The 57,671-nt window shown below is 62.8% G+C and carries 48 protein-coding genes and 2 tRNA genes (1 of these 50 running past the window's edge); 25 read left to right on the top strand and 25 right to left on the bottom strand.

Annotation, left to right across the window (positions count from 1 at the left end):
* From JHD73_RS02670 to JHD73_RS02655, 4 genes are all read right to left on the bottom strand, one after another.
* Nucleotides 1-774: the 5' portion of a DUF4239 domain-containing protein gene (locus JHD73_RS02670; protein WP_199027498.1), read on the bottom strand. It extends 30 nt beyond the left edge of the window; the window shows 774 of its 804 coding nt (coding positions 1-774); its start codon is at nt 772-774; its stop codon lies off the left edge, out of view.
* 4 nt (nt 775-778) lie between these two features.
* A complete protein-coding gene (locus JHD73_RS02665; RefSeq protein ID WP_199027496.1) occupies nt 779-1,786 on the bottom strand; it encodes a hypothetical protein in 1,008 nt (335 codons plus the stop codon).
* A gap of 310 nt (nt 1,787-2,096) precedes the next feature.
* Complete coding sequence (locus JHD73_RS02660) at nt 2,097-3,668, bottom strand: methyl-accepting chemotaxis protein (RefSeq protein ID WP_199027508.1); 1,572 nt, start codon at nt 3,666-3,668, stop codon at nt 2,097-2,099.
* 545 nt (nt 3,669-4,213) lie between these two features.
* Entirely contained in the window at nt 4,214-6,217 is a 2,004-nt protein-coding gene (locus JHD73_RS02655) for a CocE/NonD family hydrolase (RefSeq protein WP_199027494.1), read from the bottom strand.
* A 515-nt stretch (nt 6,218-6,732) separates the two neighbouring features.
* On the opposite strand from JHD73_RS02655, the gene JHD73_RS02650 reads away from it, so the two are divergent.
* A complete protein-coding gene (locus tag JHD73_RS02650) occupies nt 6,733-7,014 on the top strand; it encodes a hypothetical protein (protein ID WP_199027492.1) in 282 nt (93 codons plus the stop codon).
* A 150-nt stretch (nt 7,015-7,164) separates the two neighbouring features.
* Here the strand turns inward: JHD73_RS02650 and JHD73_RS02645 are convergent.
* A tRNA-Ser gene (locus JHD73_RS02645) sits at nt 7,165-7,255 on the bottom strand.
* A 412-nt stretch (nt 7,256-7,667) separates the two neighbouring features.
* Between JHD73_RS02645 and JHD73_RS02640 the strand changes: the two genes are divergently transcribed.
* From JHD73_RS02640 to JHD73_RS02630, 3 genes are all read left to right on the top strand, one after another.
* On the top strand, nt 7,668-8,687 hold the full coding sequence (locus JHD73_RS02640) for a M23 family metallopeptidase (protein WP_233176751.1): 1,020 nt from the start codon (nt 7,668-7,670) through the stop codon (nt 8,685-8,687).
* A 133-nt stretch (nt 8,688-8,820) separates the two neighbouring features.
* A complete protein-coding gene (locus JHD73_RS02635; protein ID WP_199027488.1) occupies nt 8,821-9,528 on the top strand; it encodes an outer membrane protein in 708 nt (235 codons plus the stop codon).
* A 357-nt stretch (nt 9,529-9,885) separates the two neighbouring features.
* The gene (locus JHD73_RS02630; protein ID WP_233176750.1) at nt 9,886-13,191 is read left to right on the top strand and encodes an autotransporter outer membrane beta-barrel domain-containing protein; all 3,306 of its coding nucleotides are present in this window, start codon (nt 9,886-9,888) and stop codon (nt 13,189-13,191) included.
* 24 nt (nt 13,192-13,215) lie between these two features.
* Here JHD73_RS02630 and JHD73_RS02625 read toward each other — a convergent pair whose 3' ends face one another.
* Nucleotides 13,216-13,635 (bottom strand): NUDIX hydrolase, encoded by a 420-nt coding sequence (locus JHD73_RS02625; RefSeq protein ID WP_199027486.1) that lies wholly within the window; start codon nt 13,633-13,635, stop codon nt 13,216-13,218.
* Nucleotides 13,636-14,391: 756 nt separating this feature from the next.
* Between JHD73_RS02625 and JHD73_RS02620 the strand changes: the two genes are divergently transcribed.
* The gene (locus JHD73_RS02620; protein ID WP_199027484.1) at nt 14,392-15,075 is read left to right on the top strand and encodes a LuxR C-terminal-related transcriptional regulator; all 684 of its coding nucleotides are present in this window, start codon (nt 14,392-14,394) and stop codon (nt 15,073-15,075) included.
* An 18-nt stretch (nt 15,076-15,093) separates the two neighbouring features.
* On the opposite strand, the gene JHD73_RS02615 is transcribed toward JHD73_RS02620, so the two are convergent.
* A complete protein-coding gene (locus JHD73_RS02615; protein ID WP_199027482.1) occupies nt 15,094-15,312 on the bottom strand; it encodes a hypothetical protein in 219 nt (72 codons plus the stop codon).
* 153 nt (nt 15,313-15,465) lie between these two features.
* Nucleotides 15,466-16,137 (bottom strand): response regulator transcription factor, encoded by a 672-nt coding sequence (locus tag JHD73_RS02610; RefSeq protein WP_199027480.1) that lies wholly within the window; start codon nt 16,135-16,137, stop codon nt 15,466-15,468.
* A gap of 415 nt (nt 16,138-16,552) precedes the next feature.
* Here JHD73_RS02610 and JHD73_RS02605 point away from each other — a divergent pair, with 415 nt between their 5' ends.
* Nucleotides 16,553-17,020: a (2Fe-2S)-binding protein gene (locus JHD73_RS02605; protein WP_199027478.1), complete on the top strand. Its 468-nt coding sequence runs from the start codon at nt 16,553-16,555 to the stop codon at nt 17,018-17,020.
* On the top strand, nt 17,017-19,314 hold the full coding sequence (locus JHD73_RS02600; RefSeq protein ID WP_199027476.1) for a xanthine dehydrogenase family protein molybdopterin-binding subunit: 2,298 nt from the start codon (nt 17,017-17,019) through the stop codon (nt 19,312-19,314). The genes JHD73_RS02605 and JHD73_RS02600 overlap by 4 nt, the downstream gene beginning before the upstream one ends.
* A 73-nt stretch (nt 19,315-19,387) precedes the next feature.
* Here the strand turns inward: JHD73_RS02600 and JHD73_RS02595 are convergent, their stop codons facing one another.
* From JHD73_RS02595 to lpxO, 11 genes are all read right to left on the bottom strand, one after another.
* Entirely contained in the window at nt 19,388-19,978 is a 591-nt protein-coding gene (locus JHD73_RS02595) for a peroxidase-related enzyme (protein WP_199027474.1), read from the bottom strand.
* Nucleotides 19,975-21,867, bottom strand: coding sequence for a CMD domain protein (locus JHD73_RS02590; protein WP_199027472.1), 1,893 nt, complete (start codon nt 21,865-21,867; stop codon nt 19,975-19,977). The genes JHD73_RS02595 and JHD73_RS02590 overlap by 4 nt, the downstream gene beginning before the upstream one ends.
* 7 nt (nt 21,868-21,874) lie before the next feature.
* Nucleotides 21,875-23,443, bottom strand: a complete 1,569-nt coding sequence (locus JHD73_RS02585; protein WP_199027470.1) for an ABC transporter substrate-binding protein — start codon at nt 23,441-23,443, stop codon at nt 21,875-21,877.
* Nucleotides 23,444-23,487: 44 nt separating this feature from the next.
* Nucleotides 23,488-24,489, bottom strand: a complete 1,002-nt coding sequence (locus tag JHD73_RS02580) for an ABC transporter ATP-binding protein (protein WP_199027467.1) — start codon at nt 24,487-24,489, stop codon at nt 23,488-23,490.
* Nucleotides 24,486-25,496 (bottom strand): ABC transporter ATP-binding protein, encoded by a 1,011-nt coding sequence (locus tag JHD73_RS02575; protein WP_199027459.1) that lies wholly within the window; start codon nt 25,494-25,496, stop codon nt 24,486-24,488. The genes JHD73_RS02580 and JHD73_RS02575 overlap by 4 nt, the downstream gene beginning before the upstream one ends.
* A complete protein-coding gene (locus JHD73_RS02570) occupies nt 25,493-26,428 on the bottom strand; it encodes an ABC transporter permease (RefSeq protein WP_199027457.1) in 936 nt (311 codons plus the stop codon). Before JHD73_RS02570 ends, JHD73_RS02575 begins: the two co-directional genes overlap by 4 nt.
* On the bottom strand, nt 26,425-27,417 hold the full coding sequence (locus JHD73_RS02565) for an ABC transporter permease (RefSeq protein WP_021194855.1): 993 nt from the start codon (nt 27,415-27,417) through the stop codon (nt 26,425-26,427). Before JHD73_RS02565 ends, JHD73_RS02570 begins: the two co-directional genes overlap by 4 nt.
* The gene (locus JHD73_RS02560) at nt 27,414-28,919 is read right to left on the bottom strand and encodes an NAD(P)/FAD-dependent oxidoreductase (RefSeq protein ID WP_199027455.1); all 1,506 of its coding nucleotides are present in this window, start codon (nt 28,917-28,919) and stop codon (nt 27,414-27,416) included. Before JHD73_RS02560 ends, JHD73_RS02565 begins: the two co-directional genes overlap by 4 nt.
* Nucleotides 28,916-29,890: a LysR family transcriptional regulator gene (locus tag JHD73_RS02555; protein WP_199027453.1), complete on the bottom strand. Its 975-nt coding sequence runs from the start codon at nt 29,888-29,890 to the stop codon at nt 28,916-28,918. The genes JHD73_RS02560 and JHD73_RS02555 overlap by 4 nt, the downstream gene beginning before the upstream one ends.
* Before the next feature lie 204 nt (nt 29,891-30,094).
* Nucleotides 30,095-30,700: a YSC84-related protein gene (locus JHD73_RS02550; RefSeq protein WP_199027451.1), complete on the bottom strand. Its 606-nt coding sequence runs from the start codon at nt 30,698-30,700 to the stop codon at nt 30,095-30,097.
* Nucleotides 30,701-31,008: 308 nt separating this feature from the next.
* Nucleotides 31,009-31,911, bottom strand: a complete 903-nt coding sequence (gene lpxO, locus JHD73_RS02545) for a lipid A hydroxylase LpxO (protein WP_199027449.1) — start codon at nt 31,909-31,911, stop codon at nt 31,009-31,011.
* A 272-nt stretch (nt 31,912-32,183) separates the two neighbouring features.
* Here lpxO and JHD73_RS02540 point away from each other — a divergent pair, with 272 nt between their 5' ends.
* Nucleotides 32,184-32,741 (top strand): hypothetical protein, encoded by a 558-nt coding sequence (locus JHD73_RS02540; RefSeq protein WP_199027441.1) that lies wholly within the window; start codon nt 32,184-32,186, stop codon nt 32,739-32,741.
* A 5-nt stretch (nt 32,742-32,746) separates the two neighbouring features.
* Here JHD73_RS02540 and JHD73_RS02535 read toward each other — a convergent pair whose 3' ends face one another.
* On the bottom strand, nt 32,747-33,136 hold the full coding sequence (locus JHD73_RS02535; protein WP_199027439.1) for a hypothetical protein: 390 nt from the start codon (nt 33,134-33,136) through the stop codon (nt 32,747-32,749).
* Between the two features lie 115 nt (nt 33,137-33,251).
* Here JHD73_RS02535 and JHD73_RS02530 point away from each other — a divergent pair, with 115 nt between their 5' ends.
* The 7 genes from JHD73_RS02530 to JHD73_RS02500 all read left to right on the top strand — a co-directional run bounded on the left by JHD73_RS02530 (nt 33,252) and on the right by JHD73_RS02500 (nt 41,401).
* Nucleotides 33,252-34,106 (top strand): NUDIX hydrolase family protein, encoded by an 855-nt coding sequence (locus tag JHD73_RS02530; protein WP_199027437.1) that lies wholly within the window; start codon nt 33,252-33,254, stop codon nt 34,104-34,106.
* Between the two features lie 8 nt (nt 34,107-34,114).
* A complete protein-coding gene (gene purU / locus JHD73_RS02525; RefSeq protein WP_199027435.1) occupies nt 34,115-34,981 on the top strand; it encodes a formyltetrahydrofolate deformylase in 867 nt (288 codons plus the stop codon).
* Between the two features lie 15 nt (nt 34,982-34,996).
* Entirely contained in the window at nt 34,997-35,728 is a 732-nt protein-coding gene (gene dnaQ / locus JHD73_RS02520) for a DNA polymerase III subunit epsilon (RefSeq protein ID WP_199027433.1), read from the top strand.
* Nucleotides 35,729-35,823: 95 nt separating this feature from the next.
* Nucleotides 35,824-35,898: transfer RNA gene (locus JHD73_RS02515), tRNA-Val, on the top strand.
* A 672-nt stretch (nt 35,899-36,570) separates the two neighbouring features.
* Nucleotides 36,571-38,493, top strand: a complete 1,923-nt coding sequence (locus JHD73_RS02510; RefSeq protein ID WP_199027431.1) for a PrkA family serine protein kinase — start codon at nt 36,571-36,573, stop codon at nt 38,491-38,493.
* Between the two features lie 43 nt (nt 38,494-38,536).
* Complete coding sequence (locus tag JHD73_RS02505; RefSeq protein WP_199027428.1) at nt 38,537-39,799, top strand: YeaH/YhbH family protein; 1,263 nt, start codon at nt 38,537-38,539, stop codon at nt 39,797-39,799.
* Nucleotides 39,800-39,892: 93 nt separating this feature from the next.
* Nucleotides 39,893-41,401 carry a SpoVR family protein gene (locus JHD73_RS02500; RefSeq protein WP_199027426.1) on the top strand — a complete coding sequence of 503 codons (1,509 nt, stop codon included), beginning with the start codon at nt 39,893-39,895 and terminating at the stop codon, nt 41,399-41,401.
* Nucleotides 41,402-41,429: 28 nt separating this feature from the next.
* Here the strand turns inward: JHD73_RS02500 and JHD73_RS02495 are convergent, their stop codons facing one another.
* The 3 genes from JHD73_RS02495 to JHD73_RS02485 all read right to left on the bottom strand — a co-directional run bounded on the left by JHD73_RS02495 (nt 41,430) and on the right by JHD73_RS02485 (nt 43,232).
* On the bottom strand, nt 41,430-41,921 hold the full coding sequence (locus JHD73_RS02495; RefSeq protein WP_199027424.1) for a hypothetical protein: 492 nt from the start codon (nt 41,919-41,921) through the stop codon (nt 41,430-41,432).
* Between the two features lie 173 nt (nt 41,922-42,094).
* Nucleotides 42,095-42,373, bottom strand: a complete 279-nt coding sequence (locus tag JHD73_RS02490) for a DUF1488 domain-containing protein (protein WP_199027422.1) — start codon at nt 42,371-42,373, stop codon at nt 42,095-42,097.
* Between the two features lie 199 nt (nt 42,374-42,572).
* The gene (locus JHD73_RS02485) at nt 42,573-43,232 is read right to left on the bottom strand and encodes a response regulator transcription factor (RefSeq protein WP_199027420.1); all 660 of its coding nucleotides are present in this window, start codon (nt 43,230-43,232) and stop codon (nt 42,573-42,575) included.
* A 249-nt stretch (nt 43,233-43,481) separates the two neighbouring features.
* On the opposite strand from JHD73_RS02485, the gene JHD73_RS02480 reads away from it, so the two are divergent.
* The 4 genes from JHD73_RS02480 (at nt 43,482) to JHD73_RS02465 (ending at nt 46,018) form a co-directional block, all read left to right on the top strand.
* Nucleotides 43,482-44,150: a DUF2589 domain-containing protein gene (locus JHD73_RS02480; protein WP_199027417.1), complete on the top strand. Its 669-nt coding sequence runs from the start codon at nt 43,482-43,484 to the stop codon at nt 44,148-44,150.
* Nucleotides 44,151-44,263: 113 nt separating this feature from the next.
* Nucleotides 44,264-45,028 (top strand): DUF2589 domain-containing protein, encoded by a 765-nt coding sequence (locus JHD73_RS02475; RefSeq protein WP_199027414.1) that lies wholly within the window; start codon nt 44,264-44,266, stop codon nt 45,026-45,028.
* Complete coding sequence (locus JHD73_RS02470) at nt 45,018-45,470, top strand: lysozyme (RefSeq protein WP_199027412.1); 453 nt, start codon at nt 45,018-45,020, stop codon at nt 45,468-45,470. Before JHD73_RS02475 ends, JHD73_RS02470 begins: the two co-directional genes overlap by 11 nt.
* Before the next feature lie 38 nt (nt 45,471-45,508).
* Entirely contained in the window at nt 45,509-46,018 is a 510-nt protein-coding gene (locus JHD73_RS02465; protein WP_199027410.1) for a hypothetical protein, read from the top strand.
* A 14-nt stretch (nt 46,019-46,032) separates the two neighbouring features.
* Here JHD73_RS02465 and rnhA read toward each other — a convergent pair whose 3' ends face one another.
* Both rnhA and JHD73_RS02455 read right to left on the bottom strand, forming a co-directional pair.
* On the bottom strand, nt 46,033-46,488 hold the full coding sequence (gene rnhA / locus JHD73_RS02460; protein WP_199027409.1) for a ribonuclease HI: 456 nt from the start codon (nt 46,486-46,488) through the stop codon (nt 46,033-46,035).
* A gap of 54 nt (nt 46,489-46,542) precedes the next feature.
* The gene (locus tag JHD73_RS02455) at nt 46,543-47,451 is read right to left on the bottom strand and encodes a class I SAM-dependent methyltransferase (RefSeq protein ID WP_199027407.1); all 909 of its coding nucleotides are present in this window, start codon (nt 47,449-47,451) and stop codon (nt 46,543-46,545) included.
* On the opposite strand from JHD73_RS02455, the gene gloB reads away from it, so the two are divergent.
* From gloB to carB, 6 genes are all read left to right on the top strand, one after another.
* The gene (gene gloB / locus JHD73_RS02450; protein ID WP_199027405.1) at nt 47,450-48,289 is read left to right on the top strand and encodes a hydroxyacylglutathione hydrolase; all 840 of its coding nucleotides are present in this window, start codon (nt 47,450-47,452) and stop codon (nt 48,287-48,289) included. The genes JHD73_RS02455 and gloB overlap by 2 nt on opposite strands.
* Before the next feature lie 138 nt (nt 48,290-48,427).
* Complete coding sequence (locus tag JHD73_RS02445) at nt 48,428-49,957, top strand: transglycosylase SLT domain-containing protein (protein WP_199027403.1); 1,530 nt, start codon at nt 48,428-48,430, stop codon at nt 49,955-49,957.
* 153 nt (nt 49,958-50,110) lie between these two features.
* Nucleotides 50,111-52,012 carry a propionate--CoA ligase gene (prpE, locus tag JHD73_RS02440; RefSeq protein ID WP_199027395.1) on the top strand — a complete coding sequence of 634 codons (1,902 nt, stop codon included), beginning with the start codon at nt 50,111-50,113 and terminating at the stop codon, nt 52,010-52,012.
* A 328-nt stretch (nt 52,013-52,340) separates the two neighbouring features.
* Complete coding sequence (carA, locus tag JHD73_RS02435) at nt 52,341-53,477, top strand: glutamine-hydrolyzing carbamoyl-phosphate synthase small subunit (RefSeq protein WP_199027393.1); 1,137 nt, start codon at nt 52,341-52,343, stop codon at nt 53,475-53,477.
* A gap of 34 nt (nt 53,478-53,511) precedes the next feature.
* Complete coding sequence (gene leuE / locus JHD73_RS02430; RefSeq protein WP_199027384.1) at nt 53,512-54,186, top strand: leucine efflux protein LeuE; 675 nt, start codon at nt 53,512-53,514, stop codon at nt 54,184-54,186.
* A 16-nt stretch (nt 54,187-54,202) separates the two neighbouring features.
* The gene (gene carB / locus JHD73_RS02425; RefSeq protein WP_199027382.1) at nt 54,203-57,448 is read left to right on the top strand and encodes a carbamoyl-phosphate synthase large subunit; all 3,246 of its coding nucleotides are present in this window, start codon (nt 54,203-54,205) and stop codon (nt 57,446-57,448) included.
* Nucleotides 57,449-57,671 lie beyond the last annotated feature (223 nt).

Below are 57,671 nucleotides of genomic sequence, written 5' to 3'. Positions count from 1 at the left end.
GTCTTCGGAGAGCGTCTGGATGGTCCGCTCGATCGGTGCCGGGCTTACGCTGACCTCGCCGGCAAAGGGGCGGTCCACCGCCAGCACGAAGAAGAACGCCAGGCCCAGCGTGGTAGCCCATGCCGCTACCAGCGCCATGTGAAAGCGCGACGCTGGCAACGCATAGAGCAGCAACAGCGATAGCCCACTGGCGATCAGCATCACGCCCCAGAGCGTGGCGGGCATGGCGGCGTCCAGGTTCTGCAGGCGTTTCTCGCGGTACTTGACCATCTCGTTGGCTCGGGCCAGCACCTCGGTCAGCAGTGCGCGCTCGCGGTCGTCGCTGGGCGTGATGCGATTGGTGGTGGCGAACATACGGTTGAACGCGGCTTCGGTGCGCACATCTGCACGCGCTTGCTGTTGCATGCTCGGCCATTCGTCATGGACGACGTGTTCCAGATAGGTCACCAGCTCGCGCCGTGCAGCCGCGGCACTCGGGTGCGAGAACGCTGATAGGTCGTGCGCGAGTTCCGTGGCGCAGGCAGCTTCGGCCGCCACGATATCGGCGGCGGCCTGATACGCGCCCCACACCGAGATGGCCGAGAACGCGACCAGCAATGAGTTGATGGTGGTCACTGCAGTCATCATGGCGATCGTCATGCCACGCTGTTCGGCGTCGAGCATGACCGGACAGAGATGGCGAAACAGCACGTAGCCGCCGAGCGCTATGGCCAGCGTGGAGAAGACAATGACCGCCCCCATTGCCCACGCGGGGATGTTGTACAGGAACAGCATGGGGTCACTCCTTGAATGGCCGGGGGTTGAGAGGGGCAGAGGTCGTGGGGTCGCCTGCGGCCAGCATGGCGCGCGTGAAGTCGGCCAGGCGCTGGCGCATGGCCTCGGGCGACGCGCTGCCATCGAGCGATTGCTGCAGGTCAATCAGATTGGCGGCGAGTTCGCTCTGCCATTGCGTGCGCTCGCTGGCGGCGCGGGCGCGGTAGGTCTGCATGGCGGCGTCGGCATCAGCTGAGCGGTCGCCGCGCACAAGGGTCTCCAGCGCATCCACCAGCCGCTGCAGCAACCGATGCACGGCCGTGGCCGAGAAACCGCCCAGCATGGCCATCGCGGGCTTGCCGAAGTTGTGCATGCTGCCGCGGTCGAACAACTGCGCGGGCAGCATCTCTACCAGGATCAATCCCGCAATGACCCCGAGGATCAATCGCGCACCGTAGGAGGCGTCGTACTTCGGGTCGTAGGTGGAGGCTGCCACGTAGCGGTGCGCCTGGAACAGCGTGGCAAATGATGCGCCCAGCCCTGCACAGAACAGCAGAAACAGCGTGTTCCACAACAGGCGCGTGCCGTCAGACTGTAGGAAGCCGCGGTCGATGTTCTCGCTCGACACGTCGGGCGACATGCCCGTGGCAATCACCGCGATCAGGAAAACGATGGCGGCGCTGGTCAGCAGCCGGATCAGCGGCACTGGCCCGAGCCAGGCGAGAGGATGGTCGCTGCGGTGCTGCGCGTCGAGCAGGGTGACTGCCTGCGGTGTGGCGGGGGCAATGGTGGCCGCCAGCTTGCGGTGGATGGCGGCCAGCGCGTGGTGGGGGGACGCATGCGCAGGCAGTTGCCGATCGATCAGGCCACCGAGCTGAGCAATGATCTCCGGCGCCACCGGCAGCCCGTGGTGCAGGGCATAGCGCGCCATGGCTTCGCATTCTTCGCGCAGCTGGTCGGCAAGTGCTGCGCCCGGAAGCTTGTGCGGCACCGGGCGGGCGCGAAACCACTGCACGAGGGTGAGCGGGATCATGCCGGCCTCCCATCGCGCGGCATGGCGGCGCAGAAGGGGTGGCCCCGCAAGTGTGGGTTGTTCGGTTGCATGGTGGCCTTCGTGGGCGGGGCGGGCTGTGCGCAGCCCGGGCTTGCCACGCCTCTTTTGTCGGGCGGGACAAACTCACTTTGCGTCGCGTGTGCGGGTTCGCCAATGCAGCGGAAGTTACGAACGACGGCCTAACGAAAGACACGGAACGGGTGTGCAGCGCAGCCCCGAAGGCAAAGAAAAAAGCCCGCGACCTCTCGGCAGCGGGCTCAATGACGGCTTGGAGAATACGGTGTGCGGCTCAGGCGTGCGCGGTATGCGCGGCTTGCGGATCAATGCGGAAGAAGGCTACCGCCGCGTTGAGCTCCTGCCCCTGATCCTGCAGCGATTGCGAGGCGGCTGCAGCTTCTTCCACCAGTGCTGCATTGCGCTGGGTGACTTCGTCCATCTGCGAGATTGCCTGGTTGACTTGCTCGATGCCGCGCCGTTGTTCGATTGACGCAGCGGCAATCTCTTCCATGATGTGCGTGACGCGCGCCACGGCCTGCGTGACTTCGGTCATGGTGTGGCCTGCTTCGCCTGCCAATGTGGAGCCATCATGAATGCGCTCCACCGACGAGGCGATCAGTTCCTTGATCTCCTTGGCCGCCGTGGACGAGCGCTGCGCCAGGCTGCGCACCTCGCTGGCGACCACCGCAAAGCCACGGCCCTGCTCGCCCGCGCGCGCGGCTTCCACCGCAGCATTCAGCGCCAGGATGTTGGTCTGGAAGGCAATGCCCTCGATGATGCCGGTGATATCGGCAATCTTGCTGGAGCGGTCACTGATGTCCTGCATGGTCGACACCACCTGGCTGACGACGGTACTGCCTTTCTGCGCGACTTCCGATGCGTTGGCTGCCAGCACCGTGGCTTGCTGTGCGTTGTCGGCGTTCTGTTTCACGGTGGAGGTCAGCTCTTCCATGCTGGCGGCCGTTTCCTGTAGCGACGACGCCTGTGCTTCCGTGCGCTGGCTCAGGTCGGCATTGCCGGCGGCAATCTGCTTGGCTGCACCGGCCACGCTGCCGCTGCTGTCGCGCACCTTGTCGACGATCTCCGTCAGGCGGCCGTTCATGTCGCGCAGGGCTGAGAGCAGGTGGCTCGTTTCATCCTTGCCGCGCACGTCGATGCGGCTGCTCAGATCGCCGCGTGCCACGGTCTTGGCCACGTCCACGGCAACACGGATCGGCTGCGTGATCGAGCGCGTGATGATCGCACCCGCAATGACTGCCAGCAGTGCCGCACCAACCGACAGCGCGATCAACATGTTGCGTTGGTTGGCGTAGTTTGCGTCGTAGTCCTGCACAAGCTGTTCCTGGCGCTCGCGGGTATAGGCAGCGTAGGCTTCCGTGGCCTTGACCAGCGCGGCCAGCAGCGGGCGGCAGTCGTTATCCATTTTCTGGATGGCTTCCTCGCGCTTGCCAGCGAGTGCCAGCGACACGATATCGGTCGCCACTGGGCCATAGCGCGACTCCACGCTGTCGATATCGGCCACCAGCGCGCGGGCACGATCGGTGGAGTCCTTGGCGTTGGTAATCAGCTCCTTGAGTAGCTTGAGTTGCTTCTGCACATCTTCGTGCGCGCGGAATACGTCGGCCTTCTCCAGTTCCAGGTCTTGCTGGGTGACCACCAGCACGAGGTTGCGTGCGGCAATGGCGCGGCGATCCACCGCTGTACGCACTTCCGTGGCGACTGCGGCACGGGCGTTGACGCCGTGCACGAAATTGGAAAAGCCTTCTGTCGAATTGGACAGCGCGTGCAACGACATGCCTGATACCACGACGACGATGGCTGCCAGCACGCCAAAGCCTGCGGTGAGCTTGGCCTTGATGGTCATCTGGGAAAGGTTCACAGCGTCCTCCAGTCTTACAAGATGGATGCAATCATGATTGGCTTGGCTACCACCCGGTATGGCACGAGAGAGGCGGGTGAACCTGCCACCGTTTTATTGCTGTTTCCTGCGGACTTCGAAAGCGTCCCCGTTGGGGTAGGTGAGACTGGTTATTCCAGCCTGATTCAGATGATCTTCACGGGGTTATCGGCGGGGTCTGGAAATCCTGAACATCAATTTTGTGCAGGTTTCCACTTAGTTCTTTCTAGGGCTGTGGAGGCCTTGATCTATAAGGCCTAGCGCTTTGTTTGCTCTGGGGTGCTCCACAATTCTGGATTGTGTGATGGATTTTGCGGATCGGGCGCCAAGTGGAGAATAAATACCTTATCTTGATTAATTTATATCAGGTATGAATCGATTTTTTCTTCGTTGGTTCATATGAGAAACGTTTTCGATTGATGTATTAATCCGCTTACATATTTCTGCCGTTGCTTGTGTGTAAACCAAAAAACCCGCCTAGAAGGCGGGCCATTCATGCGAATGAATCTCGTTTACTGAAGGGCGGATGCCGGCACGACCGGCAGCACAACCCTGGACGGGTGCGCTGCGTCGCCATAGATCGTCAGTACACCGATCAGCGAGTTGAGCAAGGTGGGTAGCGGCGGCACGCCCTGTGGGAGGTTGCTCGCCCCCACGGCCACGCGCAGCTTGTGGCCCTTGCCGATCAGTGCGCTGGTTGGAAACACCTCCACCGGCACCAGCACGGCCTTGCCCGGCGAGAGCGGCTGCACGGAGTCCGGCGTGAACGGATGCCACGGCTGGATCATCAGCCCGTTCATCAGGCGAGAGCGGCTGGCATCCACCGCACGCAGCGAAGCCGTCTGGATGCCATCGGTGAGCGGTGTCACGTTACCCGCCGCGTCCACATCATCAATGCGTACCGACACGCCGGCATCGAGTGCGGTGGTGGAGACCCACACATCGGCTTCGATCGGGCCGTTGAGATAGGTATCCGCCGGCATGGGCGGTGTCTCGAACTTCACGTCAGCAGCCTCGGCAAGGGCGTCGTCAGTCTGGCACGGCAGTGGGAGAAAGCCGGTCAGGCCCGCCGTCCATTGCGAAAGGCTGATCGAGCACGCCCCGTTCAGCGGTTGCTGAATCACCTGGTTGGCGGCTTCATTGGCCCCCGGTGCGCTGGCCGACAGGCTCTTGTCGCCCCGCAGATAGAGCGCTTGCGCCTGCACCTGCGGATGCGGCCAGTCGGTCGCGGTAGCGTAGTGGCCATACCCGGTTACGTACTGGGTGACATTGGGCAACGCGTCGGCGCCCACGTTCATGCCTTTCACATATTGATCGAACCATTGCAACTGAATGTGGTTGAGTGGCGGCACGCCATCGACCGGCAACCCGCTGCCTAACGCTGCCTGCAAGTGCGTCCATGGGCCGATCAGCAGCTTGGCCGGCGCCTGCGTCTTGATGGCTTCGTAGGTGAGCGGTTCGCTGCGCTGGAAGAGGTCGTGCAGGCCTCCGACCACGAAGGTGGGCACCTTGATCTTGCCGTCGTTCTCCAGCGGTGAGCGCGTTGCCCAGAACGCGCCGTCATACGCAGTGGTGGTCGTGCCAAGCAAGGCTTGCAGCATGGTCGGCAACTGGAATGTCGTCACCGCAGACACCAGGTGTTGCAGCACCGCGGGCAGGCCGATCGTCGGGTTGGTCACCAGTGTCGGATCGGTCAGGCTCAGCACTGACACCAGCCCGAACCACGCCGGGATGAATGTCAGATTGGTCTGCCCGCCGGTGAAGACGATGTCGCGGTAGCCGTCGCCAATCGGCACGATGGGGAACGCCGCCTTGACTGCCGGATGGTTCTGCGCCGCCGTGATGACGGTCGTAATGCCGAGGTACGACACGCCGTACAGGCCGATCGCGCCGTTGCTCCATGGCTGTTGCGTGACCCAGTCGACCACGTGGCCGTAGTCGCTCTGCTCATCCGCCCCAAATGCATCCCACGTGCCTTGCGACTGGCCTGTGCCGCGCACATCCACCACCACCGTCGCATAGCCATGCTGGACGATGTAGGGGTCGGCTCCGCCCAGCGCGGTGCCGATCGACGCTGTGTACTGTGCGTTGCCGCCGTTGTACGAGGTCTGCACGAGTACCGTTGGGAAAGCACCAGTGGCGGGGTTGCCCGAGGCGTCTGCCGGCAGCGTGACATAGGCTGCCAGCTTGGTGCCGTCCGGCATCGTGATGTACTGCGTGGCTTGCCGTGCGATACCGGCGTAGAGCATCGGTGGGTTGTAGTCGATCCACTTGGCGCTTGCGTTGGTCGTAATGGACGTGCCGGGTTGTGCGAGCGTGGCGCGTGTGCCAAGCGTGGTCCAGTTGGCCGCCGCTGGCTTGATCGGCGGCGCAATGGTGTTTGAATCGGTGGGGGTGCTGCCGGCTGCGGCGACGCCGCTGCTATCGCCGCCGCAGCCCGACAGCGCGAGTGCCGCGCACAACAGCGCTGACGTCAACATGCGGCCCAGCCGCACACGTGGGTTGCCCATCTGCATGGGATGTCTCCTTCTGACTGCTCTTATTTGTTTGGGGGGATGGCCGGCATGCCGAGGGGCGGCATACGGCAAGTCGCTTCCGATCAGGAAGCTGGTCAAGCGGAAGGGCTGTACGAGGAAGGGTGGGTGACACGGTCGACCACGCGCCAGCGGCTTGGGCGCAATCGATGAAGCACCAAGCATGCCTATCGACATACAGCACGCGACGGGCTTGGCGCCGCCAGATCCGCGCGTTCCTGGCCCGAAACGGTCGCCGCGTTACGTAACGCGCTGCGTAACGAACGTGAAGGAAACACGCGTGACGCGCCATGTTCGGATGAGAAACTTGCACCCCACCGACGTAGGGGTGTGGCGCGCAAATGCTTGTCGGCATTGCGTTTCAAACAGGCGCGTCCGGTGTGCGATTGGGGCTAGACGGCGGCCATCGCTCTGTCATTGAAACTGGCATGGACGTTGCGTAATTCGGTCAGACCTGCCCGGCACAGGGCGCAACGTACAGACAGAAGGGGGCCACCATGAACCGCACCATTCAAGACGTCGAAATTGCCGCTGCCATCGATTCAGACCTGCTGCGCCGCCGCCAGCAGTTTGCTGGTCAGCCCGCTGCCTGGCAGGTGTGGTCAGAAGCGGCACATGTCGCCACCTTGAACGAGCGCGCACGTTCCGCCTTCATTGAACGTGTGGCCGCCAGCCGCGGTGCGGACATTGCGTTGCGCCTGCTGATGAAGGCCCAGTCGATCCGCGAACAGGTGACGCATACGCTGTTGCTGACCGAAGCGCGGGCGACGCTGCACTGAGGTGATGCGAGGGGGATGCCGGCACGCGTGACGTGTTGGCGCGTGGGATGCAAAAGGCCCTGTCGGGAGACTGGGTCTTTTGTTTTTGTGGATCGAAACGTCAGTCAGAAAACAGAAACGCCCGCGTGGGCGGGCGTTTTGCGTGAATTCTGGCGGAGAGAAGGGGATTCGAACCCCTGATAGGCTATTAACCTATACACGCTTTCCAGGCGTGCGACTTCAACCACTCATCCATCTCTCCGGAAGCCCGCGATTGTAGCACACCGGACAAGGACGCCAAGCCCCGCACGCGATCGTCGCTAAAGTTCCGTGATGCATAGGCCCGAATCTCATGGGAAGCGAGCCATGGGCCACCTCCCAACACGCTGCCGCCAATCAGCGGGCAATTCATCGTGCCAAATCGGACAGGTCTTATACACCTGCAAGGGGCGCATCGGTACATTCGACCTCCATGCCTTGCGTGACGCAAATTTTTGTGTCGTGCGGCATGACCCGATTTTCTGTTTCTCAATTCTCAAGCGAGTGATGACGCCATGCGGTTCGACCTGCGTTCCCGTCTCGCACGCGAACAAGGTCGCCCTGCGGGCAATGTCGTCCCGGCGCGTCGAGTCCGACGGTCGCTATGTGCTTGTTTTGCCCTGCTATACGGGTCCATGACGGCAGTCATCCCCGCACCCGCACTGGGTGTGACGCCGGTAGCGGATGCGCCTGCAGTCTCGAACGTGGCATTCAGGCCGACGGCCGGCAACCTTGTCGATGTGCGTTTCTCCAATCCCTCTCATGCGCCGTGGGGCGCATCTGCGGTGCAGTCACCGACAGCAGATTTTCAATCTGGCATGCGAGCGGGCGAGATCGCGAGCACGTTCCGCAAGGCACTCACGCGCGCAGACCTGCCGGGCGACCTGTTGCAGCAGATCACGCGACTGTTTCGTGGAAGGGTCGACATGTCGGCGCGAGGTGCGGCGGGCGACTACTTCCGTGTCGCCTATGAACCGGTTGCAGAAGCCTGCTGCGAGCAGGCACTCCGTCTGACCGCGATCGAGGTGCGGTTCCAGGGCAAGCACTATGCGGGCGTCTGGTTTGCAACGAACGAGCATCCGCAGGGCGACTACTACCGATTCGACGGCACGCTCATGGCGGGGCTGCGCTTTACCTTGCCGGTTCAGGCGACGCGTATCAGTTCGGATTTCGGCGAACGCACGCATCCTGTTACGGGTGCCCATCACGGACATTCCGGCGTTGACCTTGCGGCGCCGATCGGCAGGGCTGTGCATGCGTCCGAGGCGGGCGTGGTTGCGCACATCGGCAATGAGCGGCGTGGCTACGGGAAATATGTGGTCATTCGGCATTCAGATGGCCACACGTCCTACTACGCGCATCTCTCCAAGATCGAACCCAAGTTGCGGGTCGGAGTGCCCGTCGAGCGCACTCAGCGCATTGGTGCGGTTGGCCGTACCGGAACGGCGACCGGGCCGCACCTGCATTTCGAAGTCCGTCGTGACGATCGGCCTATCGATCCACTTGCCTTGATTCGCAAGGCAAGCACGCAAGCGCTACGCGGCGATCAGCTGGCGGCATTCCAGCGCGTTGCTACCTTGGCGATGATGCGTCTTGCCGGTGCCGGGCCAGCATCGGTGGTGGCGGCATCTGCCACCCAGAACAACGTGTGTTGATGCACATGCCAGGTCTGCGGTCCGCCTCCGTAGCGCTACGGAGGTGCTACCCGTAGCTAACCGGGTTCAACGGAAACGGTGTGCTTTCTACGATGAATGCCTCTCTCCTCTCATCGTTTCAACGACCGTTTTCATGATCAAGACTCTTGCACTGCCTGGCGCGCTGGCGCTGCTGTTCTCGGGCGCGGCATTTGCCCAAGCCGCCGCCGATGCTTCAAAGGAAGAGGGCTACTACAGCGCTGCTCGCATCGTGGGTGCCAAGCACAAGGCCGACGACATGGCTTCCACTGCCCGACCGCGGATCGGTAGTTTCGTTTCGATTGACGACAGCGCCAATCTCATCACGGGCTCGTTCGCTCTGGGTTACGACTTCGCCAACGGCTGGCGTGTTGAAGGTGAATACACGCTGCCGCGTACCGATTCCTTTGTGAGCGGTTCGACCCGTTGGCCCAGTAACAACTATCACGACATCAAATCGCAGCGCGTGATGGCCAATGTGTACCGCGATTTCGCGGTTGCCAAGAACGTGTCGGTGTACGCCATGGGCGGCCTGGGTCTGGCCATGCTGAAATCGGAAGGCGCTCAGATCAACCCGGCCAATGGTTTTGGTGGTCCTTTCAACGCCGCAAGCCAGACCAATCTGGCGTGGTCGCTGGGTGTGGGTGTTTCTTACTCCCCGATCAAGAAGCTGACCCTGGACCTGGGCTATCGCTATGTCGATATGGGCAAGACGGAAAGCGGCTGGAATGCATTCACCAACGCTGTCGGCATGCAAGACGAAATGCTGCGTGCCAAGCTGGTCTCGCATGAAATCTACCTCGGTGCGCGCTACAAGTTCTAAATATCTGTTTGCGATGGTTTCCTAATCCCCACAGGGGGAAACCCGTCATGTTGGTTTTGCGCCCGGAGCGTTGACGCGCTTCGGGCGTTGTCACAACGGCCTGCAAAAAAATCGCTCGGATTGCAAGTCTGAGCGATTTTCGTTTACGCGAAATCATGCGCAATTGCCGCCTTCGTCAAGGGTTCCGGGGCGGGCGCCATTTGTGAGCACAGCAAAGGAATCTAGGCCGATTTGGTTAGGACTGCAAATCGATCTTCGCCGCATTTTCCAGTCCTTGCGAGCCAATCTAGACCGGTGATATAAACACTGACGCAACAATTCGTAGCAATAGCCCCCGTCATATTGCGAGAGAGAAAAATGAATAAGAATGCGTGGAGTCTGGGTGTTGGTGGGATAGCGATGATCACCGGTACGATGCCGGTGGGCGCCTACGCCGCCTGTTCGTCAACAGCACCGGCCAGTGGTACGACCGTCACCTGCTCGAATCCGGGCATTCCATCGGTGAATGCGGTTGCGGGCAGTACCAACGTCACCATCAATATTGATTCAACGGCCACTGGCAGCTATGCGTTGGCGACAACGCCGACGCCATTTTCTGTCGACACGCAAAGCGCAATCACCAACAACGGCAATCTCTCGCTGTCTGGTAACGGCACTGGTGTTGCAAACCGCGGTGCCATGCTGATCGGGGTGAATAACAACAACACGATCACCAATGGTGCAACCGGTGTAATCACGACCACCGGCACGTACAACGATGGCATGGCCGCTAACGGCAATAACAACGTGCTTGTCAACAATGGCTCCATTACAACGACGGGCAACAATTCGTATGGGATGACTGCCGCGTGGGGCCAAAGCAATCCGGGTGCCTCGGGCAATACGATTACCAACACCGGCACGGTAACGACGTCTGGAAGCAATGCGCGCGCCGTGTCGTTGCTCGGCGGTAACGGCACCGTCAACAACAGCGGTACGCTGACTTCCAACGGCAGGGATGCCCCGGCCGTCTATATGCAGGGCAATAACGACACGCTGAACAACAGCGGCACGATTCAGACGACAGGTACCGCATCGAGCAGCGGCAGCGTTGATGCGGTGGTGTCGAACACACTCGGCAGCTCGTTTACGGCAACCATCAACAACCAGACTGGCGGCCAGATCATCAGCAGCAACGGTATTGGTGTGCGCTCAACCAATGGCGCCACGACAATCACCAACGCAGGGCTGATCCAGGGCGGTGGTGGCACGGCCATTCAGGGCGGCAATGGCAATGTGACGCTGATCCTGCAGACCGGCTCGCAGATTATCGGTGCCGCCAACGGCGGCGCGGGCACCAACACCGTGACGTTGCAAGGTACGGGCACGGCGTCCAACGCGTTTACCAACTTCCAGAGCCTGACCATGGCCGGGACGGCCTGGACCTGGGCGGGCACCGGTACGTTTTCGACCGCGCTGGTGCAGAGCGGCACGCTCAACCTGACGGGCACGCTTGGCGCGACCACGGCCTCCGTCGTTGCGACCGTTAACAATGGCGCTACGCTGCAGGCGAATGCGTCGAACCTGCCACTGTCCGTGACTGACAATGGGCTCGTGCGCTTCCAGCAGGACAGCGCCGGCACCTACACAGGCACCATCAGCGGGTCTGGTGCGGTTGAGAAAACCGGCGCGGGTACCTTGACCGTGTCTGGCAGCAATACCTACGCGGGCGGCACCACCATTACGCAGGGTACGTTGTCGGTGGCCGCAGACAATGCACTGGGCGCGTCCTCGGGCGGACTCGAGTTCAACGGCGGTACGCTACAACTCGGCAGCACATTCAACCTGACACCCGGCCGCGCGGTGTCGATCACGGCCAACAACGGCACGATCGATACGCAGGGCTTCAATTCCACGGTCACGCAGAACATCACCGGAACGGGTTCGCTGACCAAGCTCGGCAGCGGTGTCCTCACGCTGAACGGCACAAACAGCTACGCCGGCGGTACCAACGTCAATGGCGGCACCCTTGTTGTCGGCGATGGCTCCAGTGCATCGGCGGCACTCTCTGGCGGCGGCGCGGTGTCGGTGGCAGGTGGCGCGACGCTTGGCGGCTATGGCAGCGTCACCGGCAACGTGACGAACAATGGCACGATCGCAGTCGCAAACGCGTTGGCCGGCTTGGCCGGCGGCGCAACCGGCAACTTCCAGATCAACGGCAACCTGACGAACGCCGGACTTGCGCAGCTTGGTGGCAGCGGGGTCGGCAACACGCTGACCGTGGCGGGTAACTACACCGGTCAGAACGCGACGATCGCGCTGAACTCGGTACTGGCGGGCGACGGCTCAGCATCGGACAAACTCGTTGTGAGTGGCGGCACTGCAAGCGGCTCAAGCGCGCTCAAGGTGACGAACGCGGGTGGGGCGGGCGCGCAAACGATCGCCGACGGCATTCAGGTCGTGCAGGCAATCAATGGTGCGACGACCGGTGCGAATGCCTTCACGCTGTCGGGCGGCTCAGTCAGTGCCGGGGCCTATACGTACTTCCTGGCCAAGGGTGGCGCATCAAGCGGCACCGGTAACAACTGGTATCTGCGTAACACGATTTCCCCCGCGCCAGCCCCGACTCCGACGCCTGCGCCGGTGCCTCCCATCACGCCGGCTGAAGGCACGCCGACCTCGATCGTCGAGGCGATTGCAGACGCAGCGCCGGGTGCTGCTCCACTGCCCATCTATCGCCCGGAGGTGCCGCTGTATTCAGAAGCGCCAGCTGTCGCACGTCAACTCGGGCTGCTGCAGATCGATACGTTCCACGATCGCCAGGGCGAGCAGGGCTTGCTGACCGAGAACGGCACCGTGCCGGCCTCATGGGCCCGTGTGTGGGGGGGCAATACCAACATCAAGCAGAAAGGCGACGTGACCCCGTCGTTTGATGGCACGGTGTGGGGCATGCAGGTTGGCCAGGATCTGTATGCGGACACTCAGCAGAACGGCCATCGCAACCACTACGGTGTGCTGCTGGGCTTCTCGCGTGCGGTGGGCGACGTGAACGGTTTCGCGTTGGCCCAGCAGAACATGGGGGTTGGCTCGCTGCAGGTCAACGGCTACAACCTGGGCGGCTACTGGACGCACGTTGCGCCGAGCAACTGGTATACCGATGTGGTGCTGATGGGCAGTGCACTGACGGTGCGTACAAGCTCAAACGATAACGTGCACGGTTCCACCAACGGTAACGCTATTACAGGCTCTGTCGAAGCCGGGCTACCGATCCCGCTCAGCCAAGGACTGACGCTGGAGCCGCAGGCGCAACTGGTTTGGCAACGGTTGTCGCTCAAGGATTTCAACGATGGCATCTCGAACGTGTCGTGGAACAACGGCAACACGTTTCTGGGCCGCGTGGGTGCGCGACTGCAATGGTCGTTCGATTCGAACGGGATCAACTGGAAGCCGTATCTGCGCTTGAACGTGCTGCGCTCGTTCGGCTCGGACGACAAGACCACGTTTGGTGGGGGTACCACGATTGGCTCGCAGGTCGGCCAGACGGCTGGGCAGGTCGGTGCGGGGCTGGTCGCGCAGCTGAGCAAGCGCAGCAGCGCGTATGCAACGGTCAGCTATCTCACGAATCTGGGGGGCGAGCACCAGCGCACGATCCTGGGCAACGTGGGGGTGCGTTGGGCGTGGTGAGTTGGCTTGAATGGCGGAGGCGGTCTAGGCTGCTGCCTGCAGCAGCATCGCTTCCATGTAGGCCATGACGTAGCGCTCGTTGTCGAGGACTTTGAGTGCGCGTTTGACGATGAGCGGCGTCGGTCGGCTGCAGTCAATCGACGCAATCGCCTGTCTGTCAAACCAGGCGCAGTGGGCAATCTCCTCAGCAGGGCGGGCGATTGCACTGGCTTCTATGTCGGCAACGAATACGTGGTGGTGCTTGTTGCCACCAGCGAATTGGAACAATGGGCGTACGTCACGGCAGACGATGCCCGTTTCCTCGGCCAACTCACGGCGGGCGGCGTCGCCCAGTGTTTCACCGCGGTGCGGTTTGCCACCGGGCAGAACCCAGTGTGCGCTGGGGCGGGCGACCAGAAGAATCCGGTCACCGCGTTTGCAGAGGACGGTTGCACGTTCTTTCATGGTTGGGCTTCCATGGCGGTGAACATAAAAAAACCGCCGCTCAGAGGCGGCGAAATGGAAAGTGTCTGAAACAAGTTGCTGGGCGGCGGGAGTGGACCGCGCATCCAGCACCGTCATTCTCTCGAAGAGTCACCGCGCGCTGAATGAGATTTGTCCGATTCGGATGCGTGATGGCATAGGACAGGGGCGAATGTGGTTTGCTGACCATCCGTGCTGGCGCTTTTCATGGCGCTGACGGGGCCATCGCCACGGTGGATGGCAGCGCGATCGGCCCAGCCGTGAATCTGGCGGCCACGCGCTGCTGGGCAGCATCAACGACGTGCTCGATTTCTCCAAGATCGAGGCGGGTCAGGCGTCGATCGAGGCCATCCTGTTTTCAGCAACGCGATCAAATTCACGAATGAAGTCGACGTGCTGTTCGACCATCTTGCGCGGGTTTGACCGCAGCGGGCCGGGGTTTGCGTTGTGCCATCGGTTGGTCGCCTGATGGATGGCGCGATCGGTCTGCGCAGTGCCCTCGTGTAGACGGCAGGCAGACGAGCCGCGAGAGCATTGGTGAGAGGCGCCTACCCGACGGGTACTTGCCGGGCTCAAGAGTCCAACGCATGACCTGCTGGAATCCTTGTACGTTGCGCTGTGGACTGGCGATCGGGAGGGTTGCGTTGCGCTCATGAGCGCCGTTGAACAGCGTTCATCGTAAAATTGTATTGTCTGTTGAGGCCTAGCGGACCCACAGTCGGCAAAAGGAGGGAAGGAATGAGCAGCTTCAGCATTGGCGTGGTGTTGGCGGACGACCATCCGGGGATGATTGCCGGGATATCGCATGAGCTGTCATCGGTGGACACCATCGTGTTGAAAGGGCATGCCACCAACTCGACTGACCTCGTCAAGCTGCTCGAATCGACGCCGTGCGATGTGCTGGTGTCCGACTACGCCATGCCCACGGGCGACTATGGCGATGGCATTACGCTGTTTGGCTTCATCGGCCGGCGCTTTCCCCAAGTGAAGCTTGTCGTGCTGACGATGCTCGACAGTCCGGCCATCCTTGGTTCGCTCGATGATATTGGCGTCCGTGCGATTGTCAGTAAGTCCGACGCGGTGTCGCATCTCGTTCCTGCCATTCATGCCGCGCATACGGGGGGCAAGTACCACTCGCCAACCGTTGCTGCTGTGCTGGAGGAACGCGAAGCTCAGCGAGCCGGCGCTCCGGCATCGACTGAGCTGAGCCCGCGCGAGGCAGAGGTGGTGCGGTTGTATGTGTCCGGCTTGCGGGTGGATGAGATTGCCGAACGGCTCAATCGCAGCAAGAAGACCATCAGCACCCAGAAAAACCGGGCCATGGAAAAGCTCGGCATCTCGCGCGATGCAGATCTCTTCACGTACGCCAAAGAGCACGGTTGGTTGTCGTCATCGCAAACGCCGCCGCGTGACGCCAACTGAGCGTTGAACGCAGAGGGGTCAGACCGGCCGCTCTGCGGGCGGCACACTGCGCGGTTGCGGTTTGTCTGGCGCGGGCGCGTCCGGCTGCTTCCAGGCTTCGACAATCTGCCGCCTGCGCTGCGGCGACGAGAACAGGTATTCGTTCATGGCGCCCAGAAACGCGTGGCGCGCCGGCGCCGTCAGCTCGGCAAAGCCGAGCAGAATGTGCCGTAGGTTGTCTCGTTCAGTCTGCTTCATGATCTGGTCTCCAATGGCAACGCTGCGCGCGCTGCGCATGTCGCACCGGTGTCATGGCGCGAATCTATCTACGTTATGGGGTGGAAAGTGGTCCGTCTATCAGACCTGTCTGGTAGTGGGGCGGATCGGGCCGGATAAGGAAAGGCTCGTGCGTTACCGTGCCGGCCGCATGACGGACGGGATCAGGCCCGTTTCAACACCGTAGTAGAAGAGGTCCACCTCGCGGTGGATATTGAGCTTGCGCATAGCGCTGCTCTTCTGCGTGCTGATGGTTTTCTTGCTGCGGCTCAGGCGCGCGGCGATCTCGTTGATCGTCATGCCTGATACGTACAGGCGGATGACTTCGAGTTCGCGGCTGGTCAGTTGTGCATTGCCAGGCGCGTCCTTGTGGGTTGGCTCCAGCGTGCGCAGAATCTTCTCGATCGTCGGCGATACATAGCGGCCGTTTGCAAACGCGGCGTGCACGGCGAGTGACAGGTGGTTTGTCAGATCGGATTTGCTGACGATGCATTGGATACCCGTCATGAGCGCTGAGAGGATCGCCACGTTCTCCATCATCGTCAGAACCACGATGCGCACATGCGTGTAACGCTGCTGGACCAGCGTCAGCAATGCCATGCCGTCGCCATAGCTGCCGCCAGGCATGGCGTAGTCGCACACAAGCACGTCGATGGGTGTGCGGTCGAGCAGCTCGATCAGCTCGGTCGAATTGCGTACGAGGCCATCGATCGAGATCGATTGGCGGCTGGCCAGTTCATGTTTGACGCCAAACAGGATGGCCGGGTGGTCGTCGGCGATGGCGACGCGGATCAGGACGGGATTCATGATGATGGCGCGTGTTGCAGGGCAGTTGCAGCTTCTCTGTGACGATCTCGCCACGGAATGCCGGCGTTGTGCATGACCACTGACACGAGCATGCGCGAAGGACGATGCGCAGACTGTATTGAGTCCAGGGGAGCGCGAAAAGCGGATCAGTCCTAAAGCGGCGCGCTGTGGTGTAGGACTGGGCCTATTCGGGGCGTTGTGCCGATGGCCGCAAGCGCATGGCACACGACGGCTGTCCACGTGTTGTGCGTAGTGCGCATACCTGCGGAAGGCCGATGCGCTTTTGCGCGTTGCTAGCCCGTTGATTCTTTTGCGGAATTCTCATGAATCGAGGCGTTCCACTATTGCGGTGCGGAGGCGTTTGAACGTACGCTTTCGCCACAAAAAAGAACACAAAAACAAGGAGACCACCCTCATGGAATTGGACGTCAACCACCGGCCGGTCAGTGTCGACTGCGACCCGGCTACGCCTCTGCTGTGGGTCTTGCGCGATCACCTGAACATGACCGGGACCAAGTTCGGTTGCGGTGTTGCGGCGTGCGGTGCATGCACGGTTCACCTGGACGGGGCGGCCGTACGGTCGTGTGTGTTGCCGGTGGCTGCGGTGGCGGGCAAGCGCATCACTACCATCGAAGGGTTGGCCGGGGGCGAAGGCAAGCGCCACGCGCTGCAACAGGCGTGGGTGGACGAGCAGGTGCCGCAGTGCGGCTACTGCCAGTCCGGCATGCTGATGGCCGCAGCGGATCTGCTGGCGCGGCAACCCGATCCAAGCGACGCTGACATCGATACGGCCATGACCAACATTTGCCGCTGTGGCACGTATCCGCGTGTGCGCGCGGCCATCAAACGTGCGGCGAAGGTACTGCGGGAGGGCCAGGCATGAACGCCAAGGCAACCAAGCCACGCAGTGGGCGCCGCCGTTTCCTGTTGGGTGCGCTGGCCGTCGGCGGCGCGCTGGTGGTGGGCTGGGGCGTGATGCCACCGCGCAGCCGCGTGGGGGATCCGGCGCTGTTTCCCGAACACGGGGGCGAGGTCGCCCTGAATGGGTGGATCAAGATCACCCCGGAGGGCAACGTCATCCTGGCCATGCCGCGCGTGGAGATGGGGCAGGGCATTCACACCGCGTTGTCGATGCTAGCGGCGGAGGAGCTGGACATTCCGCTGGCGCGCGTGAGTATCGAGACGTCGCCGGTGGAGCGCATCTACGGCAACGTGGTCGCCATGGGGGACAGTTCACTCCCGCTGCACCCGGACAGCGCAGACAAGACCTGGGCCCGCGCGCTGCACTGGGTCATGGCCAAGAGCGCGCGCGAGATCGGGCTCATCATCACCGGTGGCAGCAGCAGTGTGGCAGACGGCTGGCAGCCGGTGCGCGAAGCCGCCGCCACGGCCCGCGCCGCGCTGGTAGAGGCCGCCGCGCGCGAATGGAACGTACCCGCCGCGCAGGTAAGCGTGCACGATGGCCAGCTGATCGGCCCGGGCGGTAAGCAGGCGACCTTCGGTGGTATGGCGAAAGCTGCGCGCGCCATTGCACCGCCGTCCAACGTCGTACTCAAGCCGGCTTCGCAATACCAGTTGATCGGCAAGCCTGCGCCGCGCAATGATCTGGTCGCCAAGACGGATGGCAGCGCGCGCTTCTCCATCGATGCGCGTCCGGCAGGGATGCTGTACGCCGCCGTCGTAATGTGCCCCGTCTTTGGCGGCAAGCTCAAGACGTTCCAGTCGAAGGCGGCGCTCGGCATGCTGGGTGTGCGCTATGTGGTGCCGTTTGAAGGTTCGGCGGGCGGTGCGCCTGGCGTGGCCGTTGTGGCGGATCACTACTGGCAGGCGCGCCAGGCGCTGGCGACCGTTGAGCCCGTGTGGGACAACGGCCCGCATGCCACGCTCGATTCCGCGGGCATCAGGCAGCAACTCGTCAGCGCGCTGGATAGCGACAAGGGTGGGTTCACCTACCGCTCGCTCGGCGACGGCTTGAAGGCCTTTGACAAGGCTGACGGCGCCACGCTTGTGGAAGCGGAATACACCGCACCGTATCTCGCGCACACGGCCATGGAGCCGATCAACTGCACGGCGCAGGTGACAGCGGATGGGGTGCATCTGTGGGCGCCCACGCAGGTCGCCACGCTGGCACAACTGGTGGCAGCACGTGCAGCAGGCGTGAGCGGCGACAAGGTCCACATCGACATCCCGTTGATTGGCGGCGGCTTCGGGCGGCGGCTGGAGTCCGATTTCATCAGCCAGGCCGTCACCATTGCCACCAAGACCGAAGGCAAGCCGGTACAGGTCATCTGGTCGCGCGAAGAGGACGTCCGTCACGATTTCTATCGTCCGCACGCCATTGCACGGCTGAAGGCGCGTGTGGAGAACGGCAAGATCACGGCAATTGCCTCGCGCAGCGCTGGTCAGTCGATCCTGGCGGGTGAGTTGGACAGGCTGTTCGGCGCACCCTCCGCAGGCATCGATCGCTATACCGCCGAAGGGCTGTTCGACCTGCCGTACGAGATCGAGCACGAGCACATCGCGCATGTGGCGGTGGATTTGCCGATCCCGGTGGGGTTCTGGCGCAGCGTGGGGCACTCGTATAACGGGTTCTTCATGGAGGGCTTCCTCAATGACGTGGCGGCTGCCGCCAAGCTGGATCCGCTGGCGATGCGGCGCGACCTGCTGAAGGCGCATCCGCGTGAGTTGAAGGTGCTCGACACGGCTGCGCAGGCCGCGGGCTGGGGGCAGCCGCTGCCGCCTGCCGCCGATGGCGCACCGCGTGCACGCGGCATTGCGCTGCACCCGAGCTTCGGCTCGGTGGTGGCGCAGGTGGTGGAGGTGTCGTTGAAGGATGGCAAACCGCGTGTGCACCGCGTTGTGTGTGCGGTGGATTGCGGTACGGTCATCAACCCAGGCATCGTCGCGCAGCAGATGGAAAGCGCGGTGATCTTTGGCCTGACGGCGGCGCTGTACGGGAAGATCGACATCAAGGACGGGCAGGTCGTGCAATCGAACTTCCCTGACTACCCAGCACTCAAGATGGCCGAGGCGCCCGTCATTGAAACGCACATTGTGCCGAGCACGGCAGAGCCGACCGGTGTGGGTGAGATTGGCGTGCCGCCGATTGCGCCCGCGGTGGCACATGCCGTGGCGCAGTTGACCGGCAAGCCGGTGCGGCAGTTGCCGATGGCGTAGTGACGCAGCTGCGTTGAAAAGAAAGAGCCGCAGGCTCAAAACCTGCGGTTTTTTCTTTGAGGTGGAGACGGACTCAGGCGACGTCCGGAAACACCGGCTCGCCCAGGTTCAGCATCAACCGGTTCGCCCACGCGAAGATCGCCACGGCGTGGATCAGGTCGAGGATTTCCGCATCTGTCAGCCCAGCGGCCTTGAGCGGCTGCAGGTCTTCGGCACGTATGTCACCGGGGCGCAGTGTCAGGTCGATGGAGAACAGTGCGATGGCCCGTTCACGCGCATTGGTGCCGGCGGTGTGTGGGTCTTCGAAGACCTGTTTGATCACGTCGTTGCGCTTGGCAAGCTGCTCGAAGCGCTGCGCGTGCACCGATGCGCAGTACACGCAGCCGTTCACGCGCGATACCACCGCGCTGGCGAGTTCGCGCTCCGCGCGAGACAGGCCGCCTGGTGCGTACATGATCGCGTTGAATGCTGCCGAGCGCTGGCGCAGGATCTCCGGCTGATGAACGAGGAAGCGGTAGTAGTCCGACGTCTTCGCCTTGGGGTGGCTCTCTTCCAGCACGGCGATCTGCTCGGGCGTGGCGCGGTCAAGGTCCACCACATCGAGCCATGCCTGCCATTCCAGCGATTCGTTGGTGAAGCCGTGGGCGCGGATGATCTCGGTCATGCTGCAGTCTCCGTGGAAGTTGCGGATGCATGGGGGCCGACGGCTGCGTCCAGCGCACGCAGGCCGGCGACCAGCCGCGTCTGGTACGAGAGGAAGGCAATCAGCTGCGCGAGGGTGACGACATCCGTCGTGGCAAGCCCGGCGGCGGGCAGCTTCTGCAATGCTTCGCGATCTCCTTCGATGGGGCGCTCGATGAGGGTGCGCGTGAAGGTGAGGATGGCGTGCAAACGCGGATCTGTCAGCGCTTCCACTTCACCGTGGTCGACCGCCTGCAATGCAGTGGCATCGACCTGCGTTTCTGCCAGCCGCGCGCGGTAATGCTCGGCCAGTTCAGGGGCAGGCGTCAGACGGCAAGCATAGAGCGCCACCAGCAGGCGTTCACCAAGCGTGAGGCCGGGCAGAGCGGGGTCGAACAGGGCGTCGTAGCTGCCTTGTGTGGCGGTCGCCACCTTTTCGCGGGCGTGACGCAGCGCGTGCGTGGCGCCGCCGTCGTCCAGGCCGGCAACCTGATCGACAACATCTTGAGCGGGCGTGAAATCCATCGTTGAAAGGCTCCGAGAATCGGGTACGGAGGCGCCGCGCGCAGCCACCGCGCTGGCGAGAAAACGTCGTACAGCGGCCCACGACTGCGCGTCGGCACGTGCGTTGGCGCGCGGTTCGCCGCCGCCGGTACTGATGCGACCCGACACCGGGTGTGCGTAGACGAGCTGTGTGGTCGGCACGTACGGGAAGACGATGGCGTGGCCGGCGCCTTCGTAGTCGAAATGCTCGACGGGGTAGGGGTGGCGTACCTCGGCCAGCTTGGCGGTGACCATGCGCGAGTAATCGCCTGAGGGCCAGGAGCCGTCGTCGGTGGCCGAGAGCAGCAGCACCGGCCCACGCGCGCGTTCGATGCGGATGCGTGCACGGGCGACGGCATCCATATCCTGCAGCGCGGTGCGGATGGCGCGCTCATGCCGGTGCGGCGCCGGGCCTTCATCGAATGGTGCCCACGTAGCGGTACGGTTGCCCTCCCACAGGTGTGGCAGCGGCTGGCCGCGGTACAGCCACGTCGGGCCTTCACGGCCGATGGCGGGGTCGGCGGCATTCTGTGCGCTGTGCACGACTGCACCCGGCACGTAGCCGATCACGGCGGACACGGCCTCAGGAAACGTCGCACCCAGCAGCAATGCCAGTTCACCGCCGCGCGATTGACCGCTCACCGCCACAAAGTCGTGCAGCGGCTCGACGCGCTTGCGCAGCCATGCGAGTGCACGCTCGAAGTACTCCAACGGCGTGTTGGAGATGTAGTCCGACAGCCCCGGCGCCTTGAAGTAGGCCAGCGCAAACGCCGCATAACCGTGCGAGGCGTACAGCGCCGCGCGCGGCTCGTTGATACCGCCGCCCGAGCCATTGAGGATCAGCACCGCCGGGCGCGGGCCGGGGTGGGCATAGGCGTCCGGCAAGTAGAGCGTGCCGACCAGGCCCTCATCATTGTCCGATGCGCGCACCTCGTGGCGGGTCACGCCGGGTGCTGCCAGTCGCTGCACGAAACGCGCGTGGATCGACTCGCCGCCGGCGGTGGCCGTGAGCGTGGTCGTCAGCGGCGCGGTCACTGGTTGCGGGAAGACCTCGCGCGCCTTGCCGTCTTCCGGGCGCTGGCTCCAGATCAGGCCCATGGCGCTGATGCCTGTGTAATCGCCAGAGACCGGCGCATCGCGGGTCAGGTCGACGGTGCCTTGCGCGTCAGCGACGAAAGCAGCGCGGCTGTGCCACAGGACGCCGTTGCCACGACGCGTTTGCGCGACGATGCCGACTTGCGCGCCGGGCGCCAACCCCGTCACGACAATGCGGCGCTGCACGTCGATCAGGTCATCCGCCGGCGTGACATTGAGCACGAACGTTGCCATGGCGCGCTTACTTGCCGTCCTTGGTAACCATCTGCGCGGCTGTGCGGTCGCTGGTCATCGGGGTCACCTTCAGGCCCTTCTTGGCAGCCCATACGTTCTGGTAGTGGTACAGGGGCAGCACGCCCACATCGTCCGACACGAGCTTGACCGAATGGCGCAGGATGGCCGCGCGCTTCTCGACGTTGAATTCCTCGGTGGAGGCGTTCAGCGCGTTGTCCACGGCCGCGTTGCTGTAGTGGCCCCAGTTGGATGCACCCAGGCCCTTCTTGGTGTCGACGGTGGCCAGTACGTTGACCAGCGCGTAGCTCGCCTCGCCGGTGCCGTTGCCCCACGCCAGCATGCTCATCGCGTAGTCATTCTTGTTGGCGCGGCCCGAGTAGACCGACCAGGGCACCACCTCCACCTTGGTCTTCACGCCGATGCGCGACCAGAACTGTGCCACCGCTTGCGCCGTTTCCGGGCCTTGCGGGTAGCGATCGTTCGGCACATGCATGGTCAGGTTGAAGCCCTGCGGAAACCCTGCGTCGGCCAGCAGTTTCTTCGCTTGCGCCGGGTCGTAGGCAATGTTCTTCACGTCGGGGTTGTAGCCGTACGTGTCGGCAGGCATCCACTGGTTGGCGACAGTGGCTGCGCCTTGCAGGATGCGGTCGACGATGGCCTTGCGGTCAACCGCCAGCGACAGCGCCTGGCGCACGCGCACGTCCAGCAGCGGATTGTTGGCGAGCGGCTTGCCGTCGTTGCCCGTGATGTATTCGTTCGGGCCCTTGCGGAAGCTCGGCTGCAGCAGCATCACGCGCAGGCCGGGGTAGGCGAACACCTTCACGTTGGGCGACTGGCGCAGACGTGCGAGGTCGGCCACCGACACCTTGTCGATCACGTCCACCTCGCCCGAGAGCAGGTTGGCCGTGCGCGCGGCGGCGTTGTTGATGTAGCGGTAGTTGACCTTCTCCCAGATCTGCTTGCCACCCCAGTAGCTGTCATTGCGCGCCATGACCACGCGGTCGCCCGGCACATACGAGACGAACTTGTACGGGCCGGTGCCCACGACGGCGCGGCCAGCGTTGTAGTCCTCAGTGGCGGATTTTTCTCCCACGTGCTTGCTGACGATGTGCACGGAGGCGAGGTTCAGCGGCAGGTCCGGGTTCGGGATGTTCGTCTTGATGATGAGCGTGAGCGGGTCTTTGGCCGTGACCGATTCCACCGTGCGCAGATAGCCCGCGAAGGTCGCCACGCTGCCCGGCACGCTGCGCGCGCGCTGGTACGAGAAGATGACGTCATCGGCCGTGAAAGGCTGGCCGTCGTGCCATTTCACGCCGGGGCGCAGCTTGAATTCCCACGTCTTCGGGTCCAGCGTCTTCCACGACAGCGCCAGGCCGGGTTGCAGCTTGTTCCACTTGTTCTCGACCAGCAGGTCCCAGAAGTGCACGTCGACAGAGCGGTCGCCGGCATGGTTGTTCAGCTGCGGGTCGAGCGACGACAGCGGATCGGCAAAGCCGATGCTGAGTGTCTGTGCGCCGGCAGCACCAGCAGCGGCAAACAGGGCAACGGCAAGCGACGAGGCTAGGAGGCGTTTCACGGTTGTTCCCTTTGTAGTTGTTTGGTTGGCTTATTGAAGATCGTTCAGATCGCGTCGTTCAAATGACAGGCGCTGATGTGGTTGACCGCAATGCCGCGCAGGGTTGGGGCTTCGGTCTTGCAGCGAGGCATGGCGTGCGGACAGCGCGGGTGGAAATGGCAGCCGGTGGGCGGGTTCAACGGGCTGGGCATCTCGCCCTGAATGGCCGTGAAGGTCTTGTGCCGTGCAGACAGGCGCGGGATCTCCGCCAGCAGTGTCTGCGTGTAAGGATGGTTCGGGCGGCGGAAGACTTCCTCTGCCGGCGCCGATTCCACCACGCGGCCCAGGTACATGATCACCACGCGATCTGACAGGTGCTCCACTACCCCCAGGTCGTGGCTGATGAACAGGTACGTCAGGTTGAGCTGTTCACGCAGGTCCATGAACAGGTTCAGGATCTGCGCCTGGATGGACACGTCCAGCGCCGCCACTGCCTCGTCGCAGACAAGCATCGACGGCTGCACTGCCAGCGCCCGCGCAATGCCGATGCGCTGCCGCTGACCTCCGCTGAACTGGTGCGGGTAGCGGTCGCGCAGGGCGGGGTCGAGGCCCGCACGCTGCATCTGCGCGGCCACGTAATCGGCAAAACCGGCGCGGTCGGTCAGACCGTGTACACGGGCCGCCTCGCCGATGATCTCTTCCACGCGCAGGCGCGGGTTGAGGCTGGCGTATGGGTCCTGGAAGATCATCTGGATCTTCAGTCGGGCATCGCGCGCTTCATCGGCTGAGAGCGTGTTGACTGACTTTCCATCCACGCGCACCTCGCCGTCGGACGGCGGCATCAGCCCTGCGGCGATGCGGCCGAGCGTGGATTTTCCGCAGCCTGATTCGCCAACAAGGCCGACGACTTCACCCGGTTGGATTGCCAGGTCGATGCCGTCGACGGCGCGCACCACGGCGGGCGGTTTCGCGAGCCCCAGACGCTGCAGAATGCTGTCAACAGGGCCGATTTTCCGATCGCCAAAGCGCTTGCCGACTTGCTTGAGTTCTACCAGCGGCGTGCTCATGCCACCTCCCGCGTGGCGGTCGGCAGTGTGCCGGGGTGGAAGCAGCGGACAAGACGTGCGGCGTTCGGCTGTGTCGTCTCCGGGCGGACGTTGCATGCCTCGGAGGCACGCGGGCACCGCGCTGCAAACGCGCAGCCGGCCGGCAGTGACAGCAGGTTCGGCGTCATGCCCGGAATCTGGCGTAGCCGCTGGCCACGGCGGTTTTCGCTCGGCAGGCTGTCAATCAGGCCCATGGTGTAGGGGTGCAGCGGTGCATCGAGCACGGCATCCACTGGGCCGTGCTCGACGATGCGGCCGGCGTACATCACGGCCACCTCATCGGCCAGGCCGGCCACGACGGACAGGTCGTGCGTGATCCAGATCAGCGCAGTGCCATGCTGGCGTGCGAGCTTCTGTACTTCGGACAGAATCTGCGCCTGGATGGTCACGTCCAGTGCGGTGGTCGGCTCATCGGCAATGATCAGGTCGGGTCGATGCAGCATCGCAATGGCAATCGCCACACGCTGCCGCATACCGCCCGAGAGCTGATGCGGATACGCGCGCAGCCGTTCTTCGGGGCTGGGAATGCCCATCAGCCCCAGCGTGTCGCGGGCGTGCTCGTGAGCCTGTGCGTAGCTCATGCTGCTGTGCGCGCGCACGGCCTCGATCATCTGGGCATCGATGCGCAGCACGGGGTTGAGCGTCATCATCGGGTCTTGAAAGACCATGGCGATGCGGTTGCCCTGCAGCTTGCGCAGTTCACGCGGAGCCAGCTTGGTGAGGTCGCGCCCCTGGTAGAGAATCTCGCCACTGACGACGCGGCCGGGTGGGTCAACCAGACCCATGATCGAGAAGCCAGTGACCGACTTGCCAGAGCCCGACTCGCCCACGAGCCCCAGGATGCGTCCGCGTGCCAATGAAAACGACACATCGTCCACCGCAGGCAGTACGCCGTCGCGTGTGAAGAAATGCGTGCGCAGGTTGCGGACTTCCAACGTCAATGGATTGGAACTTGCGGACACGCTCATCGTTGTGTCCTCGGGTTCAGCACTTCGCGTAGGCGGTCGCCCACCAGGTTGATAGCGACCAGCGCCAGCAGCAGTGCAATGCCCGGATAGAAACTGATCCAGTACTGACCAGACAACATGTATTGGTATCCGTTGGCAATCAGGAGCCCCAGGGATGGCTCGGTAATCGGTACGCCCAGGCCCAGGAAGGAGAGGGTGGCTTCCAGCGTGATCGCACGCGCCACCTGCAGCGTGCCCACGACGATCAGCGGCGGCAGGCAGTTCGGCAGGATGTGCTTGAGTGCAATGCGCCAGCTGGGCAGGGCGAGCGAGCGTGCGGCTTCCACGTATTCGCGGCGGCGCTCGACCAGCGCTTGCCCGCGCACCGTGCGCGCGTAGTACGCCCACTCCAGCAGCACCAGCGTCAGCACCACGTTGCTGATGCTCTTGCCGAGGTAGGCCAGGATCATCATCGCCACCAGCACGGACGGAAACGACAGCAGCAGATCGACCGTGCGCATGATGAAGTTGTCGACCTTGCCACCGGCGTAGGCGGCAATCAGCCCGAGCAACGTGCCGATCACGGCGGCGACGGCTGCCGAGCCGATCCCTACACCCAGGCTGATGCGCAGACCGTAGAGGATGCCGGAGTAAAGATCGCGTCCTTGGCCGTCCGTGCCGAGCCAGTACGTAAACGTGCCCAGACCGTTGGGCGAACCCGGCGGCAGTCGCGAGTCCAGCACGTCGAGCTGCATCAGGTCATACGGGTTTTGCGGCGTGATCCACGGTGCGGCCAGCGCAGCGGCGATCAACAGCACGACAACGACCAGCCCGAAGATGGCGGATTTGGATGCGAGAAAATCCGCTGCCACACGCCGCCAGGGGGACTGCTTGCGCGGCGCCGGAGCGGTCGGCGCGGCAGTCGCCACTGTGGTTTGCGAAGACGCGTTCATGCGGCCTCCGCGTTATCTGCTGCGCGCACGCGCGGGTCCAGCATGCGGTACAGGATGTCGACGATCAGGTTGAGCGACACGAACAGGCACACCACAACGATGAGGTAGGAAACGATAACGGGGCGATCCAGCGAGTTGATGCTGTCTAGAATCAGCTTGCCCGCGCCGGGCCAGGCGAAGATGCTCTCCGTGACAACGGCAAAGGCGATGGTCGAGCCCAGCTCCAGGCCGAGCACCGTCACCAGCGGGATCAACGTATTGCGCAGCACGTGCGCCAGCACCACGCGTAGCGGCGACAGGCCCTTGGCGCGTGCGAACTTCACGAAGTCCATCGGCAGCACCTCGCGCACGCCGGCTGAAGTCAGCCGCAACACCAGCGAGAGCTTGAACAGCGATAAGTTGATGGCGGGTAACAGCAGGTGGCGCAGGCCATCGGCCGTGAGCCACGACCACTCGACGCCGAACAGGCGGGCAGTCTCGCCACGCCCGCTGGCGGGCAGCCAACCGAGGCTTACGCTGAAGGCCATGATGAGCATCAGGCCCACCCAGAAGGTCGGCAGCGAGAAGCCCACCACGCTGCCCGTCATGAGCAGACGCGACACCGGATGATTCGGGTACAGCCCTGCGAACAGCCCCAGTGGCACGCCGATCACCACCGCGATGATGAGCGCCGCAAACGCCAGCTCCAGCGTGGCTGGCAGACGCTGCAGGATCAGCTGGATGGCGGGTTCGTTATAGACGAAGCTCTTGCCGAGGTTGCCGTGCACAGCACCGTTCAGGAAGCTCAGGTACTGCTGCCACAGCGGCTTGTCCAGGCCGAGTTCGGCAATGATGCGTGCGCGGTCGATCTGGTCCACGTCCTGACCGATCAGGATGTCGACCGGGTTGCCGATGGCGTGCAGTCCAACAAAAACGATCACCGTCATCACCAGCACGACCAGCAGCGCCTGGCCGATACGTCCTACTAGCCAACCGAGCCAACCCGTCATCGCGCGACCTCCTTGCGCGGTGCGTTCTGCACGGGCTCGGGCGGCGCTGCAGGCGTCCATTCATCACCGAAAATTTCCGGCTCGGCATAGGCCTGAATGGCGGCGTAATGCGCGTCGATGTCTTCTTGATACAGCAGGCCTGCAATGCCTTGCGCCAAGCGTTTCGCGCCTTCACTGATGGCGGGGATGTCGCCCGACACACTGCCGTGCGTGAGGGATGCCGGATAGCAGAAGCAATGTATGCGCGACAGACCGGGCAGCGAGCCAGGCACCTTCTCGCGAAATTCAAATGCGGCGCCGAGATCGGGGGAGTCGCTCAGCTCTGTGTCTTCCTCGCCGGGGCGCGGAGTGTAACGGTCGCGCCATTGGCGGATATGCGGCGCCAGCTGGCTGAATTCGGGGCGCGAGGTCCAGTCGGTGCGAAAGCCTGTCGAGAAGATCAGGAAGTCCAGATGGAACACGCCTTTAGGTGTGGCCACGTGCAGCACGCCGTCGTGCTCGTCCACGCCCAGAATGGCGCAGCCGAGGTTGAAGCGTGCATTGGCGTGGCGCGACACGCGCAGCGTGCTGCCACGCGGCGGCGGAACCTGTTCAACGTTGATGTAATGACGGATGCGCCATTTCCATGCGTCGGGCAGATGCAGGTGGCCGTGCACGAGCCCGGGGCTGCCGGCGCCCTTGCCCTTGTTGACGCGGGGCAGGTCGGAGCGGCGGATGAGCAGATCGACGCTCGCGGCGCCCGCTTCCAGCGCCGTCGCTGCCGAGTCCATCGCCGACGCGCCCGCGCCGATCACGCCAACGCGCTTGCCGGCCAAGGTGCCGTAGTCCATCTCATCTGACGAATGCGCCCACCAGCGGCGCGGCAGGCGACGTGCAAAGTCCGGCACGGTCGGGCCACCCAGGCCGTCGCGTCCGGTGGCCAGCACCACGCGGCGCGCGTACACGCGTTGCGTTGGCTGGCCCGGCACGTCGATCACAAGTTCGACGGCGCCATCCTTGCGTGGGTGAATCGCCTTCACGTGGTGCTCATTGCGTACATCAATCTGCAGCACATGGCGGTACCAGCGCAGGTAGTCCATCCATTGCAGGCGCGGGATCTTGTCGAGCACTTCCCACGCATCGGTACCGAACTGTGCCTCGAACCACGCGCGGAAGGTCAGCGCGGGCAGGCCCAGCGCAGGGCCCGTCAACTGCTTGGGAGAGCGCAGGGTTTCCATGCGTGCGGTGGTTGCCCACGGGCCTTCGAAGCCAACGGGCGAGCGGTCGAACACCACGGCCCCGATGCCCAGATGCTTGAGCGATGTTGCAGCCGCCAGGCCAGCCATGCCGCCGCCAATGACGGCCACGTCCAGCACGGGTTGGCCGTTCAGTTCATGCGGTAGCGTCCACGCCTTGGCGGGGAGTTCCAGCCAGGCAAGGTCCTGGCGCAACCGGGCTTCCAGTGCCTTCAGTCCGGTGGGCCCGGTTGCTTGCGGTGCGTTGTCTTGTTGTACGGCGGTCATGCGGACGCGTCTTCTGTTTCGTTGGTGGGTTCGCCGTACAGCACTTGCAGCATGCTGGCGTGGCGTGCCGGGTCGTGCAGCTTGCAGTCAGGCAGCAGTCGTTGCGCAGCGCGGGAGAGGGCGTCGATCAGCGCGGTTACGGCGGCTGATGGCCGCTTGGCCTCGGGTGTGATCACGCCAAAGAAAAAGGGGATGTCGGCATCGATTGGGCGCACGGTCACGCCATCAATCGGCACGCCGTATGCCGTGACGGGCTCCAGCAGCGCCACGCCCAGGCCGGCACGCACGGCGGTCAGCGCGTTGAATGAGGCGTTGGTTTCTATTAATTCGGTTGGCGTGACGCCGGCTTGCGCGAGTGCCTGATCCAGGCGACGGCGCAGGCGATACGGGTTGTGCATCGTCACGATGCGCCGTCCAGCGCAATCGGACAGTGTCACGCGTGAGGCGGCGGCCAGCGGGTCACTTTGCTGCACCGCAGCCACGCATGCCGATTCGCCAATCCAATGCACCGTCACGCCGCGATGCTCCAACGGCAGGCTGCTGATGCCGAGATCTGCCGCGCCAGTCAGCACGGCATGCACGACCTGCTCGGGCGAGGCGCTGCGAATCTGCACGTGCTGGGCCAACTCGGGGTGATCGGCGAGCGCCGCGGGCAGCAGCCCGGCCGCCAGTGCGGAAGTGGCTGCCAGCCGCAGCGGGCGCGCCTCGCCGCGCGCGATCTCTTCTGCGCGCGTGCGGATTTGCCGCAAGCTGATCAGCGTGTGTTCGACGTCTTCATAGAGCAGGAAGCCCTGCTCAGTGGGCGAGACGCGCGGCCCTGCACGCGTGAACAGGGCATAGCCGATTTCGGCTTCGAGGTCTTGAATGAGCCGGCTGATGGCGGGCTGCGAACGGCCCAGCAGTTTGCCTGCCGCAGTGACGCTGCCGGTCGACATGACGGCAGCAAACGCTTCGAGTTGTCGGAGTTCCATCAGCCTGATTGATCCCAGTCATGCATGTGGTTCATGCATTCTGGTAGAGGCAGTATGCGAATTCCAAATAGTATTTTCTTATGTACTCATGCGTTTTACGCAGGCAACCGCTATGCCCAGCGGTGAAGCGGCGGGGTTGGGTCGGAATTATCAAAAAAACCGCCGTACGAGACGGCGGTTCTTGCAGCGGGCAGTGTACGTAGATCAGTTGGTCTGCTTGGTGATCTTCGTGCCTTCGACCGATGCGCCGGCCATCAGGCCTGCGTTGGTCAGGTTGAAGCCGATGATCGGCTGTTGCACGGTATTGGTATCGATCGCGCCGTTGGCACCGATCTTGGCCAGTGCCACGGTGGCGTCCACGCCGGCCGTCCAACCTTGGCTGTTCTGGAATTTCTGCAGCGCTTCGTCCGTCATGAAGAGGATGATGAGCGCGCGCGACTGGGCACCTGCCTGGAAGCCCACCGAAGCGGAGGCGATGTTGTAGTAGCCCAGCGGTTTGCCACCGCCGGTGCGCAGCACGCCTTCGCCGTACTGTCCGCCGACCACGAAGCCGGCATTGAGCACCGACGGGAACACCAGCACGCCCTTGGCGCGCCCAACGAGTTCACGCGAGCCATTGGCCGTCGTGTACAGGCGCGAGAGCACGGAATCGGCCTGCGAGTTGGTGGTGGCGTGCTTGTTGGTCGACGTCATGACGTCGGAGCCCTCAGCATTCGGGCTGGTGGTGGTACAGGCTGCGATCTGGGTGCCAAGCAACGCGATAGCAGCAAGCGTGGCGGCAGTACGACGGCTGATGAGGTTTTTATTCATGGCGATCGGTCTCAGTGTTGTGGAAAGGGGGCCAAAAGGAGCAAACGCGCCCTGTGTAACGAGCTGACGTGGGCCCCGAACTTGTCGGCCAAGGGTGTCAATCTTCTGGCAGCAAGCGGCGTGCCCGCCATATCAGATGAACGCCTGAGCGCTCAGTTCCTGACATTAGGCGAGATTTGTGGCTGACGTAGCGCTTTTTCACACGGGTTTGTGTAAAAGCGAAAGAACGCCATGTCGCTTGCATGTTTTGCAAGCGCAATAAAAAACCGGCGCGAGGCCGGTTTCTGGTGCGGTGCAATAGCCGAAGGTCAGATCCAGACGATGAGCCCAACCACGCCGATGATCAGACCGAATTTCACCACGTAGTAGACCTTACGGTTCCATGCCTTGAAGCGGCGGCGATACTGGCCCATCAGCCAGACATAGCGGAACAGCTTGTTGATGCCGCCGGTCTGGTCGCCCTCATCGTTGGGCGAGCTAGCGGCCGTCATCACCTTGCGGCCGAGCCACTTGTTGATACGCTGCGCCCAGCCGAATTTCATCGGGCGTTCGATATCACAGAAGAGGATCAGGCGATCCTTGTCGGAGCCGTTCTGCGCCCAGTGCAGGTAGGTCTCGTCGAAGACCACGCCTTCGCCGTCGCGCCAGCTGTGGCGCTCGCCATCGACTTCGATAAAGCAGCGGTCATCGTTCGGCGTGGCCAGGCCCAGGTGGTAGCGCAGCGAGCCGGCAAACGGGTCTCGGTGCGGGTTGAGCTTGCCGCCCGGCGGCAGCTCGGCAAACATCGCAGCCTTCACGCTGGGCAATTCACGCAACAGTGCCACGGTCTTTGGGCAAAGCTGCTCGGCTGACGGATGGCTCGCTTCGTACCACTTCAGGTAGAAACGCTTCCAGCCATTCTTGAAGAAGGAGTTGAAGCCTGCGTCGTCGTTCTTCTCGGCCGCCTTGATCTTGCTAAGGTTGACCAGCGCCAGGCCTTCGTCACGAATCTGTGGCCACGCGGCCTGCAATTTTTCCAGATCCGGAAAGCGTTCGACCGGCACATAGGCCGTCTGCGGCACGCCCGAGAACGCATACATGAAGCAGTTGACCGGCGCGACAACGGCGGAGTGGTCGAACATCTGGCGCCAGAACTTCAGGCGCACCTTGCCGCGAAAGTGCACGTACAGGATGGAGCCCAGGTAGAGGGCAACGAGAATCCACTTGATCAAGGCGACTTCCTTGCCGCGCAAAGGCGGTCAGCAAATGAGAGGGCGCAGGGCAGGGGGACACGCTGCGCGTAATTTCGTATTTTAACCGTGGAGCAGTATTGCGGCGTTGATGTAAGCCAACAGGCGTGGCCGGGTTGATTGCGCTTTGTGACAGCCCAGTGCGATTTTGTCGGCGCAAATGTGATCTTTTGTCGCGTTGTGCGCTATGCGCCTTACAATCGGATTTTTCGCCTCGGTGGATTTTTAACTGCGGGCGGCAACCGGAGGGGACCATGGACGCGAAAAAACTTGCCGAATCGCCCAACCCATTGGCTAACGAGCCGTCGACTATCGGTTTGCTGCAAGCGAGCACTGAATCATTGGACGCCTCCATCCGCCGCGCACAGGAAGCCCTGAGTGCCGTATCGGCCCGGCTCGCACGCCAGGGCGTGACCGTCAGCCCGCCCGCAGATCGTTTTGTCGAAACTGATGTCATGTCGCCAGCTGAGGCGCGTGCTCTGGCCGAACGTTGCATTGCCGGGGCCGAGTCCGATGCCGCCAGCATGGCGCGAGCCTTCTCGGCGCTGCTGATGCAGGTGGATGCGTTGGAGGCCGATCACGCAGGCCGTCGCCGCGTGCTGCGGCAGTGGATGGTGAGTCAGCTCACCTACAAGATGCTCTATCTGCACCACAGCGGACAGGATCCGATGGTGCCGCCGCGCGCGTTGCGGGCGCAGAAAGAGCGCGTGAAGGCGCAGGTGTCTGCGCTGCTCGACGCCGGGCGCTCTTATGCCGATGTGCGCTTGACCGACCTGCGCTTCGACGGTGACAGCGCAGGCCAGGCAAGCTAGGCGGATTACTCCTCGTCGTCTTCCTCGGAATCGAGGAAATCGCGTCGGGTCAGCCAGTCGGCGATGGCTTCGTCGCAGGCATTCTTCAGCTTGGCCTTGTTGTCCACCTTGTCGAACAGCGTGAAGTTCATCAGCGCCAGGCCCAAGTCAGTGATGTAAAACATGCGCTTGGGGTTTTCGAAGTGGACGATGCGGCCGTCGATATCCCCATCGTCTTCCGGCGCGGCGGGCATGTCTTCGAGTTCCACCACGCGGCACGTGAAGCGCGGCGAACGCGTGTGCGTGAGGTATTCGAATTCATCGTGCGACACTTCGCCGGACGGTGTGACGGCAATGGCGAACCCCCAGATAAAGCGCGGGGTCGGCAGATCCGACAGCTCGTCGATTTCATCCATCCTTGTTTCTCCAATCTAATGATGGCTTCTACTAACGCTGCATTATCGCGCATGAACAGCACATTCGGGCACGGCGCAGAAAGCACAATGCCGTGCTGCCTTGTACGGTGATCGTATGACTGACCCGCGTGTTCATCAGGTCGTTGACGGCTTGGCGGCCCGCAGCGCCTTTGACGCTGCAGCTTTGGTGCCCTGGATTGTTGCAGGGCAGCGCGTCGGCTGGCTGGACGCCAAGCGCGCCGCGCTGCTTGGGCGCTGGCCGCAGTGGTTCGAGGTGTCGGCCGGGCGGGTCGATTTGCGCAACACCCTTGCCACCGAGGGCGAGCGTACGGCCGCCTTGGCCGAGGTGATTGAGCGTTTGGCCGAGGGGGGGCATGTACGCGGGTGGCGCGACGAGCAATTCGTCGTCAACACCGGCTGGGGCACGCCTGTACTGGCGCTGATCGAACGCGCGGCCGCACGCTTTTTCGGCATCCGCACCTACGCCGCCCACATGAACGGCTTGATCGAGGGGGGGGGTGACGCAGGGCCGATGCTCTGGCTGGCCCGCCGTGCCAACACCAAGCCGATCGACCCCGGTATGTGGGACAACCTCGTCGCCGGCGGCATCGGCCATGGGTTCGACGCGCGCGGCGCGCTGGAGAAAGAATGCTGGGAAGAGGCGGGCATCGGCGCCGATCTGGCAGCCGGGCTGATGCCGCGCGGCACGATCGACGTCCTGCGTGCCGTGCCCGAGGGCATCCAGAACGAGACCCTATTTGCCTTTGACCTGACGCTGCCTGCAAGCTTCACCCCTGCCAACCAAGACGGCGAGGTCGCCGGCCACCTGCGCGCCAGCCCTGACGCGGCGCTTGATATCATGGCGGATTGCGCGATGACGGTGGACGCCACGCTCGTCACCCTTGGCGCCTTGGCGCGCTTGATTCCGTCCGTGGTGCTGCAACGGTTCGCGCCTGACAACAATACGTAAAACGCTTCATGAGTCACTCCGGTTTCATCCTCACCCTGTCCTGCCCGGACCAGCCCGGCATCGTTCATGCCGTGTCCGGCCTGCTGTTCGAGCAGGGCTGCAATATTCTCGATTCCGACCAGTACGGCGACGAGTTCACCAACCGCTTCTTCATGCGCGTGCATTTCGTGCCGCAGGGCCAGCCGCTGGACCTGCAGACGCTGCGCGACCGCTTTGCACCTATCGGCGAACGGTTTTCGATGCAATGGGGCATGTTCGACGCCGCGATCAAGCCGCGCGTGATGATTCTCGTCTCGAAGATCGGCCACTGTTTGAACGACCTGCTGTTCCGCGCCCGCGCCGGCCAACTGCCGATCGAGATTGCCGCCATCGTTTCGAACCATCGCGATTTCTATCAACTGGCTGCGTCGTACGACGTGCCGTTCATGCACTTGCCGCTGCTGCAGGCGACTGACGCACAAAAGGCCCAGCAGGAAGCCCGCATCTGGGAAATTGCCCAGGAGCAGCAGATCGACCTGGTCGTGCTCGCGCGCTACATGCAGATCCTCTCGGACGACCTGTGCCGCAAGCTGGAAGGCCGTGCCATCAACATCCACCACTCGTTCCTGCCGAGCTTCAAGGGCGCCAAGCCGTACTACCAGGCACATGAGCGCGGCGTGAAGCTAATCGGCGCGACGGCCCACTATGTGACAGCCGATCTGGACGAAGGTCCGATCATCGAGCAGGAGATCGAGCGCGTGGACCACAGCATGGACCCGGAGCAGCTCACCGCCGTTGGCCGCGACGTGGAATGCGTGGCGCTCGCTCGCGCCGTGAAGTGGCATGCCGAGCATCGCATCCTGCTCAACGGCCACAAGACCGTCGTCTTCAAGTAACGGGTAGGTGGGCGTATGACACGACAGATCATCCTCGATACCGAAACCACGGGCCTGAACGCCGCCACTGGCGACCGCGTGATCGAAATCGGCTGTGTGGAGATGGTCAACCGCCGGCTGACCGGCCGCAATCTGCACTTCTACATCAACCCTGAGCGTGAAATCGACGCGGGCGCGATGGCGGTGCACGGCATCACCAACGAGTTCGTGGCCGACAAGCCCAAGTTTGCGGAAATCGTCGACGAGATCCGCGACTACGTGCAGGGTGCCGAGGCGATCATCCACAACGCCCCGTTCGACTTGGGCTTCCTGGACATGGAATTCCAGCGCCTGGGTCTGCCGACCTTCCGCGAGCATCTGTCGGGGCATATCGATACCTTGCGCGAGGCGCGCCAGATGTTTCCGGGCAAGCGCAACTCGCTGGATGCGCTGTGCGACCGGCTGGGCGTGAGCAACGCGCACCGTACGCTGCACGGCGCCTTGCTGGATGCGGAGCTGCTGGCCGAGGTCTACCTGGCCATGACGCGGGGCCAGAATACCCTGGTGATCGACATGCTGGACGGCGGCGAGAGCGCTTCGGCAGAGGCCGCCACCATCGATCTGAGCGCGCTTGAACTGCCAGTGCTGCAGGCCACCGAGGCGGAAGCCGCGGCCCATGCCGGCGTGCTCAAGGAGATCGACAAAGCCAGCGGCGGCAAGACCGTCTGGACACGGGAGGCGCAGGAAGCCGCGCCTCCGGCGGCTTGATGCAAAGTCGAAGCAAAAAAGTGCGGCCGGGGGCTTTACACGGGCATAGCTTTTCGCCATAATCTTGTTTTCGCCGCATCCCGGCAGCAGTTTTCGGGTGGTTAGCTCAGCGGTAGAGCACTGCCTTCACACGGCAGGGGTCACAGGTTCAATCCCTGTACCACCCACCAAATTCGCGAGCAATCGCAAAAAAAAGGCCCTCTGGCAATCGCCGAGGGCCTTTTTTCTTTGCCATCTTCGTTATTCGCTCCCGCGCGCTCTGCGGCATCTCCTCTCTGGCGCGAAAAAAAACGACAAACAGCCCGCTTGAATGATGTGGGTGACGCCTGCACCGAATCGAGGCCACTCGCCCTGTTTTGTGCAATTGGCCGTTGCTCAATGGTGGGAAGGTTGCCAGTACAACTGGGATGCCGCCTGGGTTGCTGTGCATGCAACAGCGCAGCAACCATTGTGTGCGGAGGGCCGGGATAACCCCTGCTTCCGTTGGGGCGGTTGGTGGGAACTCATGCAGATCGGTTACGTACAAACATGCGAGCGCACCCGTGGAACTGGGTACGCTTTCTGCTCTACCTGAGCGGACGTGCTGGCGATGTGCGCAGCGGCGACAAATTGCTGCGTATGAATATGCTGATGAGATTGCGAGCCGTTCCGATTTGGCACTGCATTGTGTCGAGCGCTAATGCGATCGCGAGTGGCTGTGCACCGCTCGAGTTGCTCAAGCGTTCTTGTGCTCATCCGCGATTGGTCTACAGTGGAATAAGTACCGCATTCAACGCACGCAAGAACTAGCCTCGTTCCAGCATGACCATGCTGGTGGTGAGGAAGAAATCTACGGGGGAGATATGGATATTTTCCGCCACTACGCTACGCGTTTCGAAGCTCGCAAAGAGGACGAGTACAGCATCCAAGAGTACCTGGATATCTGCAAGAAAGACTCCACCGCTTATGCGACCGCAGCCGAGCGCATGCTTGCTGCAATTGGTCAGCCGGAATTGGTAGACACCCACCACGATCCTCGGCTGTCGCGGTTGTTCTTCAACAAGGTCATCCGCATCTACCCGGCCTTCCGGGAGTTCTACGGCATGGAGGACACGATCGAGCAGATCGTCTCGTTCTTCAAGCATGCCGCGCAGGGCCTGGAGGAACGCAAGCAGATCCTCTATCTGCTCGGGCCACCGGGCGGCGGCAAGTCTTCTCTGGCTGAAAAGCTGAAGGCGCTGATGGAGCAGATTCCCATCTACGCGCTCAAGGGCTCGCCCATTCACGAGTCCCCGCTCGGGCTGTTCTCGCCCGAGGAAGACGGCAAGATCCTAGAGGAAGACTACGGCATCCCAAGGCGCTATCTGAACTCGATTGCCTCGCCGTGGGCCGTCAAGCGGCTGCACGAATTCAACGGCGACATCACGCGGTTCCGCGTGGTGAGGCTGCATCCGTCGGTGCTGTCGCAGATTGCGATCTCCAAGACGGAGCCCGGCGACGAGAACAATCAGGACATTTCATCGCTGGTCGGCAAGGTCGACATCCGCAAGCTGGAGGACTATCCGCAGGACGATCCGGATGCCTACTCGTATTCGGGCGGGCTGTGCCTGGCCAACCGCGGGCTGCTTGAATTCGTGGAGATGTTCAAGGCGCCCATCAAGGTGTTGCACCCGTTGCTGACGGCCACGCAGGAAGGCAACTACAAGGGCACGGAGGGCTTTGGCGCGATTCCGTTTGACGGCGTCATCCTAGCGCACTCGAACGAGGCGGAGTGGCAGAGCTTCAAGTCCGACCGCAACAACGAGGCCTTCCTCGACCGCATCTATATCGTCAAGGTGCCGTACTGCCTGCGCGTGTCGGATGAGGTGAAGATCTACGACAAGCTGCTGCGTAACAGCTCGCTGTCGAACTCGCCTTGCGCGCCGAACACGCTGAAGATGATGGCGCAGTTTGCGGTGCTCACGCGCATCAAGGAGCCGGAGAATTCCAACATCTTCTCCAAGATGCGCGTCTATGACGGCGAGAGCCTCAAGGACGTTGACCCGAAGGCGAAGTCGTATCAGGAGTACCGCGATTTTGCCGGCATTGATGAGGGCATGACCGGGTTGTCGACGCGCTTTGCCTTCAAGGTGCTGTCCAAGGTCTTCAACTTTGATGGGGCGGAGGTTGCCGCCAACCCGGTGCACCTGCTGTACGTGCTCGAACAGCAGATCGAGCGTGAGCAGTTTGCCCCGGAGACCGAATCCAAGCTGATGTCCTACATCAAGGAGTATCTGACTGCGCCTTATGTGGAGTTCATCGGCAAGGAGATTCAGACCGCCTATCTGGAGTCGTATTCGGAATACGGGCAGAACATCTTCGATCGCTACGTGGTGTTTGCCGACCTGTGGATCCAGGATCAGGAGTACCGCGATCCGAACACCGGCGAAATTCTCGATCGCAGCGCCTTGAACGATGAGCTTGAGAAAGTGGAAAAACCGGCGGGCATCTCGAACCCGAAGGATTTCCGCAACGAGATCGTCAACTTCGTGCTGCGCGCGCGGGCCAAGAACGGGGGCAAGAACCCGCTCTGGACCAGCTACGAGAAGCTGCGTGCGGTGATCGAAAAGCGGATGTTCTCGACCACGGAAGACCTGCTGCCGGTGATCTCGTTCAACGCCAAGTCGTCGCACGACGATCGGGCGAAGCATGAGAACTTCGTCAACCGCATGGTGGAAAAGGGCTATACCGAGAAGCAGGTGCGCCTGCTGGTGGAGTGGTATCTGCGCGTACGGAAGTCGTCTTAAGGAGAGGGTGCCAGGCAGACAACTTCCAACCGAGGGCAGGCACATGGGCACGATCATCGATCGGCGGGAGAACGGCGGCGGCAAGAGTACCGTCAACAAGCAGCGCTTCATCAAGCGCTACAAGGAGCAGATCCGTCGCGCGGTGGCCAAGGCGGTGTCCGGCCGGAAGATCATGGACATCGAGCAGAGCGGGCAGGTGTCCATTCCGGTCAAGGACATCTCCGAGCCTATGTTCCACCACGGCTCGGGCGGGCGCCGGGAGGGCGTCCATCCCGGCAACAGGCAGTTTGTCCGGGGCGACAGCTTCGACCGCCAGCAGCAGGGCAGCGGTGGTACGGGCTCCCAGGCGAGTGATTCGGGCGAGGGCGAGGACGACTTTGTCTTCACGCTCTCACGCGAGGACTTCCTCAACTTCTTCTTCGAGGACATGGCGCTGCCCGACATGGCCAAGCGGCACCTGGCCAAGATCGCGGAGGTGCGCAAGGTGCGGGCTGGCTATTCGCTGGACGGCACGCCTTCGAACCTGTCCATCCTGCGCACGATGCGCAGCTCCCTCGGCCGCCGCATTGCGCTATCCAGCCCGTATCAGCGGCGCCTGCATGAACTGGAGACTGAGTACAACGAGGTACTCCAGAACGACGGGCCGTACTGTGCCCGCGCGTTGGAGCTGATGAAGGAGATGCGGCACCTGCGCTCGTGCCTCGATCGTGTGCCCTTTATCGAGAAGCTCGACCTGCGCTACAACAATCGCGTGCAACGCAAGCGTCCACAGGCGCAGGCGGTGATGTTCTGCGTGATGGATGTGTCGGGCTCGATGGATGAGCAGCGCAAAGATCTTGCCAAGCGCTTCTTCATGCTGCTCTACCTGTTCCTGAAGCGGAACTACGAACGCATCGACGTCGTCTTCATCCGTCACCACACCGTGGCCAAGGAGGTCAGTGAGGAGGACTTCTTCCACTCACGTGAATCTGGCGGCACGGTGGTATCGAGCGCGCTCAAGCTCGTCACGGAAGTGATCCATGATCGCTATCCACCCAGCCAATGGAACATCTACTGCGCTCAGGCGTCGGACGGCGATAACTGGGCGGGGGATTCAGAGCTTTGCGCCCAGCTGCTGCGCGAATCGATCCTGCCGGTGACGCAGTATTTCGCGTACATCGAGGTGGTCTCGACGGAGCCACAGAACCTGTGGGAGGAGTATCTTACGGTGCAGGCTGCATACGAGAACTTTGCGATGCAGCGCATCCTCAAGGCCGACGAGATCTATCCGGTATTGCACGATTTGTTCCAGAAGCGCACCACCTGAATGGCAGTGCCCGCGGCGCTGCATTGGCCCGACGTATTTGCCAACATGCGGCAAACACGCTGCAGCATGTGACGGAGTCAACGGGGAACGAGCATGGCCTATCTTTCGACAGGCTCGGAATGGACCTTCGATCTGATCAAGCTCTATGACCAGAACATCGCCCGCATTGCCGGCGAGTTTGGTCTGGACACGTATCCGAATCAGATCGAGATCATTACCGCAGAGCAGATGCTGGATGCCTATGCGTCGTCCGGCTTGCCTCTGGGCTACAACCACTGGTCATATGGCAAGCATTTTCTGGCTTCCGAGCGCGGCTACCAGCGCGGCCAGATGGGGCTGGCTTACGAGATCGTCATCAACTCCAACCCCTGCATCGCCTACCTGATGGAGGAGAACACGATGCCGATGCAGGCGCTGACGATCGCGCACGCCTGCTACGGCCACAACTCCTTCTTCAAGGGCAACTACCTCTTCCGCACCTGGACCAACGCTGACGCCATTGTTGACTACCTACTGTTCGCCAAGAGCTATGTGGCGGAGTGCGAACGCCGCTATGGCGAGCAGGAAGTGGAGTTGCTGCTCGATTCATGCCACGCGCTGCAGAACTACGGGGTGGACCGCTACCGACGGCCCAAGAAACTGTCGATTACCGAGGAGCAAGCGCGCCAGGACGAACGCGAAAAATACCTGGAGGCGCAGGTCAATGACCTATGGCGCACGCTGCCCAAGCACCGTGCGCATGCGCTAGCCACCGCAGACGATGCGCCAGAGCCGGAACCGAAGTTTCCGCTAGAGCCGGAGGAGAACCTTCTCTACTTCATCGAGAAGAACGCGCCGAAGTTACAGCCCTGGCAGCGAGAGATTGTGCGTATCGTGCGCAAGATCGCACAGTACTTCTATCCGCAGCGGCAGACCAAGGTCATGAACGAAGGCTGGGCTACGTTCTGGCACTACACCATCCTGCACAAGCTATACGACGAAAAGCTCGTCAACGATGCCTTCATGCTGGAGTTGCTGCAGGCACATACCAATGTGATTTATCAACCCCCATACAACAGCCCGTACTACAGCGGCTTCAATCCGTACACGCTTGGCTTCCTGATCTTTCAGGACATCCGCCGCATTTGCGAAGCCCCGACCGATGAAGATTTCCGCTGGGCCCCCGAGATCGCCGGCAGCGATTGGCAGGAAACACTCGACTTTGCCATGCGCAACTTCAAGGACGAGAGCTTTCTGCTGCAGTTCCTGTCACCGCGGGTGATTCGCGAGCTGAAGTTGTTCTCGGTGCTGGATGACGATCGCGAGCCCAAGCTGCGCGTGACCGCCATCCACGACGACGAGGGCTATCGCATGATTCGCCAACTATTGGCGAGTCAGTACGACCTGTCCAATATCGAGCCGAACATCCAGGTCACCAATGTGGACGTGGGGGGCGATCGCTCGTTGACCATGCGGCATCAGCAGAACCACCGCCGCCCCCTGGGCAGCAACTACGAAGAGATGGTGCGCCACGTTACCCGGCTCTGGGGTTTCACCTGCCGGCTGGAGGTGGTCTACGAAGACGGTCGGCGCGAAATGAAGTACGAGTGCAAGCCTGACTAGCGCGTCAACCGCCGGTGCGTTGCTGTGCTCACACCGCCGGGGCAGCGGGCTCAGCGTGTTTCGCGCTCGCCTTTTTCTTGTCTGAAGGCTGAAGTGTTTGCGGCATGCCTTGCAGTTCCGTGGCCCTCAGCGCGCCGAACAGAGCGCGGACTGGTGCGATCATCGGTTCGTCTCCCCAATGTGTCGCCAGCGTGCGCCAGGCTTCTGCCGATGTGGTGGCCTGTTGTAACAGGGCGTTCTGCTGCTCGTTCACCATACTCAGGATGGTCTGGAAGAGGCGACTGCTTTGCTCGATGCGGGTTTGCAGCAGGATGGCCGGCAGCGCGGCCAGGTCTTCCCAGTTGGTAGCTTCAGAAACTGAGGCGCAGGCTTGCAGTGCGCGCCGCTCCGCATCTTCCACGCCCTTAAGCGTGATTTTGAGCGCGCGTTCTTGCGTTTCCTCCAGCGTGGTCAGGGTGTGCAGGGCGGTTTGTAGCTGAGTGCGAAAGACTTCGAGGGAGAGATCGATCGGTGCTTGCACGGCGTGCCTCCAAAAATGGGTGGGTGGCGAGGCCCTGCCGATGTTGTCCGCTGTCTCGCATGGCGCCCCTTTCTCCCCCGGTCCCCCAAAGGCCGTTCGCTGTTCTGGTGCAGGCGAAACCGCCCTTGGCAGGTGACGCAACCGGGGTGGCGCCACCTTCTGAGATGCTTGCGCTACATGCCGAAGCGAAAGTGTCCGCTGCGCAGCACGATGTTGTGTGAGTCGGTCAGCTTGAACAGCGAGCGCGCCATGTCTTCGATGGTTCCGCGATGGGTTTCCATCGCTTGCAGCAGATCTTCCTGCCGCCAGGAGCGGGCGCCGAAATGTTCTTCCAGTGCCTCCGCCGTCACCGCATAGCAGGCGTACGTGCCATCGACGCTGGCGGTGCAGGTGAGGGTGAGATCTGCTGCGCAGTAGCGCGGAGTGCCTGTGTGGAATTCAATCGATTTCATGGCCGGCCTCCATGAAAAAAGGCGATGCGCCGTGCGCCGCTATTGCTCCAGTGTATGGCGCGAGTGGCTGAATGCAATGTCGTTACGAAGCGGTTTAGACCGGCGTCAACCCTGGGTTTCTCTCGCGGCACGAGGCGTGTGTCAGTGTGTATGGCCGCCGGCACCCGCACGTGACCGGCGGCTCGATCCAATCCCCCGGCTACATCGCACACAGTTGCAGGCGTGCAATGCCGGCCTTACAGCGCGACAGCCAGAGTGCGGCCTCCGTGCGGTTGCTCACCCCGATCTGCCGGAACAGCGCGTACAGATGATTTTTGATGGTGCCTTCGGCCACATTGAGCATGCGGCAGATCTGCTTGTTGGATTTGCCTTCAGCAAGCAATTGCAGCACTTCGTGCTGGCGCGGCGTAAGGCGGCGCCACACTTCGGCCGGGCTTTCGCCGCTGGCCTGTCGCGGATCATCGGGGTACAGGTTGCTGATGGGCGGCAGATAGACCGCGCCCGAAGTGATGCGCTGCAAAGCTTCGAGCAGAACATCGGCGGTGGCCTGGCGGTCGACCACACCGGCGGCGCCAAAACGCAACGCATCGCCCACCACGTGCCGGCCAACGGCCTGCACCGTCAGCAAGACAGGCACTTCCGGCAAGACGGCTTTCAGGTCTGACAGGCGCTGCCGCGCATCATCATCCTGCGCACTCCATTCCATGACCACCGCGCTGGGCTCTGCCTCTCTGCAGGCTGGTCCAATTGACGCGGAATAGTGTGTATCGATAAACACACCCTGTGCATCGAGTGCATTCAATACATTGGACACACCTGCCGCAAAAAGCGGCAAGCTATCGATTACCAGAATATTCATCGACCCCTCGTACTTCGGTTAATTATTCTCAAGCGAAACCGATTATTTTGTAGGGCGCGAATGATCCGGGTGCATTGAAACGGAAGTTCAGTGCCGAAAGTCACGGGCGGGTTATCGCCAGGTATTAGGCCGCTGTACTGGGGCCACGACTGGGACTTTCGTGGCATCGAACCTCGTCGTCAAAGCACTTACTTTGGATTTTGGCGCACAAACCTGTGCGTCAAAATAATTCAAAGTAAGGAGTTTTAAATGGACAACGGACTTATCGGATCGGTTATCAACGCGCTGCCGATCGACAAGATGATCTCCGCGCCGCTGCAGGCAATGATCGCGGCGCAAACCTCGGCAGCAAAATCCTATGCGGATTTTCTGCTGCAGGTGTGTATTCAGAATGGCAAGGCCGTTGCGGTGCAATTCGACTATGACGAAACCATCGTCGATGAGAAGGGTGTGTCGCAGGGCACGATCCAGAAGACGATGCGCATTCCGCTGCTGTGTGCGGTTGTGCATCCGGTAATTGCCATCGAAGAAGGCACGATCGACTTCGAGCTGGAAATCTCGCAGTCGGAAAAGTCGTCTTCGTCCACCGAGGCGGAGGGTTCGTTCCAGGCCAAGCTGGGCTGGGGCCCGTTCAGCGTGTCGGTGTCGGGCCGCGCCTCCCACAAATCGGAGCAGACGCGCAGCACTGATACACGTGCCAAGTATTCCTTCCACACTCAGGTCAAGCGCCAGAACCCGCCTGAAGCGCTGATGCGCGTGATGGAATTCCTGACCGACGCTGCCACCAAGCCGGTGGTGGTGAAGGGCAAGGAGAACGACGTCAAGCCGCTGCCGGCCACGCCGACCGACGGCACGATGGTTGGTGAGAAGGTGCCCGCCGGCGGCAACGCCCCGGCCCCGGCTCCGGCTAACCCGTAAGCCACTTCGGCGATGGGCACCGGCCCGCCTCCCCACAGCTGGTGTCCTGACCGGCGCGCGTTCTGCCTCAATTGGGCCGCGCGTCGCCCATTGACCTCGTTCAGCCCGACACCATGTTCAAACTCTTCAGCCGGCGGCGGCGTGACGACGACCGCGCGCCACTCGCCAATATGGCGCCTGCGTCGTCTGCGCAGCTTGATATGCCTTCCGGCGCCGCACCGTTTCAAGGCGCGGCATCGGATACACCGCCCCCAGCCGGGGCCGATGCACCGTCGCCCCCCAGCTCGTCACCGCCCGGTGGTGGTGCCGGCGGTGGCAGCAACAGCCACGGACATCCGGGCTTCAACGGTCTCACGCTCGACGACATCACGCGCGGCATGCAGCACGCTGCCTCATCGGCCAATCAGATGCTGGCGCAGCAATACACCGTGCTGCTCGATCAGTTCTTTGATGCGGATGAAAACGGCACGCTGGTTGCCCGCGAGGTGGAGCTGGCGCTCGACAGTCAGCACCGGCTCGCGTTGCCGCTGGTGTCGCTGGCCGTGCCACGTGGCCTCGCGCTCGACGAGATGACCGTGGACATGACCGTGCGCAGCGATCTGGCCGAGACCCTGCCTGCGCAAGGTGGCGTAGGTGGCGTTGGCAAGTTCTACGTTTCGCTCGCACCGCATTCAAAGCGTGGTGCAGGAGACGGTGGCGGCCGCGATAGCGAGCACATCGACATCCAGATGAAGTTCACCGCGCTGCAGCCGCCTGAGGCCGTGATGCGGTTGATCGATGAATACACGAACCGGTTGCTGCCGCGGCCAGTCAAGGCCGACGCAGCGCCGGACGCCACCCCCAACAGCACGCCCCAGGAGAAGAGCGATGAGCACTGACAACAACCCGCGCACTACAGGCGAGAGGGGCCTCGCCCTCATCAAGGAGTCCGAAGGCCTGCGCTTGTCCACGTATCTCGATGCCGTCGGCAAGCCGACCATCGGCTATGGCCACCTCATCCGGCCCGGCGAGACCTTCAACGGCCCGATCTCGCAACAGCAGGCCGAAGCCTTGCTGCGCAAAGACCTGTACGACACCGAGCAGGGCATCGCCCGCGCCGTGCGGGTATCGATCACGCAGGGGCAATTCGACGCGCTGGCGTCGTTTGTATTCAACCTGGGGGCGGGGCGGCTGCGCTCGTCAACGCTGCTGCGCAAGCTCAATGCGGGCGACTACGCGGGGGCTGCCGATCAGTTTCTCCTATGGGACAAGGCCGGCGGCAAAGCGCTAAAGGGGTTGACCAAACGTCGCCAGGCTGAGCGCCGGCTGTTTCTGTCCTGATTGCCAGCACCACAACGTTGTTCAACCGGAGAACCTCCATGCGTAACGAACCGATGTCCGTGATTCACACCGTTCCCCCGCGCCAGCTGCATCGCGTGCTGATCTGGGTGGCTGCCGCCGCCATTGCGATGGGTGTTTCCTATGCGCGAGCGGCCGACGAAGCTCTGCCCACTTGTACGGCCGAAGCCCAACGCATCGGCGCCGAACTTGTGCGGCAGGATCTGCCTCGCTTCAATGAACAGGCCGGGCGGTACCTTGCCGACACGCTGAATGCGCTTTATGCCTATGGCACGCTGCCCAACCGCTATGTGCCTGAGCGCGACGCCAATTGGGCTGACGGCACCAATCGTCCTGCCATGATGCAGAAGCGCAGTGTCGGCGGGGACCTTTGGAGGCAGAGTGGTTTGCTGCAGGCGGACATTGATGACGGCTTATCCAAGCGGGGCCCGCTGCGCCTGATCTTCGACCAGGCGGGCAAACCGCAATACGTCACTACCGTCCTACCCAATGCACCGCAAATCCCGACAGTGCGCTGCGTTGGCAGGTGAGCGTTGGCGGCGCGTCAGGCGCCAGCCTGCAATGCCTGACGCGCCAACTCCACGCCCTTGTTGGCGAGCGCATCGGCGCGTTCGTTGCCGGGGTGGCCAGCATGGCCCTTTACCCAGTGCCAGCTCACCTCGTGCGTGACGACGAGCTCATCGAGGATGCGCCACAGGTCGTCGTTCTTCACGGGCTTCTTGTCGGCGGTCTTCCAGCCGCGTGCTTTCCAGCCGGCCAGCCATTCGCTGATGCCTTTCTGCACGTACTGCGAATCGGTGTAGACCTTGACCCGGCACGGCCGCTTGAGCGCACGAAACGCTTCAATGACGGCCATCAACTCCATGCGGTTGTTGGTGGTGACGGCTTCGCCGCCAAAGAGTTCTTTTTCGTGGCCGCCCGAGACGAGCACGGTGCCCCAGCCGCCAAGGCCGGGGTTGCCCTTGCATGCGCCATCGGAATAGACGGTAACTTCCTGCATGAATACGAAAGCGATCAGTGAGTGGGTGAGGGCGGCAGCGCCGATCGGCTGAAGTTACGCGCCCGATTTGCCCTCGCACGCGGCGGCCGGCGGCGTCTTGGTCGAATGCGAACCCGATGGCGTGGCGACTGGCGTACCAGCCGGCACCAGCGTGGGAGACTTCCGGGTCTTCCATGCGGGGCCAACCATACGCATGCCGCGCACGCGCTTGACGGCCTGCAGCATGTAGACCGCCCCGAAGATCGGCCACCAGCGATCGCCAGCCTTCTCCATGAAGGCCGTGCGCTGCAGCCACTTTTCGGTACGGTTGGGTGGGCGGTAGCAGCCGAAACGGCCGCGCACGATATCAAATCCGAGCAGCTTGAGCCAGTCTTTCAGTCGGGTGAAGGCAATCATCTGGCTTTGCGCGGGCAGGAACGATTCCGTACCCAGGCGCCGCATGCCCTGGCGCATGCCCCACAGGCTCAGCGGGTTGAAGCCGGTGATGATCAATCGCCCTTCAGGCATCAGCACACGCGCCACTTCGCGCAGCACTTCGTGCGGGTCGTCTGTGAATTCCAGCACATGGGGCAGGGCTACGAGGTCGATGCTTTGCGAGGCGAACGGCAGTTCGTCGTAGCGGCAGATCACACGAGGCTTGGCCTGACGCTGGGTCGCGCTGGCATCGCTCTCGCCGTCGGCGGAGGCGTCTACGGGCTCGGCCGGGTCGCCGTCCATTGGGTCGAGCGTTTCAATGGGGGCGGTCGGGTCGATATCGTCGATCACGCGCGCAATCAGGGGGATGCGGTTCTCGCGCAGCGCGCCAAAGCCAGGGTGGCCGAGTTGCAGCGCGTGAAAACCGAACATGTCGGCCACGGTGCGATCGAATTGCGCCTGCTCCCAGCGTAGGACGTACTGTCCAGGCGGTGAAGCCAGCCAGTGGTGCCAATCTATAATGCGACGATCGTTAGAGGAGTCGGGCATGGTCCAGGGTGGTGTGCCGCTGGTGGCAGCACTTGAGGTAGAGGCGATCGCCGCGTTTGCCGACAATTATATTTGGGCGCTTCATGATGGCCGCGTGGCTGCTGTCGTGGACCCAGGCGACGCGCAACCGGTGCTGCGCTTTCTGCAGGAGCGCGGGCTTGCGCTCGGTGCCATTGTAATCACACATCACCACGGCGATCACGTTGGTGGGGTGCGAGAACTGGTCGCCGCGTATCCGGAGAATCCCGAGGGTGCACCGTTGCCGGTAATCGGCCCGGCAGGCGAATCTATCCCGTGCCGCACCCAGGCCGTACGCGAAGGCGACATCGTCTCGCTCGCTCAGCCGGCCGCCACGTTCCGCGTGCTTGATGTGCCGGGTCACACCAGTGGCCATGTCGCCTACGTCGGCCATCTGCAAGGCGACAAGGCGCCTGCCAGCCTGTTTTGCGGTGACACGCTATTCGCGACGGGTTGTGGCCGGCTCTTTGAAGGCACGCCCGCGCAGATGCGTGCATCGCTGGCCAAGCTGGCGGCGCTGGCGCCAACCACTCTTGTTTACTGCGCGCATGAGTACACCGCATCGAATGTGCGCTTTGCACGCGCAGTCGAGCCGGGCAACGCCAGCTTGGCCGCCTGGGAGGCTAAGGTCGGGGCGCTGCGGGCCGACGGCCGCTCGACTGTGCCCACCACCGTTGGCCACGAGTGCGCGACCAACCCTTTTGTACGATCGGACGCGCCTGAAGTAACGCAAGCGGTGGCTCGTCACGCCGGTATTGATACAAAAGATCCGGTGGCCGTATTCGCCGCTTTGCGCGAGTGGAAGAACGGCTTCCGTTGAGAATACAGGCCGCGCGGGGTGTCGCCACCTGTGCACCGGGATGCTGCCGGGGCAATCGCAGGGTCAACGCGGGTTGACGCCGCGGGATGCCTTTCTTACTATCTGGGGCAATTTTTAGGTCCAACCCCTCAGAACTTGATGCGATCCGTGCGACTTCTTGCGGCATCTGTGCTCAGTCTGCTTCTCGCGGCCTGTGCGACGGCTCCCGCTCCGAATGCCGACACTGCCAGCGCAAGCGCCTCTGCCTCCACTTCCGGCCAAAATGCGCCGGTCGTCAATGTTGATCAGCAGCCCGTAGCCTCCCTGAAAGGGCCGGCTAAGGATCTCTGGGCGCGCATTCGCCAGGGTTTTTCCATGCCCGACCTGCAAAGCTCGGCCGTGGATGACCGTGCCGATTGGTATGCGCAGCGCCCCGAAGCGTTCCAGCGGATGGTCGAACGCTCGAACCGCTACCTGTATCACATCGTTGAGGAGCTGGAGCGGCGCAACATGCCCACTGAACTGGCGCTGCTGCCGTTCGTGGAAAGTGCGTTCAACCCGCAGGCAGTGTCGAGCGCCAAGGCAGCCGGGATGTGGCAGTTCATCCCGAGTACCGGCCGAACCTACAACCTCAAGCAGAACGTCTTCCAGGACGAGCGCCGCGACGTGCTCGCCTCGACAGACGCCGCGCTGGATTACCTCTCCAAGCTGCACGATCAGTTTGGCGACTGGCAACTGGCGCTGGCTGCCTACAACTGGGGCGAGGGTTCTGTCGCGCGTGCCATTGCACGCAACCAGGCAGCGGGCCTGTCGACGGACTACGTCAACCTGAACATGCCCGCCGAGACGCGCATGTACGTGCCCAAGCTCCAGGCGGTGAAGAACATCATCGCCAACCCCGAGCGCTACGGCGTGCGGCTGCCGGACATCCCAAACCACCCGTACTTCGTCACCGTCACCACCTCGCGTGATATTGATGTGGTGCTGGCGGCGCGGCTGGCCAATCTGCCGATGGATGAGTTCAAGGCGCTCAACCCGTCGTTCAACCGGCCAGTGATCCTGGGGGCCTCGAACCCGCAGATTCTGCTGCCGTATGACAACGCGGAAACGTTTCAGTACAACCTGAATACGTATCGCGGCGGCCTGTCCAGCTGGACGGCGGTAACGGTGGGCAACCGTGAACGTGTGGAAGCCTTGGCGGCGCGGCTGAAGGTTGATCCGGACACCATCCGCGAGATCAACCGCATCCCCAAGGGCATGCGCCTGAAGGCTGGCTCAACTGTGGTTGTGCCGCGCGCGGACGGCGCCAAAGATGATGCGCCCGATATCAGCCCTGAGCTGGCCGAAAACGCCACCATGGCCGTCGAACCCGACATGCCAGACCTGCGAAAGGTGGTGGTGCGTGCGGGCAAGCGCGATACGGTGGCAGGCCTATCGCGGCGCTATGGCGTGTCTGTGGCGCAACTTCGTGCGTGGAACCAGTTGCCGGGCGATGCGATTCCGCGGGGGCACAGCGTGGTGCTGATGCTGCCGCAGGCGCGCGGCGGTGGTCGTGTGCGTGCGGTGCGGGTATCGGCAACGTCGGCGGCGGCGTCGACCGGGCGGGTCTCGACAGCCAAGGTGGCCGGCAAGCCGGTCGTCAAGGCTAGGCCGGTGGCCAGCACATCGACCAAGCGCAAGAAGCGCTGAAGCTGGCAAACTGAAGCGGCGTCCTGCGGGGCGCCGTTTTCTTTTTGGGCTACGGTAAGACCTGCGTAAGTTGGCGGTCGCACAGTCGCTGCATCGAGCACATCGAACATTGAGCCGGCACGCCACGTAGCGGGTCGGCCTGGAGACAACGTCATGCCCATGTCCGCCGCATACCAAGCGCTGTACCAGCGTTCTGTCGACGACCCTTCCGGCTTCTGGCACGAGCAAGCCCAGCGTATCGACTGGCCGACGCCGTACTCCGCCGTGCTCGATGATTCACGCTTGCCGTTTGCGCGCTGGTTTATCGGCGGGCGTACCAATCTGTGCCACAACGCGGTGGATCGGCATCTCGCCACGCGTGGCGAGCAAGCTGCGCTGGTGTATGTCTCTACAGAAACCGGTATCGAGACAACGTACACGTATCGCCAGCTCCATCGTGAGGTCAATCGCATGGCGGCCTGCCTGCAGGCGCTGGGCGTCAAGCGGGGGGATCGGGTGCTGATCTATCTGCCGATGATTCCCGAGGCCGCATTCGCGATGCTGGCCTGCGCGCGCATAGGGGCGATCCACTCGGTGGTGTTCGGCGGCTTCGCATCCAACAGCCTGGCCACGCGCATCGACGATGCCACGCCGCGCGTGATCGTCAGCGCCGACGCGGGCTCGCGGGCGGGCAAGGTGGTCGAGTACAAACCGCTGCTCGACGCGGCTATCGACCTGGCAGCGCATAAGCCCGAGCACGTGCTGCTCGTCAATCGCAACCTGGCGCCGATGCGGCACAACGCACGCGACGTCGACTACGCCACGCTTGGCAGCGAGCATGCGAATGCCGACGTGCCATGCGAGTGGATGGAGTCGAGTGAGCCGTCGTACATCCTCTACACCTCGGGCACGACGGGCAAGCCCAAGGGCGTCCAACGTGACACCGGTGGTTACGCGGTGGCGTTGGCCGCGTCGATCCCGCTGATTTTCGGCGCTCAGGCCGGCGATACGATGTTCACCGCGTCCGACGTCGGCTGGGTGGTCGGCCACAGCTACATCGTCTATGCGCCGCTGCTCGCTGGCCTGACGACCGTCATGTACGAAGGCACGCCAATCCGCCCGGATGGCGCGATCTGGTGGCGCATTGTCGAGCAATACCGCGTGAACGTGATGTTCACCGCGCCAACCGCCATCCGCGTGCTCAAGAAGCAGGATCCGGCGCTGCTGCATCGGCACGACCTGTCCAGTCTGCGCCGCCTGTTTCTGGCGGGCGAGCCACTGGATGAGCCCACCGCAAGCTGGATCGGCGATGCGCTGCACAAGCCCATCGTCGACAACTACTGGCAGACCGAGACCGGCTGGCCGATGCTCGCCATCCCACAGGGCGTGGAGCCGTCGACGCAAAAGCTGGGCTCGCCGGGCTTTCCGGTGTACGGCTACAAACTCGACATTCTCGACGAGGTGAGCGGCGAGCCCTGCGCGCCCGGTGAGAAGGGCCTGCTCGCTGTCGCTGCGCCGCTGCCGCCGGGCTGCATGAGCACCGTCTGGGGCGATGATGCGCGCTTTCTCAAAACCTACTGGTCAGCGTTCCCGGGCGGCCAGATCTATTCCAGCTTTGACTGGGGTGTGCGCGACGAGGATGGCTACATCACCATCCTTGGCCGCACGGATGACGTAATCAACGTGGCGGGCCATCGCCTGGGCACGCGCGAGATCGAAGAGAGCCTGTCGTCGCATCCTGCGATCGCCGAGGTGGCGGTGGTGGGCGTGGCGGACCAGTTGAAGGGGCAGGTGGCAATGGGTTTTGCCATCGTGCGCGACGCGTCACGCGTTGCGGAGTCGACCGATCGCCTTGCGCTGGAGGGGGAGCTCATGCGCACCGTGGAGGCCCAACTCGGTGCGGTGGCGCGGCCGTCACGCGTGTTTTTCGTCAACGCACTGCCCAAAACGCGTTCTGGGAAGCTGCTGCGTCGGGCGATGCAGGCCGTGGCCGAAGGGCGTGATCCGGGAGACCTGACCACGATTGAAGACCCGACCGCGCTGGCCCAGGTGCAGTCGGTAATGCGGGGCACGTAGGGCGAGAAAAGTGATCTTTTCGACAACTGAGAGCGGGGCTTGCAGACTTGGCGGGGCGTCCCAACTCAAGGGCGACTCGCCGTTAAGTCCTTCCTTTCATTGAGTTTTTTGTGGCGCCCGGGTATAATTGTCAGGTTTGAGTTCAGAAACCCATCACCCTAGCGCCAACCGCTTCCTACCTCCCGCCTGCCGCCCCGTCTGCCTCGTTTTCCGGTGAGTTCTGCCCGGGCTTCTACGCGCAAACGGTCTGGGTTCCGCACAGCCGGAATTCCGCTTCGGCGAGCAAGGCGATCAGGTCGGCACAGGGTGAATCCAGCAGGAGCTACCCGTGTTGCCGTCTTTCCCGCCCGCCATCCTCGCGCTTGCAGACGGCACGGTCTTTCGTGGCTATTCCATCGGTGCCGCCGGTCATACGATCGGCGAAGTGGTGTTCAACACTGCCATCACCGGCTATCAGGAAATCCTTACCGATCCGAGCTACTCGCGCCAGATCGTCACGCTTACGTACCCGCATATCGGTAACGTCGGTGTGAACCGTGAGGACGTCGAAGCCACGAAAGTCCATGCCGCCGGTCTCATCATCAAGGATTTGCCGATCCTCGCGTCGAACTTCCGCAAGGAGCATTCGCTCTCGCATTACCTGAAGGGCGAGAAGGTTGTCGCCATTGCCGGCATCGACACCCGCAAGCTGACCCGCATCCTGCGTGAAAAGGGCGCCCAGAACGGTTGCATTCTGGCTGGCGAAGACAACGTGCAGAAGGCCATCGACCTGGCGCGCTCGTTCCCGGGCCTGTCGGGTATGGATCTGGCAAAGGTCGTATCCGTCACTGAGCCGTACGAGTGGACCCAGACCGAATGGGTGCTGGGTCAAGGTTATGGCAAGCAGGAAGCTCCGAAGTACCACGTTGTCGCGTACGACTTTGGCGTGAAGTTCAACATCCTGCGCATGCTGGCCGAGCGCGGCTGCCGCGTGACGGTGGTGCCGGCACAGACCAGCGCCGCCGATGTGCTGGCACACAATCCGGATGGCGTGTTCCTCTCCAACGGCCCTGGCGATCCGGAGCCGTGCGACTACGCCATCGCCGCTGCCAAGGAATTCCTGGACCGCCGTCTCCCGACGTTCGGCATCTGCCTGGGTCACCAGATCATGGGCCTGGCCGTCGGCGCCAAGACGCTCAAGATGAAGACCGGTCACCACGGTGCCAACCATCCGGTCAAGGACCTGCAGGATGGTCGCGTGGTGATCACCTCGCAGAACCACGGCTTTGCGGTGGACCCGGCTTCGCTGCCGGCCAATGCGCGTGTGACGCACGTCTCGCTGTTCGACGGCACGCTGCAGGGCTTCGAGCTGACCGACCGTCCGGCGTTCTGCTTCCAGGGCCACCCGGAAGCCTCGCCCGGCCCGCACGACATCGCGTATCTGTTCGACCGCTTCACAGCGGCGATGGACGCAGCGAAGCAGTAACGCAAACGAGAGCCAAACGGACGCAAACTCAGTCATGAACGCCTTCATGCTCGCCCACTTCGGCGTCACCGAGTTCTGGACCTTCCTGCTCGGCACGATCTTCATCGTACTGCTGCCGGGGCCGAACTCGATGTACGTGCTGTCGGTGGCGGCCCGTCGCGGTGTGCGCGCGGGCTACCAGGGCGCATGTGGCGTGTTTCTGGGCGATGCCATCCTGATGGTGCTGTCGGCGGCAGGCGTGGCTTCGCTGCTGAAGGCGAGTCCGGCGCTGTTCTACGTTGTGAAGTACATCGGTGCCGCCTACCTGGCGTGGATTGGTCTGCAGATGTTGCGCGGTGCATTGAACAGCTGGCGCGCACGCAAGGCTGGCGAGTCGGTTGAGCAGAGCGCAGCGCCGGCAGATGAAGCCAATCCGTTCAAGAAGGCGCTGGTGATCAGCCTGCTGAACCCGAAGGCGATCCTGTTCTTCATCTCGTTCTTCATCCAGTTCGTCGATCCGCACTACGCGCTGCCGGTCGTGTCGTTCGTCGTGCTGGGGCTGGTCTGCCAGATCTGCAGCTTCCTGTACCTGACCACCATCATCTTCGTGGGCGCGCGGCTGGCCGCAGCGTTCCGCGCGCGACGACGTTTGTCTGCCGGTATGAGCAGCGGCGTCGGCGCCATGTTTATCGGCTTTTCCGCCAAGCTGGCGACGGCCACACTGAATTAATCGAATCGAGCGGGTTATGCCAAAACGTACAGATATCAAAACCATCCTGATCATCGGCGCGGGTCCGATCATCATCGGCCAGGCGTGTGAATTCGATTACTCCGGCGCGCAGGCCTGCAAGGCGCTGCGTGAGGAAGGCTTCAAGGTGGTCCTGGTCAATAGCAACCCGGCCACCATCATGACCGACCCCAGCACGGCCGATGTGACCTACATCGAGCCGATCACCTGGGAAGTGGTCGAGCGCATCATCGCCAAGGAGCGTCCGGACGCGATCCTGCCGACCATGGGCGGCCAGACCGCGCTGAATTGCGCGCTGGACCTGCATCGCCACGGCGTGCTGGCGAAGTACAACGTCGAGCTGATCGGCGCCTCGCCTGAGGCCATCGACAAGGCCGAAGACCGCCAGAAGTTCAAGAACGCGATGACCAAGATTGGCCTGGGTTCGGCCAAATCGGGCATTGCGCATTCGATGGAAGAAGCGCTGGCCGTGCAGGCGTTGATTGCCAAGGAAACCGGCACCAGCGGTTACCCGATCGTGATCCGCCCATCGTTCACGCTGGGCGGCACGGGCGGCGGCATCGCCTACAACCGCGAAGAATTCGAAGAGATCTGCAAGCGCGGTCTCGACCTCTCGCCGACCAACGAACTGCTGATCGAAGAATCGCTGCTCGGCTGGAAGGAATACGAGATGGAGGTCGTGCGCGACAAGGCCGACAACTGCATCATCGTCTGCTCGATCGAGAACCTGGACCCGATGGGCATCCATACCGGTGACTCCATCACTGTGGCCCCCGCACAGACGCTGACCGATAAGGAATATCAGATCCTGCGTAACGCCTCGCTGGCTGTGCTGCGCGAGATCGGTGTCGATACGGGCGGTTCGAACGTGCAGTTCTCGATCAACCCGAAGGACGGTCGCATGATCGTCATCGAGATGAACCCGCGTGTGTCGCGTTCGTCGGCGCTGGCTTCGAAGGCCACGGGTTTCCCGATCGCCAAGGTCGCGGCCAAGCTGGCCGTGGGCTACACGCTGGACGAGTTGAAGAACGAGATCACCGGCGGTGCGACCCCGGCGTCGTTCGAACCGTCGATCGACTACGTGGTCACCAAGGTGCCGCGTTTCGCATTCGAGAAATTCCCGCAGGCTGACAGCCACCTGACCACGCAGATGAAGTCGGTGGGTGAAGTGATGGCCATGGGCCGGACCTTCCAGGAATCGTTCCAAAAGGCACTGCGCGGCCTGGAAGTGGGCGTGGATGGCCTGGACGAAAAGTCGACCGACCGCGACGAGATCATCGAAGAGATTGGCGAAGCGGGTCCGGACCGCATCTGGTATCTGGGTGACGCATTCCGCTTGGGCCTGTCGATCGACGAGGTCTATGCCGAAACGTCCGTTGACCCGTGGTTCCTTGCGCAGATCGAAGACATCGTCAAGACCGAAGCGCTGGTCAAGGCCCGCACGCTCGATAGCCTGTCGGCTGCCGAACTGCGTCTGCTCAAGCAGAAGGGCTTCTCCGACCGCCGCCTGGCCAAGCTGATGAAGACGACGGCCCAGGCTGTGCGCGAAAAACGCATCGCTGAGAAGGTGCGCCCGGTCTACAAGCGCGTGGATACCTGCGCGGCCGAGTTCGCGACCAACACGGCGTATCTGTACTCGACGTACGAAGCCGAGCATGGCGAATGCGAGGCCGAGCCGACCAACAACAAGAAGATCATGGTGCTGGGCGGTGGCCCGAACCGGATCGGTCAGGGTATCGAGTTCGACTACTGCTGCGTGCACGCTGCACTGGCACTGCGCGAAGACGGGTACGAGACCATCATGGTCAACTGCAACCCGGAAACGGTTTCGACCGACTACGACACCTCCGACCGCCTGTACTTCGAGCCGGTGACGCTGGAAGACGTGCTCGAAATCGTCGACAAGGAAAAGCCGGTTGGTGTGATCGTGCAATACGGCGGCCAGACGCCGCTGAAGCTCGCGCTCGACCTGGAAGCCAATGGCGTGCCCATCATCGGCACGTCGCCGGACATGATCGATGCGGCCGAAGACCGCGAGCGCTTCCAGAAGCTGCTGCACGAGCTGGGCCTGCGTCAGCCGCCCAACCGCACCGCTCGCGCTGAAGACGAAGCGCTGAAGCTGGCCGAAGAAATCGGCTACCCGCTGGTGGTGCGCCCGTCGTACGTGCTGGGTGGCCGCGCAATGGAAATCGTGCACGAGCCGCGCGACCTCGAGCGCTACATGCGCGAAGCCGTAAAGGTCTCGAACGACAGCCCCGTGTTGCTCGACCGCTTCCTGAACGATGCCATCGAATGCGACGTGGATTGCCTCTCCGACGGCAAGCGCGTCTTCATCGGCGGTGTGATGGAGCACATCGAGCAGGCTGGCGTGCACTCGGGCGACTCGGCGTGCTCGCTGCCGCCGTACTCGCTGTCGCAAGCCACCGTGGATGAACTCAAGCGCCAGACTGCCGCAATGGCCAAGGCGCTGAACGTGGTCGGCCTGATGAACGTGCAGTTCGCCATCCAGCAGAAGGGCGGCGAAGACATCGTCTACGTGCTGGAAGTGAACCCGCGCGCCTCGCGTACGGTGCCGTACGTGTCGAAGGCGACCAGCGTTTCGCTGGCCAAGGTGGCTGCGCGCTGCATGGCTGGCCAGTCGCTGGATTCGCAAGGCATTGAGACGGAGATTGTGCCGGCCTACTACAGCGTCAAGGAAGCCGTGTTCCCGTTCAACAAATTCCCGGGCGTTGATCCGGTGCTTGGACCGGAAATGCGCTCCACCGGCGAAGTGATGGGCGTTGGCAAGACCTTCGGTGAGGCACTCTTCAAGAGCCAGTTGGCCGCCGGTTCGCGCCTGCCCGAAAAGGGTACCGTGCTGATGACGGTCAAGGACAGCGACAAGCCGGCCGCGGTGGAAGTGGCCCGCGCGCTGCATACGTTGGGCTACCCGATCGTGGCGACGCGCGGCACGGCCTCGGCCATCGAAGCCGCCGGTATTCCGGTGCGCGTGGTCAACAAGGTCAAGGACGGCCGTCCGCACATCGTCGACATGATCAAGAACAGCGAGATCGCACTCGTGTTCACGACGGTCGATGAGACGCGCGCCGCGATTGCCGACTCGCGCTCCATCCGTCAGGCTGCACTGGCCCAGCGCGTGACCTACTACACCACCATCGCTGGCGCCCGCGCTGCGGTGGAAGGTCTGAAGCACATGCAGCATCTGGATGTGTACGATCTGCAGGGTTTGCACGCCACCCTGTAAGGCCTGGTGGGACGCTGAGTTTGGCCCGCGACGCGGCATAGCGTCGCGGTCGGCACCCCCAGAGGGCGGCAGTTGCTGCCTCCAGGCGGTTCGCCTACACTACAGTGTCCGTGTCAAAACAACGACAGCCGCCGTCAGGCGGGTGTGCGCTACGCGCCCTCCCGCTTCGCAGCGGCTGATTTTTTTGTGATTCCGAATTACTCACTATGAGCACCATTCCGAT

The organism is Ralstonia sp. ASV6 (assembly GCF_016429285.1).
Taxonomy (GTDB): domain Bacteria; phylum Pseudomonadota; class Gammaproteobacteria; order Burkholderiales; family Burkholderiaceae; genus Ralstonia; species Ralstonia flaminis.
This window is presented reverse-complemented; position numbering and strand designations above follow the sequence as displayed.

What these genes read in the sequence shown, in the direction of transcription:
- JHD73_RS02665 (WP_199027496.1), bottom strand. Translation starts at nt 1,786, where the DNA reads ATGATCCCGCTCACCCTCGTGCAGTGGTTTCGCGCCCGCCCGGTGCCG.
- JHD73_RS02660 (WP_199027508.1), bottom strand. Translation starts at nt 3,668, where the DNA reads ATGACCATCAAGGCCAAGCTCACCGCAGGCTTTGGCGTGCTGGCAGCC.
- JHD73_RS02655 (WP_199027494.1), bottom strand. Translation starts at nt 6,217, where the DNA reads ATGCAGATGGGCAACCCACGTGTGCGGCTGGGCCGCATGTTGACGTCA.
- JHD73_RS02650 (WP_199027492.1), top strand. Translation starts at nt 6,733, where the DNA reads ATGAACCGCACCATTCAAGACGTCGAAATTGCCGCTGCCATCGATTCA.
- JHD73_RS02640 (WP_233176751.1), top strand. Translation starts at nt 7,668, where the DNA reads ATGACGGCAGTCATCCCCGCACCCGCACTGGGTGTGACGCCGGTAGCG.
- JHD73_RS02635 (WP_199027488.1), top strand. Translation starts at nt 8,821, where the DNA reads ATGATCAAGACTCTTGCACTGCCTGGCGCGCTGGCGCTGCTGTTCTCG.
- JHD73_RS02630 (WP_233176750.1), top strand. Translation starts at nt 9,886, where the DNA reads ATGAATAAGAATGCGTGGAGTCTGGGTGTTGGTGGGATAGCGATGATC.
- JHD73_RS02625 (WP_199027486.1), bottom strand. Translation starts at nt 13,635, where the DNA reads ATGAAAGAACGTGCAACCGTCCTCTGCAAACGCGGTGACCGGATTCTT.
- JHD73_RS02620 (WP_199027484.1), top strand. Translation starts at nt 14,392, where the DNA reads ATGAGCAGCTTCAGCATTGGCGTGGTGTTGGCGGACGACCATCCGGGG.
- JHD73_RS02615 (WP_199027482.1), bottom strand. Translation starts at nt 15,312, where the DNA reads ATGAAGCAGACTGAACGAGACAACCTACGGCACATTCTGCTCGGCTTT.
- JHD73_RS02610 (WP_199027480.1), bottom strand. Translation starts at nt 16,137, where the DNA reads ATGAATCCCGTCCTGATCCGCGTCGCCATCGCCGACGACCACCCGGCC.
- JHD73_RS02605 (WP_199027478.1), top strand. Translation starts at nt 16,553, where the DNA reads ATGGAATTGGACGTCAACCACCGGCCGGTCAGTGTCGACTGCGACCCG.
- JHD73_RS02600 (WP_199027476.1), top strand. Translation starts at nt 17,017, where the DNA reads ATGAACGCCAAGGCAACCAAGCCACGCAGTGGGCGCCGCCGTTTCCTG.
- JHD73_RS02595 (WP_199027474.1), bottom strand. Translation starts at nt 19,978, where the DNA reads ATGACCGAGATCATCCGCGCCCACGGCTTCACCAACGAATCGCTGGAA.
- JHD73_RS02590 (WP_199027472.1), bottom strand. Translation starts at nt 21,867, where the DNA reads ATGGCAACGTTCGTGCTCAATGTCACGCCGGCGGATGACCTGATCGAC.
- JHD73_RS02580 (WP_199027467.1), bottom strand. Translation starts at nt 24,489, where the DNA reads ATGAGCACGCCGCTGGTAGAACTCAAGCAAGTCGGCAAGCGCTTTGGC.
- JHD73_RS02575 (WP_199027459.1), bottom strand. Translation starts at nt 25,496, where the DNA reads ATGAGCGTGTCCGCAAGTTCCAATCCATTGACGTTGGAAGTCCGCAAC.
- JHD73_RS02570 (WP_199027457.1), bottom strand. Translation starts at nt 26,428, where the DNA reads ATGAACGCGTCTTCGCAAACCACAGTGGCGACTGCCGCGCCGACCGCT.
- JHD73_RS02565 (WP_021194855.1), bottom strand. Translation starts at nt 27,417, where the DNA reads ATGACGGGTTGGCTCGGTTGGCTAGTAGGACGTATCGGCCAGGCGCTG.
- JHD73_RS02560 (WP_199027455.1), bottom strand. Translation starts at nt 28,919, where the DNA reads ATGACCGCCGTACAACAAGACAACGCACCGCAAGCAACCGGGCCCACC.
- JHD73_RS02555 (WP_199027453.1), bottom strand. Translation starts at nt 29,890, where the DNA reads ATGGAACTCCGACAACTCGAAGCGTTTGCTGCCGTCATGTCGACCGGC.
- JHD73_RS02550 (WP_199027451.1), bottom strand. Translation starts at nt 30,700, where the DNA reads ATGAATAAAAACCTCATCAGCCGTCGTACTGCCGCCACGCTTGCTGCT.
- JHD73_RS02540 (WP_199027441.1), top strand. Translation starts at nt 32,184, where the DNA reads ATGGACGCGAAAAAACTTGCCGAATCGCCCAACCCATTGGCTAACGAG.
- JHD73_RS02535 (WP_199027439.1), bottom strand. Translation starts at nt 33,136, where the DNA reads ATGGATGAAATCGACGAGCTGTCGGATCTGCCGACCCCGCGCTTTATC.
- JHD73_RS02530 (WP_199027437.1), top strand. Translation starts at nt 33,252, where the DNA reads ATGACTGACCCGCGTGTTCATCAGGTCGTTGACGGCTTGGCGGCCCGC.
- purU (WP_199027435.1), top strand. Translation starts at nt 34,115, where the DNA reads ATGAGTCACTCCGGTTTCATCCTCACCCTGTCCTGCCCGGACCAGCCC.
- dnaQ (WP_199027433.1), top strand. Translation starts at nt 34,997, where the DNA reads ATGACACGACAGATCATCCTCGATACCGAAACCACGGGCCTGAACGCC.
- JHD73_RS02510 (WP_199027431.1), top strand. Translation starts at nt 36,571, where the DNA reads ATGGATATTTTCCGCCACTACGCTACGCGTTTCGAAGCTCGCAAAGAG.
- JHD73_RS02505 (WP_199027428.1), top strand. Translation starts at nt 38,537, where the DNA reads ATGGGCACGATCATCGATCGGCGGGAGAACGGCGGCGGCAAGAGTACC.
- JHD73_RS02500 (WP_199027426.1), top strand. Translation starts at nt 39,893, where the DNA reads ATGGCCTATCTTTCGACAGGCTCGGAATGGACCTTCGATCTGATCAAG.
- JHD73_RS02490 (WP_199027422.1), bottom strand. Translation starts at nt 42,373, where the DNA reads ATGAAATCGATTGAATTCCACACAGGCACTCCGCGCTACTGCGCAGCA.
- JHD73_RS02485 (WP_199027420.1), bottom strand. Translation starts at nt 43,232, where the DNA reads ATGAATATTCTGGTAATCGATAGCTTGCCGCTTTTTGCGGCAGGTGTG.
- JHD73_RS02480 (WP_199027417.1), top strand. Translation starts at nt 43,482, where the DNA reads ATGGACAACGGACTTATCGGATCGGTTATCAACGCGCTGCCGATCGAC.
- JHD73_RS02475 (WP_199027414.1), top strand. Translation starts at nt 44,264, where the DNA reads ATGTTCAAACTCTTCAGCCGGCGGCGGCGTGACGACGACCGCGCGCCA.
- JHD73_RS02470 (WP_199027412.1), top strand. Translation starts at nt 45,018, where the DNA reads ATGAGCACTGACAACAACCCGCGCACTACAGGCGAGAGGGGCCTCGCC.
- JHD73_RS02465 (WP_199027410.1), top strand. Translation starts at nt 45,509, where the DNA reads ATGCGTAACGAACCGATGTCCGTGATTCACACCGTTCCCCCGCGCCAG.
- rnhA (WP_199027409.1), bottom strand. Translation starts at nt 46,488, where the DNA reads ATGCAGGAAGTTACCGTCTATTCCGATGGCGCATGCAAGGGCAACCCC.
- gloB (WP_199027405.1), top strand. Translation starts at nt 47,450, where the DNA reads ATGGTCCAGGGTGGTGTGCCGCTGGTGGCAGCACTTGAGGTAGAGGCG.
- JHD73_RS02455 (WP_199027407.1), bottom strand. Translation starts at nt 47,451, where the DNA reads ATGCCCGACTCCTCTAACGATCGTCGCATTATAGATTGGCACCACTGG.
- JHD73_RS02445 (WP_199027403.1), top strand. Translation starts at nt 48,428, where the DNA reads ATGCGATCCGTGCGACTTCTTGCGGCATCTGTGCTCAGTCTGCTTCTC.
- prpE (WP_199027395.1), top strand. Translation starts at nt 50,111, where the DNA reads ATGCCCATGTCCGCCGCATACCAAGCGCTGTACCAGCGTTCTGTCGAC.
- leuE (WP_199027384.1), top strand. Translation starts at nt 53,512, where the DNA reads ATGAACGCCTTCATGCTCGCCCACTTCGGCGTCACCGAGTTCTGGACC.
- carB (WP_199027382.1), top strand. Translation starts at nt 54,203, where the DNA reads ATGCCAAAACGTACAGATATCAAAACCATCCTGATCATCGGCGCGGGT.